The 57,249-nt window shown below is 67.3% G+C and carries 46 protein-coding genes, 2 pseudogenes and 2 riboswitches (1 of these 50 running past the window's edge); of the genes and pseudogenes, 24 read left to right on the top strand and 24 right to left on the bottom strand.

The genetic code is table 11. The features are described 5' to 3' along the window. The 13 genes and pseudogenes from ON26_RS30695 to mobF all read left to right on the top strand — a co-directional run. Positions 1 to 75 carry the end of a hypothetical protein gene (locus tag ON26_RS30695; protein ID WP_040801764.1) on the top strand. Its footprint begins 339 nt before the window's first position, so 75 of the gene's 414 nt are visible here — the last part of the coding sequence; the start codon falls outside the window, past its left edge; it ends in the stop codon at positions 73 to 75. 23 nt (positions 76 to 98) lie between these two features. After that, complete coding sequence (locus ON26_RS30700) at positions 99 to 341, top strand: hypothetical protein (protein ID WP_157172092.1); 243 nt, start codon at positions 99 to 101, stop codon at positions 339 to 341. After that, positions 331 to 837 carry a hypothetical protein gene (locus ON26_RS30705; RefSeq protein ID WP_040801769.1) on the top strand — a complete coding sequence of 169 codons (507 nt, stop codon included), beginning with the start codon at positions 331 to 333 and terminating at the stop codon, positions 835 to 837. The genes ON26_RS30700 and ON26_RS30705 overlap by 11 nt, the downstream gene beginning before the upstream one ends. 122 nt (positions 838 to 959) lie before the next feature. Then, on the top strand, positions 960 to 1,388 hold the full coding sequence (locus ON26_RS33770) for a hypothetical protein (protein WP_157172093.1): 429 nt from the start codon (positions 960 to 962) through the stop codon (positions 1,386 to 1,388). A gap of 46 nt (positions 1,389 to 1,434) precedes the next feature. After that, positions 1,435 to 1,638: a hypothetical protein gene (locus tag ON26_RS33775; protein ID WP_051027975.1), complete on the top strand. Its 204-nt coding sequence runs from the start codon at positions 1,435 to 1,437 to the stop codon at positions 1,636 to 1,638. Between the two features lie 166 nt (positions 1,639 to 1,804). Then, positions 1,805 to 2,827, top strand: a complete 1,023-nt coding sequence (locus tag ON26_RS32810) for a DUF4192 family protein (protein ID WP_040801771.1) — start codon at positions 1,805 to 1,807, stop codon at positions 2,825 to 2,827. A gap of 37 nt (positions 2,828 to 2,864) precedes the next feature. Further along, positions 2,865 to 3,797 carry a DNA-processing protein DprA gene (gene dprA / locus ON26_RS30720; RefSeq protein ID WP_083884500.1) on the top strand — a complete coding sequence of 311 codons (933 nt, stop codon included), beginning with the start codon at positions 2,865 to 2,867 and terminating at the stop codon, positions 3,795 to 3,797. A 72-nt stretch (positions 3,798 to 3,869) separates the two neighbouring features. Next, on the top strand, positions 3,870 to 4,112 hold the full coding sequence (locus tag ON26_RS30725) for a hypothetical protein (RefSeq protein WP_040801773.1): 243 nt from the start codon (positions 3,870 to 3,872) through the stop codon (positions 4,110 to 4,112). Positions 4,113 to 4,220: 108 nt separating this feature from the next. Then, positions 4,221 to 5,894, top strand: a complete 1,674-nt coding sequence (locus ON26_RS30730; protein WP_157172095.1) for a ParB/RepB/Spo0J family partition protein — start codon at positions 4,221 to 4,223, stop codon at positions 5,892 to 5,894. A 101-nt stretch (positions 5,895 to 5,995) separates the two neighbouring features. Next, a pseudogene (locus tag ON26_RS30735) lies at positions 5,996 to 6,489 on the top strand (single-stranded DNA-binding protein). A gap of 438 nt (positions 6,490 to 6,927) precedes the next feature. Then, on the top strand, positions 6,928 to 8,502 hold the full coding sequence (locus ON26_RS30740) for a hypothetical protein (protein WP_040801777.1): 1,575 nt from the start codon (positions 6,928 to 6,930) through the stop codon (positions 8,500 to 8,502). A 176-nt stretch (positions 8,503 to 8,678) separates the two neighbouring features. Beyond that, complete coding sequence (locus tag ON26_RS30745) at positions 8,679 to 8,993, top strand: hypothetical protein (protein ID WP_040801779.1); 315 nt, start codon at positions 8,679 to 8,681, stop codon at positions 8,991 to 8,993. 416 nt (positions 8,994 to 9,409) lie between these two features. Then, positions 9,410 to 15,454 (top strand): MobF family relaxase, encoded by a 6,045-nt coding sequence (mobF, locus tag ON26_RS30750; RefSeq protein ID WP_051027980.1) that lies wholly within the window; start codon positions 9,410 to 9,412, stop codon positions 15,452 to 15,454. A gap of 369 nt (positions 15,455 to 15,823) precedes the next feature. Here mobF and ON26_RS30755 read toward each other — a convergent pair whose 3' ends face one another. Continuing rightward, positions 15,824 to 16,498 (bottom strand): GntR family transcriptional regulator, encoded by a 675-nt coding sequence (locus ON26_RS30755; protein WP_040801781.1) that lies wholly within the window; start codon positions 16,496 to 16,498, stop codon positions 15,824 to 15,826. Positions 16,499 to 16,565: 67 nt separating this feature from the next. Here ON26_RS30755 and ON26_RS30760 point away from each other — a divergent pair, with 67 nt between their 5' ends. Genes ON26_RS30760 through ON26_RS30770 form a run of 3 tightly spaced genes read left to right on the top strand, consistent with a single transcriptional unit; the run spans position 16,566 to position 20,099 of the window. Further along, on the top strand, positions 16,566 to 17,930 hold the full coding sequence (locus ON26_RS30760; RefSeq protein ID WP_040801783.1) for an LLM class flavin-dependent oxidoreductase: 1,365 nt from the start codon (positions 16,566 to 16,568) through the stop codon (positions 17,928 to 17,930). A 20-nt stretch (positions 17,931 to 17,950) separates the two neighbouring features. Next, positions 17,951 to 19,135 (top strand): CaiB/BaiF CoA transferase family protein, encoded by a 1,185-nt coding sequence (locus tag ON26_RS30765; RefSeq protein WP_040801871.1) that lies wholly within the window; start codon positions 17,951 to 17,953, stop codon positions 19,133 to 19,135. A 28-nt stretch (positions 19,136 to 19,163) separates the two neighbouring features. Then, positions 19,164 to 20,099, top strand: coding sequence for an HpcH/HpaI aldolase/citrate lyase family protein (locus ON26_RS30770; protein WP_040801785.1), 936 nt, complete (start codon positions 19,164 to 19,166; stop codon positions 20,097 to 20,099). A gap of 130 nt (positions 20,100 to 20,229) precedes the next feature. Here ON26_RS30770 and ON26_RS30775 read toward each other — a convergent pair whose 3' ends face one another. From ON26_RS30775 to prpD, 5 genes are all read right to left on the bottom strand, one after another. Further along, complete coding sequence (locus tag ON26_RS30775; RefSeq protein ID WP_373280978.1) at positions 20,230 to 21,162, bottom strand: methylenetetrahydrofolate reductase; 933 nt, start codon at positions 21,160 to 21,162, stop codon at positions 20,230 to 20,232. Between the two features lie 62 nt (positions 21,163 to 21,224). Further along, complete coding sequence (locus ON26_RS30780; protein ID WP_040801876.1) at positions 21,225 to 24,614, bottom strand: pyruvate carboxylase; 3,390 nt, start codon at positions 24,612 to 24,614, stop codon at positions 21,225 to 21,227. A 104-nt stretch (positions 24,615 to 24,718) separates the two neighbouring features. Continuing rightward, a complete protein-coding gene (locus ON26_RS30785) occupies positions 24,719 to 25,843 on the bottom strand; it encodes a bifunctional 2-methylcitrate synthase/citrate synthase (RefSeq protein ID WP_040801787.1) in 1,125 nt (374 codons plus the stop codon). Next, positions 25,843 to 26,757: a methylisocitrate lyase gene (gene prpB, locus ON26_RS30790; RefSeq protein ID WP_040801789.1), complete on the bottom strand. Its 915-nt coding sequence runs from the start codon at positions 26,755 to 26,757 to the stop codon at positions 25,843 to 25,845. Before prpB ends, ON26_RS30785 begins: the two co-directional genes overlap by 1 nt. After that, the gene (gene prpD, locus ON26_RS30795; RefSeq protein WP_040801791.1) at positions 26,757 to 28,259 is read right to left on the bottom strand and encodes a 2-methylcitrate dehydratase PrpD; all 1,503 of its coding nucleotides are present in this window, start codon (positions 28,257 to 28,259) and stop codon (positions 26,757 to 26,759) included. The genes prpB and prpD overlap by 1 nt, the downstream gene beginning before the upstream one ends. Positions 28,260 to 28,523: 264 nt before the next feature. Between prpD and folP the strand changes: the two genes are divergently transcribed. Further along, positions 28,524 to 29,339 (top strand): dihydropteroate synthase, encoded by an 816-nt coding sequence (gene folP / locus ON26_RS30800; RefSeq protein ID WP_218000662.1) that lies wholly within the window; start codon positions 28,524 to 28,526, stop codon positions 29,337 to 29,339. Here the strand turns inward: folP and ON26_RS30805 are convergent. From ON26_RS30805 to ON26_RS30815, 3 genes and pseudogenes are all read right to left on the bottom strand, one after another. Beyond that, the gene (locus ON26_RS30805; protein ID WP_040801881.1) at positions 29,304 to 30,752 is read right to left on the bottom strand and encodes a short-chain fatty acyl-CoA regulator family protein; all 1,449 of its coding nucleotides are present in this window, start codon (positions 30,750 to 30,752) and stop codon (positions 29,304 to 29,306) included. The genes folP and ON26_RS30805 overlap by 36 nt on opposite strands. Before the next feature lie 142 nt (positions 30,753 to 30,894). Then, the gene (metE, locus tag ON26_RS30810) at positions 30,895 to 33,162 is read right to left on the bottom strand and encodes a 5-methyltetrahydropteroyltriglutamate--homocysteine S-methyltransferase (protein WP_040801794.1); all 2,268 of its coding nucleotides are present in this window, start codon (positions 33,160 to 33,162) and stop codon (positions 30,895 to 30,897) included. 133 nt (positions 33,163 to 33,295) lie between these two features. Beyond that, positions 33,296 to 33,519, bottom strand: a riboswitch (cobalamin riboswitch). A 166-nt stretch (positions 33,520 to 33,685) separates the two neighbouring features. Then, positions 33,686 to 34,588 (bottom strand): annotated as a pseudogene (locus ON26_RS30815) (magnesium chelatase ATPase subunit I); the annotation flags it as partial. Positions 34,589 to 34,870: 282 nt separating this feature from the next. After that, a riboswitch (cobalamin riboswitch) is annotated at positions 34,871 to 35,088 on the top strand. Between the two features lie 131 nt (positions 35,089 to 35,219). Between ON26_RS30815 and ON26_RS30820 the strand changes: the two are divergent. The 4 genes from ON26_RS30820 to ON26_RS30835 all read left to right on the top strand — a co-directional run bounded on the left by ON26_RS30820 (position 35,220) and on the right by ON26_RS30835 (position 40,266). Continuing rightward, positions 35,220 to 36,248 carry a FecCD family ABC transporter permease gene (locus ON26_RS30820; protein ID WP_040801797.1) on the top strand — a complete coding sequence of 343 codons (1,029 nt, stop codon included), beginning with the start codon at positions 35,220 to 35,222 and terminating at the stop codon, positions 36,246 to 36,248. Continuing rightward, positions 36,248 to 37,018: an ABC transporter ATP-binding protein gene (locus ON26_RS30825; RefSeq protein WP_040801800.1), complete on the top strand. Its 771-nt coding sequence runs from the start codon at positions 36,248 to 36,250 to the stop codon at positions 37,016 to 37,018. Before ON26_RS30820 ends, ON26_RS30825 begins: the two co-directional genes overlap by 1 nt. Continuing rightward, the gene (locus ON26_RS30830; protein WP_051027985.1) at positions 37,019 to 38,035 is read left to right on the top strand and encodes an ABC transporter substrate-binding protein; all 1,017 of its coding nucleotides are present in this window, start codon (positions 37,019 to 37,021) and stop codon (positions 38,033 to 38,035) included. It abuts the gene before it with no gap. Positions 38,036 to 39,315: 1,280 nt separating this feature from the next. Further along, entirely contained in the window at positions 39,316 to 40,266 is a 951-nt protein-coding gene (locus ON26_RS30835) for a hypothetical protein (RefSeq protein WP_157172096.1), read from the top strand. 44 nt (positions 40,267 to 40,310) lie between these two features. Here the strand turns inward: ON26_RS30835 and ON26_RS30840 are convergent, their stop codons facing one another. Next, positions 40,311 to 41,981: a DUF885 domain-containing protein gene (locus ON26_RS30840; protein WP_040801806.1), complete on the bottom strand. Its 1,671-nt coding sequence runs from the start codon at positions 41,979 to 41,981 to the stop codon at positions 40,311 to 40,313. A gap of 157 nt (positions 41,982 to 42,138) precedes the next feature. On the opposite strand from ON26_RS30840, the gene ON26_RS30845 reads away from it, so the two are divergent. Beyond that, a complete protein-coding gene (locus ON26_RS30845; RefSeq protein ID WP_040801809.1) occupies positions 42,139 to 42,522 on the top strand; it encodes a GFA family protein in 384 nt (127 codons plus the stop codon). A gap of 122 nt (positions 42,523 to 42,644) precedes the next feature. Here ON26_RS30845 and ON26_RS30850 read toward each other — a convergent pair whose 3' ends face one another. Together ON26_RS30850 and ON26_RS33780 are read right to left on the bottom strand one after the other, a co-directional pair. Next, positions 42,645 to 43,211: an HAD family hydrolase gene (locus ON26_RS30850; RefSeq protein ID WP_040801811.1), complete on the bottom strand. Its 567-nt coding sequence runs from the start codon at positions 43,209 to 43,211 to the stop codon at positions 42,645 to 42,647. 113 nt (positions 43,212 to 43,324) lie between these two features. Continuing rightward, positions 43,325 to 44,242, bottom strand: coding sequence for a GDSL-type esterase/lipase family protein (locus tag ON26_RS33780; protein WP_051027987.1), 918 nt, complete (start codon positions 44,240 to 44,242; stop codon positions 43,325 to 43,327). Positions 44,243 to 44,289: 47 nt separating this feature from the next. Between ON26_RS33780 and ON26_RS31960 the strand changes: the two genes are divergently transcribed. Beyond that, positions 44,290 to 44,718: a hypothetical protein gene (locus ON26_RS31960; protein ID WP_157172097.1), complete on the top strand. Its 429-nt coding sequence runs from the start codon at positions 44,290 to 44,292 to the stop codon at positions 44,716 to 44,718. 8 nt (positions 44,719 to 44,726) lie between these two features. Here the strand turns inward: ON26_RS31960 and ON26_RS31965 are convergent, their stop codons facing one another. Then, positions 44,727 to 45,473: an HAD family hydrolase gene (locus ON26_RS31965; RefSeq protein ID WP_083884501.1), complete on the bottom strand. Its 747-nt coding sequence runs from the start codon at positions 45,471 to 45,473 to the stop codon at positions 44,727 to 44,729. Positions 45,474 to 45,670: 197 nt separating this feature from the next. Here ON26_RS31965 and ON26_RS30865 point away from each other — a divergent pair, with 197 nt between their 5' ends. Then, the gene (locus ON26_RS30865; RefSeq protein ID WP_051027993.1) at positions 45,671 to 46,573 is read left to right on the top strand and encodes a glycosyltransferase family 2 protein; all 903 of its coding nucleotides are present in this window, start codon (positions 45,671 to 45,673) and stop codon (positions 46,571 to 46,573) included. On the opposite strand, the gene ON26_RS31970 is transcribed toward ON26_RS30865, so the two are convergent. The 11 genes from ON26_RS31970 to ON26_RS30920 all read right to left on the bottom strand — a co-directional run. After that, entirely contained in the window at positions 46,564 to 47,184 is a 621-nt protein-coding gene (locus ON26_RS31970) for a histidine phosphatase family protein (RefSeq protein WP_083884502.1), read from the bottom strand. The two genes, ON26_RS30865 and ON26_RS31970, sit on opposite strands and share 10 nt — an antisense overlap. Further along, complete coding sequence (locus ON26_RS30875) at positions 47,177 to 47,986, bottom strand: SDR family oxidoreductase (protein WP_040801814.1); 810 nt, start codon at positions 47,984 to 47,986, stop codon at positions 47,177 to 47,179. Before ON26_RS30875 ends, ON26_RS31970 begins: the two co-directional genes overlap by 8 nt. Before the next feature lie 4 nt (positions 47,987 to 47,990). Continuing rightward, entirely contained in the window at positions 47,991 to 49,004 is a 1,014-nt protein-coding gene (locus ON26_RS30880) for an NAD-dependent epimerase/dehydratase family protein (protein ID WP_040801817.1), read from the bottom strand. 58 nt (positions 49,005 to 49,062) lie between these two features. Further along, on the bottom strand, positions 49,063 to 50,556 hold the full coding sequence (locus tag ON26_RS30885; protein WP_040801819.1) for a nucleotidyltransferase family protein: 1,494 nt from the start codon (positions 50,554 to 50,556) through the stop codon (positions 49,063 to 49,065). Positions 50,557 to 50,608: 52 nt separating this feature from the next. Beyond that, positions 50,609 to 51,547: an aldo/keto reductase gene (locus tag ON26_RS30890; protein ID WP_157172098.1), complete on the bottom strand. Its 939-nt coding sequence runs from the start codon at positions 51,545 to 51,547 to the stop codon at positions 50,609 to 50,611. A gap of 92 nt (positions 51,548 to 51,639) precedes the next feature. Continuing rightward, entirely contained in the window at positions 51,640 to 52,680 is a 1,041-nt protein-coding gene (locus tag ON26_RS31975; protein WP_051028001.1) for a cupin domain-containing protein, read from the bottom strand. Further along, a complete protein-coding gene (locus ON26_RS30900) occupies positions 52,680 to 54,623 on the bottom strand; it encodes a PEP/pyruvate-binding domain-containing protein (RefSeq protein ID WP_040801823.1) in 1,944 nt (647 codons plus the stop codon). Before ON26_RS30900 ends, ON26_RS31975 begins: the two co-directional genes overlap by 1 nt. Further along, positions 54,604 to 55,128, bottom strand: coding sequence for a dCTP deaminase (locus tag ON26_RS30905; protein ID WP_040801825.1), 525 nt, complete (start codon positions 55,126 to 55,128; stop codon positions 54,604 to 54,606). Before ON26_RS30905 ends, ON26_RS30900 begins: the two co-directional genes overlap by 20 nt. After that, positions 55,125 to 55,661, bottom strand: coding sequence for a dCTP deaminase (locus ON26_RS30910; protein ID WP_040801895.1), 537 nt, complete (start codon positions 55,659 to 55,661; stop codon positions 55,125 to 55,127). Before ON26_RS30910 ends, ON26_RS30905 begins: the two co-directional genes overlap by 4 nt. A gap of 25 nt (positions 55,662 to 55,686) precedes the next feature. After that, positions 55,687 to 56,757, bottom strand: coding sequence for a hypothetical protein (locus ON26_RS30915; protein WP_157172099.1), 1,071 nt, complete (start codon positions 56,755 to 56,757; stop codon positions 55,687 to 55,689). Positions 56,758 to 56,906: 149 nt separating this feature from the next. Then, a partial coding sequence (locus tag ON26_RS30920) for an NAD-dependent epimerase/dehydratase family protein (RefSeq protein ID WP_373280977.1) occupies positions 56,907 to 57,249 on the bottom strand: 343 nt, incomplete at its 5' end.

Consider the following 57,249-nt stretch of genomic DNA (forward strand, 5'->3'; position numbering starts at 1 on the left):
ACCCACCAGGGTGTGTTGCTGCCGCTGGCGTTCATCGAGTCCCTCCATCACCTCGACCGGGAGCTCCCGCAGTGAGCGCGGGTCCAGACGATGGCGCCGTGCCCCTGCCCCGAGAGGAAGCCCTGGCCGTGCTGGTGGAGGGGCTGACAGGCTATTTCGCGTCGGTGCGGCAGTTGCTGGGCGCCGGACAGGCGATGGCCCGGCTGCTCGGCGACGACCATCTGGTCGTGTTCGCGCAGATGCTGGCCGAGCACGAGCGCCACGACCGCGTCGTGCATCTCACCCACCACGCTTTGCTCCACCGACCCCATCCCAGGAGCGGGGACGACTGTGAACACTGACGCCGACCGCTACCTCGCCCGGATGACACTCGCTCCGGCCTACGCCCGCTACGCGCCCGAGACCGCCGCGCCGAGCGGGCCGATCGTGATCGTCGGCTACCACGCCGCGTTCGCCTTCCACCCTGCTCCCGGCACCGCTCTGGCCGCATTTCCTGGCATCGACCTCGAAAGCATGACCGCGAGCAGCTTGCCGCTGATGGGGCTGGTGCGTATCGAACACGCCACCGAAATCGTCACCGTGCACCGCGACGGCAGCACCTCCACCGAATGGAACGACACCACATTCGACCAACTACCGCACGGGACCACCTGGTATCTGACGCCCGCAGAACCCGACCCGATGACCGGACGGCCCCGCACAGCGGCCGGACGCTGGGCCGCCGGGAGACACCGAGCACAGCTGCCACGCTCGGTCGCCCTCCAGGTTCCCGGAGCACCAATCGCCGTGACCATCCACGACCACGACCCACACACCGGCCGCCACTGGTCGCCCTGACCATCACCGTGTCCAGCCCGCAGTCCCCAGCGGATGAGCACCGTCCGTCCGGGCAACTGCGCGGCGGTCGTGGCTCACAGCCGTCCCTCTATCCATCGACGCCCTATCGATTCGAGGTGATCATGACCGACTCGAACACCCCAGCACACCGCACCGACCGGATGCCGATTCCGATCCGGCTGGTCGGTGCGCCTACTGCCCAGGGCATGGTCGTGCCGTTCGTGACCTTGGCCCACCGTGACCGGTCCCGCCCGGTCTGGGGCAAGCTCGACCCGACCCGGTTGCGGGAAGTGTTGCAGCACAGGCTGTGCCAGATCTGCGGGGAGCCGCTCACCGACCCGGTCGTGCTGTACCTGCGCCCGGCGGACTATCTGCGGGGCGTCGCGGTGGAGCCGGGCCTGCACCCCGAATGCGGCCTCCTCTCGAAACGGATATGTCCGATGTTGTCCGGGGCGGTGGACCGCTACAACCCGCACCCCACCGTTCACCGCTGCGCCGATCCCGCCTGCACGTGTGCCCGCTGGATCGAACCCGAACCTCAGTCCCGGTGAAGCCGTCCGCGACGGCCAGCCCGCCGATGCCTGGTACGAGGCGTGGATGGCGTTGGGCGATTACACGATCGTCTCCGACCCCGGCACCGGAAACACCGCACCGGCCACCGGTGTCGATCTGCGGCCCTCGTCGCGGATCCGCCGCTTGCGCCGCATCCGCGATGCCGCCCCCGGCGCGCACACCCTCGACCTGCTCGCCGCGCTCATCGCCACCCGAGCCCTGTTCCCGAGCGTGGGCGAACCGGAATGAACACCGCCGAGCAATGCTGCCAGCATCAGAGATTCTCAGCCGAAGCCGTCGAACCGGCACGGCACCCACCTCGTGCACTCCCCCGCCATCCGCAACACCAATGCGTGCGCGCTCGAGCGGATTCCGCGTCATCTTGTCGCGACCCTGTCCCCCTGAGGAGGCTCCCATGTCGCTGTTGCATGCCCCGGGCCGGTTCATCGCCGAGACACTGACCTGGCTGCCGACGCCGCCACAACGATCGCTGTTGTTGCTGCGACTCCACGAGATCGATTGTCGGCCGGAACCGTATGTCGTTGTCGAGGCGATCCGCCGCCACAACCTGTATCTGGTGCTGGACTATCCCGCCACGGTCGCGATCTCAACCAGCGCATTGCAGATCAGCGACCGGTATCGGCCCGACGCGATAGCCGTGGTCATCATCGACGACGACCGAGACGGCAACCAGACCGGTCCGGTCGCGATGCATCGTGAGCTGACCCAACTGCTGCGCGACAGGCTCGCCGATAACGGAACCGACCTCATCGCAGCATGGTCGGTCTTCGGCACCACCCCGGGCAGCTCCTGGATCAGCCTGTTCGACAACGACCACGGCACACTGCCATCCCACCCACCGACCGCCACTGCCACCTCCAACGATGTTCCAGCGCCGGTCGGTGGGATCCGCCCTCACACCGCGACCGCCGAACGGGTCGCAGCCGAACTCGCCCGCCACCTGCCGCCACCAATCTCCACGGCTGGACCGGACGCGGATCGCGATCGTTCACGACAACGGGCGCGACTGGTGCTGGGGTGGGCGCGTCAGGTTCACAACGGCGCGACGGTGACCATTGCAGGGCTGGCAGCGATGGCAGAAGCGTTGCAGGACAGCGATGTCCGCGATGTCTTATTCGCATTCGCCCTCGGCCCGCACGGCGAGGTGGCGAGCCCGTTATGGATGGTGCTGGCGCGGTGTCTGCCCGCCACACATCGCGGGCGTCCCGCGTTGCTGCTCGCCGTCACCACCTACCTGTCGGGCCGACGCCAGCGCGCACTGACCGAGCTGCGGTACGGACTCTCTGACACCCCCGACGATCCGACGCTGCTGGCGATGGCACGCGCCTTCGCCGACCGCGTTCCCGCCGAGGTCCTGCACGCGGTGGCTCGCAGTGGCCGCACGACCGCCGCCGATCTCGGCATCGACCTCGATTGACCACTCACACCCTGCCTGCCTTCTGTCTGGAGGATCCATGTCCACTGACACTGCCGCGCCCACCCCTACCGCCTCGAGTCCGGATCGTCGACTCGCGTGGGCGGTCCTCGCCCGCGCCGCGTTGACCGCCCCGACCGCTGTCGAGCACCTGCTGGCCGACACCGACGTCGAGGACGCCGCCCACCGATTGGTCGATGCCGGCGAGACGTTCTCGGTCCCGGCCGACCTGCGTGAGCAAGCGATCCGTGATCTCGACCGGGCCGATGCTGTCGGCGCCCGGCTGTTGACACGGGAGGAGTTCGAGTGGCCGACCGCACGACTGGCCGGACTGGGCGCCCCGGGAGTCGGTGGCAGGATGCCAGTGGCGCTGTGGCTGCGAGGCCCCGCCCGGCTCAACACATTCTCCGGCCACAGTGTCGCGGTGATCGGGGCACGCGCGTCCACCCAGTACGGCGACACGGTAACCCACGACTTCGCCGGGCACTTCGCCGAACGCGGATGGACAGTGCTCAGTGGTGGCGCGTTCGGCATCGACGCCGCCGCCCACCACGCCGCCCTCGCCCAAGAGGGTGCCACGGTGGCGGTGATGGCGACCGGGATCGACCGCTACTACCCAGCCGGTAGCCAGAAGTTGTTGGCCCGCATCGCTGAGCGCGGTCTCCTCGTCTCGGAGTACCCACCCGGCGAAGCGGCGCGACGGGACCGGTTCCTGGAACGTAATCGGCTCGTCGCCGCTCTCGCCGCCGGTGTGGTCGTCATCGAGGCCGGACACCGCAGCGGCGCCCTCAACACAGTCGGATGGGCCCACCAGCTTGCCCGACCAGTGTTCGCCACTCCCGGCTCCATCTATTCCGCCGCATCGGCCGGAGCCCACGACCTGCTGCGGCAACGCCGCACTGGGCTGGTCACCCATCCCGAGCAGGTCATCGACGCCATCACCCGCCCGGACCCCACCGGCCTCACGCACTGACCTTCACGTTCCCTGCCACCCTGTCCGCGCGACACACACCGCATATCCCCTGTATCAGAGGAGATTTCGCCCATGCCCACATCCACTCCCACAGTTCAGAGCCTGACCCGTGCCGAGTTCGACCAGCTCGAACACCGCGGCGCCGCCGGCGCCACCCCCGCCCTTACCGAAGCGACGGTGCTCGACCGGTGGCGCACCGAACATCGTGGCTGGCGGGGCCGTCACTGGGCGTTCCTCGACGACGCCCACGGTGTGTTGCGCCTGCATCCGGTCAACGTCACCCGCGCCACCCGCTCCCAGACCGCCGCGGCCTGACCACCAGCCCTTCCACACACTCACCCACACCCGCCCATTCCTTGGCACGGCCGCATCGCACTTCCTGGCGATGCGGCCGTGCCACTGTTCCAGCTCGAGGAGGCCCGAATGACCGCCACCACACTGAGCGTCGTCACCGACAACACCGATCCCCCGGCCGATTCCATTGCCGACTCCGAGACCGGCGCAGCCGAGTTCCCGGCCTACGGCACCGATGAGTCGGTGACCGCCACGGCGCGGCCGGCGAATGCCCGCGCACAGTATCTGGATCCGAACGACCTCGTGATCGGTGAGAACGTGCGCGTCAGTTTCGATCTCGACGACCATCCGGCAGAAGCCGATTCGATCCGCCGGTTCGGAGTGCGTAACCCGATCCTCGCCGAACGCCAACCCGACGGAAGCATCTACGTCGTCGACGGTCAGGTCCGCACCCTCATCGCCCGCGCCGTCGGCACCACCCAGGTCCCGGTGTGGGTCACCGATGCCCCCACCGGTGTCGCCGACAACGAACGCCGCATCGCGCGGACGTTGGATCAGATCAACCTCAACGACCGCCGCATCCCACTGTCGGAGGCCGACCGCGCCGCCGGTGTGGCGTTGATGCTGGACCTGGGTGCTTCGGCCACCCGTATCGCCCAAGGGTTGCAGCGCACACGCTCCGAGATCCGCCAGGCCGCCACGATCGGCCGCTCCGCCACCGCGAAGCAGTTGCTCGACGACGGCCAGTACACCCTCGAACAGTTAGCGGTCATCGCCGACTACGAAGCCGCCGACGACACCGACGCCGTCCAGGAATTGACTCGCGCGACCCGCTACCAATTCGGCTACGTCGCCCACCGCATCGCCGACGACCGCACCGAAACCCGTGACCGCCTCCACGCCGCCCTGCCCTACGCCGCCACCGGCTTCGGAATCCTCACCCGCGAACCCGACAACGCAAGCGAGCAGGCAGTGTTCGTCCCGGCCGCCGACCTCACCACCACCGCCGGCAGCCCGGTCGGTGAAGAACAGATCTACGCCGACCCCAGCCGCTGGGTGGTGTTCCTCGAAGTCGAGGAGAACGCCGAGCTCGTCGACATCGACAGCGGCGACCTCGTCGACCCCGGCACCGTCGACTGGGACACCGAACCTTTCCCAGACGCTGCGGCGGGTGAAGGGTTGCGCCACGTCGACACCGTGCGATGGCGGGACCGGTGGACACCCACCTACTACCTGGTCGCCGACCGGCTGCCCGACAGCGGCCTCGCACTCGCCACGCCGCCTGACACCAGCGATGAGCAGGTCCGTGCACTGGTCGCTGCCGAAACCGCTGCGCGGGAAGCGGCCCGGCAGGACTACCGGCGGGTGCGGGAGTTGAACAAGCGCGGCGCCGCCGCCAAACAGCGGCGCGAGGAATTCCTCACCGAATACCTCACCCGACGCCAGCCGCCCACCCAGGCCGCCGGGTTCGTCGCCACCTACCTGGCCGGCCAGCTCGACACCCCGACGGTGCAGCTGGTGACCACGATCCTCGGCATCGGCAACTCCCGGAACGAGCTGCAGACCGCGATCACCGACACCCCGGTCAACCGTGTCTGGGTGATCGTGCTGGCCATGGTGCTCGCGACCCACGAAGCACCGATCGACAAGAGCTTCTGGCGGGCCGGGTCGAGCACGACGACCAGTTACCTGCATCTGCTCGCCGAACTCGCCGCCGACGTCGGCTCGGACTTCGCGCTCGTCGACGTCGAACAGGCCGCCGCTGGTGAGATCGACTACCACGACATCGATCTCGCCGCCTGAGCTCACCTTCCGCACGGCTCGACCCGCGGCCGCCACCGGATTCCGGTGGCGGCGCGGCTATCCACACCTGTTATCCACAACCTGTGAAAGGAGGGCGAATCATGGCCGGGGACATCGTTGTTACCGTCACGGGGAATGTGACGGACTCGCCTGAGCTGAGATTCACCCCCGCAGGCGTCGCGGTGGCCAACTTTACCGTCGCCTCGACCCCGCGGTTCTTCGATCAGCAGTCCAACGAGTGGAAAGACGCCGACGCTCTGTTCCTGCGCTGCACTCTGTGGCGAGAACCTGCCGAATACGCCGCCGAATCGCTGACCCGAGGTGCGAGGGTGATCGTCACCGGACGGCTCAAACAGCGAACCTATGAGACCCGCGAAGGCCAGGCCCGGACGGTCGTCGAACTCGACGTCGACGAACTCGGCGCATCCCTGCGGTATGCCACCGCGACCATCTCGAGAGTCAGCCGCACTGCGGCGTGACGAGCAGCAGCTCGAATGCCAGCAGTGGTGACGATACCCGCTGGGGTGCACAGCAGTCCGGCGAGTCTGCCTTCACCGGATCCGGATTTGTGAACGCGAATAGACCATCGTTCTGACGTTACGGCCGAAGCCTTTCCCCTCGAGGTCCGGCGACAGGACGTAATCGGTGCACCGGTCGGCTCGATCGCCGAGCCCAACCCAGCTGATCGGTGGTGTCGATGGTGAGGGCTGTTCGTGTGGCCATCTGCCCCGCCTGCCCGAGTGCTACCAGGGCGTGCTCCCGCCACACTGCGGGCCCGCGCCCGGCCGTCACCGAATTCGCACCAACGCGCCGCCGGTCACGCATCCGGCGGCAAGCGATGTGAGCGCAGCGAATTCGGCGCCGACCGCATCGGCGCGTTCCCTCCGTCGTGTCGGGCTCCCGCCCCGGTCGAGACGCACTCAGGCGGGTCAGACGACCCGCCGCACAGCCCCGTGCCGGAGTTGCGTGCCTCGTGTGCGTGCGCCCGGTGCGGGGCCGAGCTGTTTTCCACCGACAGAACAGGACCCTGCTGATGACCGCTACGTTGAACAGTCCCGACACCACCGGCGAAGCCGCTGAGGTGGTTTCACCGTTCGCCGCCGCGCTCGGCGAAATCGACTACCTGCTCGAGGTCGACCCCGACACCGCGCGTGAGCGTTTCACCGCGGTGCTGGCTCTCGCCTCCCCTGCCGAGCGTGAGTTCCTCGACCGCGCCGCCGACGTCATGGCCCGCGCCCCGTGGAAGGTCGCCGCCCGTCGACTGGGGTGGATGGCCAAGAGCCGCCCCGAACTGCGACCGATGATCATCGACCACACCGCCACCGGTGACCCCGGCCTGTACCGCCCCGAACTGCCCGCCCAGTCCGACACCTCGATCGAGGCCGCCGAATGGGTCCGCCGCTCCATCCGCGACCACCGCCACCGCGACCGGCTCACCGCCACCGCGTCAGCCGCGACCGACGCCGCCCGCTACTCCGCCGAGGCGGTCGCCGAACGCCGCTCCCGCATCCCCGCACCGGCCATCGGGGTGGTGGATCTGCGTCACCGTGAGCGCGACCTGCGCGTGACCGAACGCCGTGAACGCGGCTACGCCAGCTATGCCGCGCAGCGGCTGTATGCGATCGACACCGAGCGCGACGACGACCGCACCCCGCCGGTGCCCGACCCGCGGAAGGCAGCAGATCAGGTATGGGCGCATGTACAGGCCGAGCTGTGGGACCGCAGCTACTTCCTGCACGTCGCCGACTGCTACACCGAAGCCGACCGCCACCTGCTCGCGCCCACGATCCCCGAACGGCACACCGGCCACAGCGACCGCCACACCGACCTCGAAGACGCGGCACGCGAATTTCTGCGCGACCACGACACCGACCCCGAACCGTCCTCACGTGGTCCTCGGGCGCGCGCCCGCCGGAACCGGCCCCAGCTCCCACCGCGGATCACCCCGGCCGACCAGTCACGCTTCGCCGCGCGCCGCACCAGCATCGCAGTTCCCTCGGACTACGACATCGTGTTGCCCTACAGCGAACTCGACGTCCCCGAGTCCACCTGGCAAGGGTCCGGGCTCGACTACGACCTCGCGGCAATGACCTCCTACCTCGGGTGGCCGTGCGTCGTCTGCTGGATCGACCGCCCCGCACGCGACCGCCGTCCCCTCCACGACCGCGACGGTGTCCCGGTCAGTGACGACGGGCTCTGCGACGTCTGCCGCGCCGACGGCCACCACCCCGGTATCCCGCCCTTGTCCACAGGTTTCGGGCTGCGCTCCTACGTCGAGTCCCGCTGCGCCCACATCACCGCGACCCACCCTCAGCAGGCTCGCGCCTTGCTCGATCGCGTCCGTGACGCCGCCGCGAATACCGGACCGACCTGGCGGTTGATCACCCGATGGATGGCGGCCAACCTCGAGCAGCCCGCCGCCTCCACGCGCCGCCCGGCTCCCGCGCCGCGACGCCCGCGCCGCAGTACTGCGCTCGGGGCCGGGCAGCGCATCGGGCGCTGCGATGCCTGCGCCCGTAACGGCATCGTCCACGCCGACAACTACTGCACCGGCTGCCGCATCGACCTCGGGCTCGTCCCCACCAGCGGCCGCACGACAGCAGCCTGACCTCCGCTCGACTTCTCTGCCCCCCTTGTTCGCCGGTCCGCCGCGGTGCCGACTCCCCGCGGCGGACCGGTCCACCAACTCCTCTCGACGGACAGGAACACACCGCCATGCCCCACCGACCGAACCGGGCGCGCCGCTTCCTCCCAGCGCTGCACCGATCACGACGCGCACGACCGATGACGATCCAGGTGCGGGTCTACCTGAACACCGACCCGACCGCGCTCCTCAGCGGCCACCCACCGCGAGCCCCGCTGGCGCTGGCGTACACCTACCGAATCCGCACCGACACCGACACCGACGATGCGTTGCTCGAGCGCGTCTTCGCGACATTCAACGACCATCCCAGCCACCACGACGACCACGAACACGCCAGCGCCTGGTACGCCCTCGGGCACCGGTCGCTCTCAGTCGGAGATGTCGTCGGCCTCGATGACCGCCACTACGCCTGCCAGTCCACGGGCTGGACACCAGTCCCCGCGCCACCGACCTGACGCGATCGTCCCGTGGGCAGTTCGGCTCGGCTCGGTCGCGATGACCGAGTCCGGGCCGAGCGTGCACAGTCCGGTCGGCGCTAGTGCGAGCCCAGCGGTGAGAACACTCGCGATCCCTACGGGAACCCTCGACTCGTTCGAACCGGCACCCGCTCCTCTGCCACCACTCGTTCATCCATCGCTGCCCCACGCCCTCTTCCGCTGCTCCGCCTCTGCGCTCCGCTCCTCCCCGTGCGCATCGCCTCATTCCCCCTCGCTCTGCCCACCTTTTCTCAAGCACACCTCTTGCATCCAGGAGTTAAATGCAGACTTTTCGGATACCAATCCGATAACGTCCAGGCACTTTACATGAAGTGCTGACAATTGCATAACCCGAACCCCTCGACTTTCTTCTCTTCGAAGCGCCCGATGGAGCTATGACCGCGACGATCCACAAAGTTGTCGCAGGCAATGGCTACCAGTATTACCTGCGCAATATCGCCGCGCACGACACCGAGTCCCGCGGACGATCCTCCCTGTCGGATTACTATTCCGCCCACGGCGAATCTCCCGGTGTCTGGCGAGGCGCCGGACTAGCGTCTCTCGGTATCGATGTGGGCACTGAAGTGACCGAGTCGCAGGTGAAATCGTTGTTCGGACTGGGTCGGCATCCGGATGCCGAAGTGATCGAAGACCGCGTCTACCAACATGAGATGGCGGCCGGTCGCACACCGAAACAGGCCGAGGACGCGGCCGATAAGGCGTCACGTATAGGCAACCCATATCGCGTGTACGCGGTCGATTCCGATTTCCGGAAGCAGTGCCTGGCGGCGTTCACCGAACACAATATTGCGCATGGAAAATCGAGAGAAGACGCGCTTTCCGACGAAGATCGCGCGCGGATCCGCACCCATGTCGCCTTCGAAATGTTCACCGAGGAGTATTCACGACCACCCCAGGACGCGCGGGAACTATCGGGGTGGATCGCCAAGAACTCACGCCCACCCACCACAGCGGTCGCCGGATTCGACATCACATTCAGCCCCGTCAAGTCGGTCTCAGTGCTGTGGGCGCTGGCGCCACTGTCGATGTCGGCGAAGATCGAGACCGCCCACCAGGCCGCCATCGCGGATGCGTTGGCGTGGTTGGAGCAGCACGGGATCTACACCCGGTTGGGTCGCAACGGCGTCCGGCAGGTCGATGTCGAAGGCATCGTGGCAGCCTGTTTCACCCACCGCGACAGCCGTGCCGGGGACCCTGACCTGCACACCCACGTCCTGATCGCCAACCGGGCCCGCACACTCGACGGCCGCTGGCGCACCCTCGACGGCGCCGCGATATATCGGGTGGTGGTCACGGTGTCGGAGATCTACAACACCCGCCTCGAACACCACCTCGAAGAGGACATCGGTGTGAAGTTCGCCGAACGCCCCGGCACCGACCCCACCAAACGCCCGATCCGCGAAATCATCGGCGTCCCAGCGCGGTTGATCGAGGCGTGGTCACGGCGGGAGACCGCGATCCGTTCCCGGGTCGGTGAGCTCGCCGCGAACTTCCAACGCATCCACGGCCGCGAACCCACCCCGACCGAACTGCGGAACCTGGCTCAGCAAGCCACCTTGGAAACCCGCCCCGCCAAACACCAATCCCGGTCGCTTACTGAACAGCGACACGGCTGGCGCGGTGAGGCCGTCGCCCTGCTCGGCTCCCGGGAGGCGGTCGCAGGCATGGTGTCGGTGGTATTGAATCCACCGTGTCCGCCGCGCGTCCGGGTCACCACGGAGTGGATCGCACGCACCGCCGACCAGGTGCTCGAAGTCGTGGCCGAGCACCGCTCGACCTGGCGGCCGGCGAATGTGCGCGCCGAGATCGAACGCCAGATCCGTGGCCGGGTACGCGGCAGCGACTGGGAACAGGCCGCCGAGGCGGTGCTTACCGCGGCTCTCGACCCCGCCCGTTCGATCACATTCGATGATCCCGATATCGCCGCCGAGCCCGAACTCGCCAGCGTCCCGGATGCGCTGCGCCGCCGCGATCGCACCAGCGTCTACACCCCGGGCGATGCCCGCGTTTTCACTTCCTCCCGGATTCTGATCGCCGAGGACGCGTTGATCGAGTTGTCGGTGCAGCCGGGCGCGCGCCGGCTCGAGCCCGAAGTCGTCGCGGCGGCGATCCGTGAACACGACATCGCGCACCCTGATCGAGCGTTGAATACCGGTCAACGCAGCGTGATAGAGGAATTCGCCACCTCCGGTCTGCGCGTGCACACCGCGAACGCGCCGGCTGGAGCCGGCAAGACCACCGCGATGTCGGTGCTCACCCGAGCCTGGGAGAACAGTGGCGGTGCGGTGCTGGGGCTCGCGCCCACCGCCGCAGCAGCCGCGGTCCTGGGTGAATCGATCCGGGCCCGCTGCGAAACCGTCGACAAACTCCTTACCGTCATCGACCTGCACCGGCCTGGCCCGACCGACCCGGCATCCGAAAAAGCTCACCCGCCGCCGTTGCCGCAGTGGGTCCTCGACATCGACGCCGACACCCTCGTCATCGTCGACGAACACGTCAAAATCAGCACCCTCAAACGGTTGAAACTTCTGCGGTTCCTCACCGCCCGCGGCGCGACGATCCGCTGCCTGGGCGATGACCACCAACTCCCCGCCATCGACGCCGGAGGTGTCGAAGCCGACATGACCGCCGCCGCACCCGAGCGCACCCTCACCCTCACTCATGTCGTGCGGTTCGCCTCCACCGCCGAAGCATCAGCGAGTTTGCTGCTACGCGACGGCGACCCGACCGCACTCGGCTGGTACCTCGACAACAACCGGGTGCACGGCGGGCACACCGGCGCAACCCATGACAACGCCTACACCGCGTGGGCAGCCGACCACGCCGCAGGTCGGGAGGCGATCATGCTGGCCGCCAACCACGACACCGTCACCACCCTCAACACCCGCGCCCGCGCCGACCGCCTCACCCGTGAGGGCAGCATCGGCGGGCTGGAAGTGGTGCTCGCCGACGGCACGTCGGCGTCGGTGGGTGACACCATCCGCACACGCCGCAACAGATCGAAACTGCGCCTCGGCACCCGTGACTGGGTGCGCAACGGCTACACCTGGACCGTCACCGCGGTACACGCCGACGGCAGCATCACCGCCCGCCACCACAGAAAATCCGCAGAAAGTGTGCGACTGCCCGCCGACTACGCGGCCCGGTACGTGCGCTTGGGATACGCCGCGACGATCGATTCCGCTCAGGGAATCACCGCCGACACCTGTCACGTCGTACTCACCGGCGGCGAGACCCGACAGCAGTTGTATGTCGCGATGACCCGCGGTGTGTACGCCAACCACACCTACGTTCCCTCGGCATTGAGCGGCGAGGAAGGTTCCTTCTACACCGAACCCGCGGTATTTCCGCGCACCGCGGTCGAGAACCTCATCGGCATTCTCGCCCGTGACGGCGCACAGAAATCCGCGACCACCCAGCTGCGTGACGCCCTGGACCCGCATCGGCGGATCGGGCGCGCACTCGCCATCTACCACGACAGCATCGCCCTGGCTGCGGAAAAAGCGCTCGGCCTGAGCGCACTCGAATACCTCGACACCGCCGCCGAGACACTGCACCCGGGCCTGTCCGACAGCCCCGCCTACCCGACTTTGCGCGGGCACCTCGCGACACTCGCCGCCACCGGCGCCGACCCCGTAGCGGTACTTCGTGCGGCCATTGCTGAACGCGAACTCGACACCGCCGCTGATCCCGCCGCTGTCCTGGACTGGCGCATCGATCCGACCGGTGCGCACTCGACCGGAACCGGGCCACTGCCGTGGACACCGGCCATTCCGTCCGGGCTCGACACCACGTCCACCCAAACCGACGCCCGCGCCCGCATCCTCACCGAACTCGCCACCCAGATCCGCCGCGACACCACCGGCTGGAGCCCACTCACCGCACCCGCATGGGCACGGCCCCTGCTCCGCACCGACTCCGACTTGCTCGCCGACCTCGCCGTCTGGCGGGCGAGCCTGCACATCCCCGACACCGACCTCCGGCCGACCGGACCCCGCCGCTACCCCGTCCGTGAACGTGTCCAGCAACGGATGCTCAACGCGCAGATCGACGCCGCGCTCGGCGACCCCATGCGTCCGGTTCACCGGTGGGCCGACACCGTGCGCAATATCGAACCCCGGATTCTCGACGACCCGCACTGGCCCGCGATCGCCGAACGCATCGACCTCGCCGACCGCGCAGGCATCGACATCACCACCCGCCTGAACACCGCCGCCGACCTCAAGCCGTTACCGGACGAGATGCCCGCCGCCGCATTGTGGTCGCGCCTGGAACTCGATCCCTCGGCACTCGACGCCCCCGACCACAACCTGCGCCCGGACTGGATCACCGACCTCCACGACATCCTCGGTCCCGACACCGCCGACCGAGTCACCACAGACCCGGCTTGGCCGCGAGTCGTCGCCGCCATCGACCAAGCCACCGGCACCGGATGGACACCGCGACAACTCCTGGCCACCGCCCACGAACTTCTCACCGCCGCCACACCTGATGACGCCACCGGACTACGCCCCGACCAGATCGCCGCCGCCCTCGCCTGGCGCATCGACGCACTCCTGCACCACACACCCACCACCCCAGCCACACAGAGCAGGTCCATGAACGAACACATCGCCACCCCCATGACCGAACCCGCCGCCCACGAACATCCACCCGACACCGAATCACCTCCCCGTGACCGCGATGTCCCCCCACGTTCACTATCCACACCGTCGGCCGCACAAACCAGCGGAGCCATCACGAAGATCGATGTGATCGCGGAGCTGTTCCGTCAGGGACGCATCCGTACAGCGGTACATCGGTTCCGCGAGTTCCAGGACCGTCTCACCGAGGAGCAACGCTGGGTCCTGGAAGCCATCGCCGACACCCTCTACCACCACCCGTTCCCTATTGCGGCCGCACATCTACGTCGTGCTGGTCAGCGCTTCCCCGACCATCGGGCGCTCATCGACGCCTGTACCCCGGCCAGCGATCCTGGTGTCTACCAAGACCTTCCCGACTACAGGCGGATATCGCCGAGCTATGACCGGGAACGTAGCGACCGCGCAGCACGTGACGACGACACCCGATACGAACCGGACCTGATCCATGACCCGCTCCCCGACCCGCAAGTGCGTGTACGCCACCAGGAGCAGGACTATCACGACACCCGCGCCGGGATCGACGACCAGCCCTGGACACGCCCTGACGCCCACGAGGTCCGCCGACTGACCGATGACCCCGACCTACCCCACTCCCATCTACCTCCACTGCCCCGGCCTACCACTGCACCGCCACGCGAATCCGACCCGCTCGCCGTACGCGGATACCGCCGCGACGAAGCCGCAGATCCCACCCCAGCCGCCTATGCCCTCGACTACGACAAGGCCGCAACCCACCGCTTACGCGGCCTGGAATGCGTCGCATGCAGCATCGAACGCCGCCCCGCCGACGCCACCCCCATCCCGCCCCGGCGATCCGACGACGGCCTCTGCCACGACTGCCGCGACACCAACCAACCCAGCATCCCCGACCACGACCCCGCCCAACACCCCACCACACGCGCGAACCACCTCGCCGCTACCAAACCCCTCACCACCGTCCACGCCATCCTGCGCCGCGACTGGAAAGCCACACCCCACCCGGACCGCCGCGCTCAGATCGAAGCCTGGGTCCACGAGCATCCCCTCACCGATACCCCGCCGATCTACACCCCACCGGTCGACAATCAGCTGTTCACGCTCACCGACACCGAAATCACCGACCGGATTACCGAACTCCGGCAACAACTCGCCCTCATCGACACCCACACCACCGCCTTCGCCCCCGCCCCGCCCGAACCCGGCGACCTGCTCGACGCCGATCAACTCGCCGACCGTCACCACGCCGCCCAAGACGCGATCCGAGCCGCGCGCCACGCCGACGAACTCCTTCACGCCGCCACCCGCGCGCTTCAGGCCACCCGCACAGAACTGGCCACTCACCGACAGCGCCTCGATGAAACACCTACCCGGCAGCGCCGCACCCGGCACGTCCTGAACACCCGCATCAACGAACTCCTCGGTCTACAAGCAGCCCACGAACGCGAACTCACTCGCGCACGCTGCGATGCCCGCGAAGCCCGACGCAACGCCACCAACCATGCCGGAACACCGGATCACTGGGATGACACTCTCGCCGACAGCCCCGAAGGAAGTCGACCCTGCCAGCCTCGGAACCATACCGATAGCAACCGCGCGGCAGTCGAGCAGTTCGTCACCGATACCCGGAACGAGATCGAACAACTCCATGCTGAACGGCGGCGACGACACAACCTGGCTCCTGCGCAGCACCAACACGAACACGCCCTACGGCACGCAGACCGGACCGAAATGGACCTGACGACACCCGACCCTGCCACCTCACCCGGCCACGACCCGGACATGGACCGAGGTCTCTGAAGCGACTTCTCCTACAAGCAGCCGACCAAATCCCGACCACGTAACACCGATGTGTGTAGCGATCGCGCGATCGCCGACTACCCACACCAAGTCGAGTCTTCCCGCGGTCAGCGTCCGTGCGCTTCCCGTCCTCATTCGCGTTCCTGGGCCGAGCTTCTCGTCCGATTCGATGATGGAGCGGGCGATAGTGGCACGGTCCGGGTGCCGAGGCCGTCATGGAAGCGACGTGCCGCCTCATCGAGCAGGCCACCGATCTGCCTGTGCCGTCCAGCAGCGCTCGCATTCGGGACCGTGACCTGAGACATGAGGGTCAGCAAGCGAGCATGCACCCCGCACGTATGTCCGGCGCAGCCGGGAGCGGCGGGCGTACTACCGCCGCAGTGAGGCCGACTCTTCGAAGCTGTGCTGGAGCCACTCGGTGAGTGAGCGTCCTGCGTCGAGTACGTGATTTTCGGCAATGTCACGGGCGCGGGCCGCGTCACGTGCTGCCAGCGCCTCGATGAGGCGATCGTGGTCGTCGAGGGAATGTTGTTCGCGTTCGGGAAACAGCCGCAGGAAGTTCGACGGCACTACGCGCGCGGACTGTCCGATCTGAGTCAGCAGGCGCGCAGAGTGCGAGGCGCGGTGGATTTCCTGATGAAAGCGCCAGTTGGCCTCGGCAATCGCATCCTCACCCGATCGTGAGGCGACTGTGGCGGCAAGTTCGCGCAGGTGCCGCAACTCTTCGTCGCTCGCACGCTCGGCGGCCCACGCTGCGGCCTGGCCGGTGAGTACCCCGAGGATGGTGAAGCTGTCCATGATGTCGCCGGGGCTGATGCCGATGACAGTGATGCCACTGCGGGGGGCGACACGCACCAAGCCTTCGTAGGACAGCTCCAGCAGTGCTTCACGCACCGGCGTGCGACTGGTGGCGAACTCCTCGGTGATGGCGTCGAGATCGATTCGCGCGCCGGCGGGTAACGCTCCGGTCAGAATTCGATCGCGTAGTTCACGGGCCGCTCGCTCGCGGACCGTGCCGGCGATGTCGACCGCGCGTGGTGCCATCGCCGAAGTGTAGCAGTGTCACTATGCCAGGTTTGAAATCTGATATGTCAGATGTTAGATTCCAAATATGGCAGTGAGGCACGGCGACCAGATGACGTTGGTCGCGTTCATGCAGGCGGGCAACACATCGGTCTACGCGGGATCTTGGCGCCATCCGGACACCGAACACGGGTATCTCGACGCGTCCTACTACGCGAAGATCGGACGGCAACTCGAGGAGGGTTGCTTCGATCTGATGTTCTTCGACGACCGGCTGGCAATGCCGGGTATCTATGCGAATTCGGTCTACGAGGCGGTGCGTTACGGCGCCCGGCCGGTCAAGCTGGACTTGGGCGTCGTCCTCGGGGTTCTGGCGCAGACCACCGCACGCATCGGCCTGGGCGCGACCTATTCCACCACCTACTATGCGCCGTTCCACGTCGCGCGGACCTTCGCCACGCTGGACCATCTCTCCGGCGGCCGCGCCGCCTGGAACGTGGTGACCTCGGTCAACGACAGCGAGGCGCAGAACTTCGGCGTGCAGGCGCACCTCGGTCACGACAAGCGTTACGAGCGGGCCGACGAATTCCTCGAGGTCGTCGGCGGACTGTGGGACAGCTGGGACGAGAACGCGATCGTGCACGACCGGAACGCCGGGGTCTACGCCGATCCGGCGAAGGTGCACGAACTCGGCCACGTCGGCCGGTTCTTTTCGGCGCGTGGGCCGCTGACGGTTCCCCGCACCCCGCAGGGTCGACCGGTGATCATCCAGGCAGGTTCCTCCGGCCGCGGGCGTGAATTCGCCGCACGGTGGGCAGAATTGATCTTCACCGGTGATCCCGGCCTCGAGGTGGCCCGCGCCCACTACGCGGACCAGAAGGCCATGATCGCGGACGCGGGACGTGACCCCGCGGCGGTGCGGATCTGCCCGATGGCGTACGCGGTGGTCGGGGAATCCGAACAGCACGCCGCAGAGCGCGAGGCGATGCTGCTCGAGGATCTCGTGCATCCGATGGCGTCGCTGACCCTGCTCTCGGAGTTGATGAACTACGACTTCTCCCGACACGACCTGGACGATCCGGTGACCGACGAGCTGATCGCCTCGGTGTCGGGTATCCGAGGTCTCGTGCAGAATCTGCGCACCCATATCGGCGGCACCGTCACAGTGGGTGATCTGGCCGGACATCGCGCGACGTTGTTGCAGGGCCCGCGTTTCGTGGGCACCGGCGCGCAGGTTGCCGAACAGATGGTCGAATGGTTCCATGCCGACGCGTGCGACGGTTTCGTCCTCGCCGCAACCCATATGCCGGGATCGTTCGAGGATGTCGTGCGCATGGTGGTTCCGCATCTGCAACGCGGGGGTCTGTTCCGCTCCGCCTACGAGGGCACGACCTTGCGTGATCATCTCGGTCTGGCACACCCCACCGCCACGACCACCCGGCCGGTCGCGTGAAGAGCGGCTCACACGACGCCATGCTGGCGGGAGTACGGGTGCTCGACCTCGCTACCCTGGCCGCCGCGCCACTTGCCGCAACCTATCTCGGGGAGTTCGGCGCCGATGTGATCAAGGTGGAACAGCCCGGCGTCGGCGATCCGATCCGCACCTGGGGCGCGCAACGCGACGGTGTGGGGCTGATGTGGAAATCGGTGTCGCGCAACAAACGGTCGATCACCCTGGACTTGCGCGGTCCCGAAGGGCAGAAGTTGGTGCGGCGGTTGGTCGAGAAGGTGGACGTGGTCGTCACCAACACCCGGCCGCAGACCCTGCGGAAATGGCGACTGGATTATCCGAGTCTGCGGGAGGTCAATGCACGGATCGTGATGCTGCACATCACCGGTTTCGGCTTGACCGGCCCGAAGAGCGGACGCCCCGGCTTCGGCACACTCGGTGAGGCGATGAGCGGCTTCGCCCACATCACCGGCGAAGCCGACGGCCCGCCCACCCTGCCGCCGTTCATGCTCGCCGACGGCGTCGCATCCCTCAACGCCGCCTACGCGGTGCTGATGGCGCTCTACCACCGCGACGTACACGGCGGTCCGGGACAACTGATCGACATCAACCTCGTCGACCCCCTAGCCCGTCTGCTCGAGCAGACGCTGCTCGGCTACGACCAACTCGGCACAGTCGCTCAGCGGGCGGGCAATCGCTGGGACATCTCCGCACCCCGCAACACCTACCGCACTGCCGACGGCAAATGGCTCGCTATGTCCGGCAGCTCGCCGGCACTGGCGTTGCGGGTGTTCCGCGCTATCGGACGGCAGGATCTCGTCTCGGACGCCGAGTTCTCCGATCCGCAACGACGTCTGGCGCGGGCTCGCGAGGTGGACGACGTCGTCGCCGACTGGGTGGCCGGAAAGACGCTCGCCGAGGCGATGGCAGTGTTCGAAGCCGAAGAGGTCGCCGCCGCACCGGTTTACGACATCACCGATCTGGTACGCGACGAACAGCTACGACACCGTGAAGTGTTCGTGCCGGTCACCGACGACGAACTGGGGACCATGACGGTGCAGGCCCCGGTGCCCCGCTTCTCCGGAACCCACGGCCGCGTCGACCATCTCGGCCCCCGGCTCGGCGAGCACAACGCCGAGGTCTACAGCGAACTACTCGGACTCGACGACACCGAGCTGACCGACCTGCACGACCGCGGCGTGCTGTGAATCACCACCGAACAAAGGAATTCGACGAATGACTCTGCTGATCCGCCGCTCCGAACTCGCGCTGCCAGCCTGCAACGACCACATGTTCGACAAGGCGCTCGCCAGCGGCGCGGACCTGGTGTTCCTCGATCTGGAGGACGCCACCCCCGAATCACTCAAAGAGAAGTCGCGGGAGAAAGCGATCACCGCGCTCACCGAACTGGACTGGGGTCGAACCGTTCCCGCCATCCGGATCAACGGCCTCGACACCCCCTGGTGCCACGACGACATCATCGAGATCGTCACCCGTGCCGGCGCGAACCTGCACACCATCGTGGTTCCCAAGGCCCGCACCGCCCGCGATGTGTGGTGGGTCGACGTGCTGCTCACCCAACTCGAGGACAAGCTCGGACTCACCCGCAAGATCCGGCTCGAGGTGCTGATCGAGGAGGTGGAGGGGCTCGCCAACGCCGAGGAGATCGCTGCCGCCAGTCCTCGGGTGGACGCGCTCATCTTCGGTGTCGGCGACTTCTCGCTGTCCCAGGGTGCGCGCGTGGACACCAACTTCGAACCCCTCGGCGACTACCCCGGCGACTTCTGGCACTACGCGCGCAACAAGGTCCTGGTCGCCGCGCGCATCGCGGGCGTGCTGGCCATCGACGCTCCGTTCCCGGACTACGGCAACGTCGAAGGCTACGAACGCGACGCCCGACGCGCATCGCTGCTCGGCTATACCGGCAAATGGGCCATCCATCCCACCCAGGTCCCGATCGCCAACACCGTCTACTCCCCCACCACCGAAGAGATCGCTTTGGCCGAACGTAATATCGCCGCCTATCGTGAGGCGGAGGCGAAGGGGCGGGGTGCGGTCGGTGTCGACGGCGTCTTGGTCGACGCCGCCCATATCAAGATGGCGCGGGCGACCCTGGCGCGGGCCGCCGCGATCGACCCTGAACGCACGCATTCGGCATCGGCGCTGGTCTGAGCAACGCCCGATCATCCCGTTCTGGGGGCGCCTCATTCGCGGCTCGGTCGACATGGCGACCGAGCCGCTGCCGAGCCATGGCAGCCGAACCCCGGGCTACTCGGTGGGCATGGCGGTCGAAGCCGCCCGTTCACGTGGAAGCGACATCGGTGACGAGGTGGTTGTCGCGGCTTTCGGTGGTAACGAGCCCGAGGTCGACCAGGATTTCGCTGGTGGCCTTGGCGAAGTTGAGGGTGACGAAGTGCAGGCAGGGCACGCCCTCGCCGATGAGGCGCTGGGCGATTTCGGTGGCGATCTCTATGCCTGCCGCACGCACCGCCGCGCGGTCCTCCTCCGCTTCGTCGCCTGCCGCGCAGTGTAGGCGTTCGAGCACCGCGCCGGGCAGCGGTCGTCCACAGAGTTCTTGTGCGCGGGCGACGGTGCGCAGCGAAGTAATCGGCATCAGTTCGGGAATGATCGGCTTGGCACCTTCGATCTGGTCGAGCGCGGCGACGCGATCGCGTAGTCGCAGATAGTATTCGACATCGAAGAACATCTGGGTAATCGAATAATCGGCGCCCGCACGCAGTTTGGCCACGAGATGGGCGGTGTCGTGATCGAGGTCGGGTGAACGGTGGTGCCCCTGGGGGAAAGAGGCCACACCGATGTGGAAGTCACCGAGGTCGCGCACCATCCTGACCAATTCCTCGGCATACTCGACACCCTCGGGATGTTTGACCCATTCCCCCAGCGGGTCGCCGGGCGGGTCCCCGCGCAACACGAGCACATTGCGGATGCCGGAATCAGCGTAGGAGCCGATCAACGACCGCAGCTCGGCAACGCTGTGCCCGACCGCGGTCAGGTGCGCGACGGGCAGCAGGGTGGTCTCCTCGGCGAGTTGCCTGGTAACCCGCACGGTGCGGTCCTTGGTCGAGCCTCCGGCGCCGTAGGTCATCGACACGAATGCCGGACGTAGGCACTCCAACTCGCGCACCGCACGCCACAGCCTGGCCTCGCCGGCCGCGTCCCGTGGTGGGTTGAACTCGACCGAGAACGGTACCGGTCCGCCCGAACGGGACAGCAAGCTCTGCGCGACCGATGAGGTCGCGGATGGCTGGTTCCGCAACCGGGCAGGGGGGTGAATCATCAGTCTCCCGTCAGTTCGATGAGCAGGTCGCCACCTTCGACCTGCTGCACCTTCGTCGTCGCGATCCGCGCGACCACACCCGCGCGGGGCGCGGTGATGGCAGCTTCCATCTTCATAGCCTCGATGGTGGCGATGGTGTCACCGACCGCGACGGTGTCGCCCTCGGCCACCGACAGCGTCACCACACCGGCGAACGGCGCGGCCACATGCGCGGGGTTGGTCTTGTCGGCCTTCTCCGCGGCGGGCACCTCACTGGCGACCGAGCGGTCACGCACCGCGATCGGGCGCAGCTGACCGTTGAGGATGCACATCACCGTGCGCATCCCCTTCTCGTCGGGTTCGGAGATCGCCTCCAGCCCGATGAGCAGCGTCACGCCCTTCTCCAACTGCACCTTGTGTTCCTCACCCCGGCGCAGACCGTAGAAAAACTGGTTCGCCGACAACCCCATGGTGTCGCCGTACTTCTCCTGGTGCGCCAGGAACTCCGCGGTCGGGCCCGGGAACAGCAGCCGGTTCAGGGTCGCGCGCCGCTGCTGGGAGTCAGCGGACAGTCCGGCTTCGTCCCGCGCGGAGAGTGTGACCTCCGATTCGGCCGTCGCCCGGCCGTCCAGGGCACGGCTGCGGAACGGCTCGGGCCAGCCGCCGGGCGGGGTGCCCAGCTCACCACGCAGGAACCCGATCACCGAGTCCGGGATGTCGTAGCGAGCCGGGTCGGCGGCGAAGTCGTCGGCGTCCACGTCGGTGCCGACCAGCGCCAACGCCAGGTCGCCGACCACCTTCGACGAGGGCGTCACCTTCACCAGCCTGCCGAGCACCCGGTCGGCGGCCGCGTACTGGGCTTCGACCTCCTCGAACCGGTCGCCGAGGCCGAGCGCGATGGCCTGCTGACGCAGGTTCGAGAGCTGGCCGCCCGGGATCTCGTGGGTGTACACCCGGCCCGTCGGTGCGGGCAGACCGGACTCGAAGGGCGCGTACACCTTACGCAGCGCCTCCCAGTACGGCTCCAGATCGCACACCTTCTGCAGGTCCAGGCCGGTGTCGTAGTCGGTGTGCGCCGCGGCGGCGACGATCGCCGACAGGGCGGGCTGACTGGTCGTGCCCGCCATCGCCGCGCTCGCGCCGTCGACCGCGTCGGCGCCCGCCTGCCATGCCGCCAGGTAGGTGGCCAGCTGACCGCCCGGGGTGTCGTGGGTGTGTACGTGCACCGGCAGGTCGAAGTTGCTGCGCAGCGCGGTCACCAGCTTCGCCGCGGCGGGCGCCCGCAGCAGTCCGGCCATGTCCTTGATGGCCAGCACGTGCGCGCCGGCGTCGACGATCTGCTCGGCCAGCTTCAGGTAGTAGTCCAGCGTGTAGAGATCCTCGCCCGGGTTCAGCAGGTCACCGGTGTAGGACAGCGCGACCTCGGCGACCGCGGTCCCGGTCTCGCGCACGGCCTCGATCGCCGGACGCATCTGATCGACATTGTTGAGCGCGTCGAAGATCCGGAAGATATCGATACCGGTGCTGGTGGCCTCGGAGACGAACGCCCGGGTCACCTGCTCCGGATACGGCGTGTAACCCACGGTGTTGCGGCCACGCAGCAACATCTGCAGACAGATATTCGGAATCGCCTCGCGCAGGGCGGCCAGCCGCTCCCACGGATCCTCGTAGAGGAATCGCAGGCCGACGTCGTAGGTGGCGCCACCCCAGGCCTCGATCGAGAGCAGTTCCGGGGTCAATCGCGCCACGTGCCCGGCCACGCCGAGCAGGCCGTTGGTACGCACGCGCGTGGCCAGCAGGGACTGGTGGGCGTCGCGGAAGGTCGTGTCGGTGACGCCGACGGCCTTCTGCTCACGCAGGGCTTGCGCGAAACCCTCCGGGCCCAGCGCCAGCAGCCGCTGCCGCGAACCGTCCGGCGGTGCGACACTCAGATCGATCGCGGGCAGCTTGTCGTGCGGGTACACCCGGGTCGGACGCTCGCCGTGCGGCTTGTTGACCGTCACATCGGCGAGGTACTCGAGGATCTTCGAGGCGCGGTCCGCGGGCCGGTTCTCGACGAGCAGTTCGGGCCGTTCGTCGATGAACGAGGTGGTCACCTGCCCCGCCCGGAAGTCCGCGTCATCCAGCACCGCCTGCAGGAAGGGGATATTGGTGGTGAGTCCTCGGATGCGGAACTCGGCGATCGCGCGGCGCGCGCGGGCCACCGCGCTGGGGAAGTCTTTTCCCCGGCAGGTGAGCTTGACCAGCATGGAGTCGAAATGAGCGCCGATCTCGGCGCCGACGTGGGTGCCGCCGTCCAGGCGCACACCGGCTCCGCCAGGGGTGCGGTAGCCGGTGATACGTCCGGTGTCGGGGCGGAAGCCGTTGGCCGGGTTCTCGGTGGTGATGCGGCACTGCAGGGCCGCGCCACGGATCGCGACGGTGTCCTGGCTCAGCCCCAGCTCGGCGAGACTCTCACCTGCGGCGATCCGCAATTGCGCCTGCACCAGGTCGACATCGGTGATCTCCTCGGTCACCGTGTGCTCCACCTGAATACGCGGATTCATCTCGATGAAGACGTGGTTGCCGCGCTCGTCGAGCAGGAACTCCACGGTGCCCGCGTTGCAGTAGCCGATCTGGCGCGCGAAGGCGACCGCGTCCGCGCAGATCCGCTCGCGCAGCGCGGGGTCGAGGTTCGGCGCGGGCGCCAGCTCGATGACCTTCTGGTGGCGTCGCTGCACCGAGCAGTCGCGCTCGAACAGGTGCATGACATTGCCCTGGCCGTCGGCCAGGATCTGCACCTCGATGTGGCGCGGGTTCATCACCGCCTGCTCGAGGAAGACGGTCGCATCGCCGAACGCCGATTCCGCCTCGCGCGAGGCGGCCTCGATGGCCTCCCGCAACTGGGCGGGCTCGGCCACCCGGCGCATACCGCGACCACCGCCACCGGCGACCGCCTTGACGAAGATCGGGAACTCCAGCTCGCGCGAGGCCTCGAGCAGTTGCTCCACGTCGGCGGAGGGTTCGCTGGACTTCAGCACCGGCAGCCCGGCGGCCCTGGCAGCCTCGATCGCGCGGGCCTTGTTGCCCGCCAGTTCCAGGATGTCGGAGGACGGGCCGATGAAGGTGATGCCCTCGCGCGCGCAGGCCGCCGCCAATTCCGGGTTCTCCGACAGGAAGCCGTAGCCTGGATAGACAGCATCGGCACCCGCCGACTTGGCGGCGTCGATGATCGCCTCGATCGACAGATAGGCCCGCACGGGATGTCCGGGCTCGCCGATCTGATAGGACTCCGCCGCCTTGAGCCGATGCACCGAGTTGCGGTCCTCGTACGGGAAGACCGCGACGGTGCCGATGCCGAGCTCGTAGGCGGCGCGGAACGCGCGGATGGCGATCTCGCCACGATTGGCTACCAGGACTTTGGAGAACATGGATCGGTCGACCTCATCGGATGTCGGCGCGCGGGTCACGCGGGATAACGGGAATCGACGGCCCGCACTGTTCGTACGGGCCGTCGATGGTGGACGGAAGCAGATCAGGCGACGATGGACCGCTGCGGGACGCCGACGTACTCGCTCAGCGGCCGGATCAGCGCGTTGGACTCGCCCTGTTCGACGATGTGCGCGGTCCAGCCGGTGATCCGGCTCATCACGAAGATCGGAGTGAACACTTCGATGTCGAAACCGAGCAGGTAATAGGCAGGGCCGGTCGGGAAGTCCAGATTGGGCTTGATCCCGGTCGCTTCGTTCATGGTGCGCTCGAGAATCTCGTACATCTGCACCCACTTGCCGCCGTCGGTGGCGGCGGCGATGTCCAGGAACGCTTTCTTCATGGTGGGCACCCGGGAGTCACCGTTCTTGTAGACCCGGTGGCCGAAGCCCATGACCTTTTCCTTCTTCGCCAGCTTCTCGCGCATCCACGCTTCGGCCAGGGACGGGTCGCCGATGGCGAGCATGTCGTGCATGACCGCTTCGTTGGCGCCGCCATGCAGAGGACCTTTGAGTGCCCCGATGGCTGCGGTGACCGCGCTGTAGATGTCCGACAGCGTCGAGGTGACCACGCGGGCGGCGAAGGTGGAGGCGTTGAAACTGTGCTCGGCGTACAGGATCAGCGAGACTTCGAACGCCTTCACCAGCTCCGGTGCGGGGATCTCCCCGAAGCACATGTTCAGAAAGTTCTGCGCATACCCGAGATGGGAATGCGGGGCGATCGGGTCGAGACCGCGCCGACGCCGTTGATCGGCGGCAACGATGGTCGGCAGGACAGCCAGCATGCGCAATGCCTTGGCGCGGTTGGCCTTCGCGGAATTGTCATCCTCGAGCGGGTCTTCGGCGCCCAGGTAGCTGATCGCGGTGCGCACCACATCCATCGGGTGGCAATTGTCGGGCAGCTTGGCCACCAACGACAGCAACGACCGGTCGGCGCGGCGAGACGCGCGTTCCTGCTGGGCGAAGCGCTCCAACTCGGCGTCGGTGGGCAGTTCGCCGTACCAGAGCAGGTAGGCGACCTGCTCGAAGGAGCAGTGCGCCGCCAGATCCTGGACCGGATAGCCGCGGTAGGTCAGCGAATTCGTTTCCGGCACCACCTTGGAGACAGCGGTGGTGTCGACGACGACCCCTGCCAACCCCTTGTAGATGGTCGGTATCGCGGTATCCGTCATCACTGATCCCTTCTCAGTGTGAAATTGAAGACCTCGGAATCGAATTCGTTGTAGCGCTCGTACTGCAGCAACTCGTAGAGGCGGCTGCGGTGCTGCATATGGTCGAGCAGACCGGATTGGGTGCCCTCGGCGAAGATCTCGCGCAAGCCGGCCTCCGCGGCGAACATGGCCAGGCGCAGAGTGGTGACCGGGTAGATGACGGCGTTGTAGCCGATCTTCTCCAGGGTCGAGGCCGACAGCAGGTCCGACTTGCCGAACTCGGTCATATTCGCCAGCAACGGGGTGTCGATGGCGGCACGGAACTTCTCGAAGTCCGCCGGGGTGTGCAGCGCTTCGGTGAAGATCAGGTCCGCGCCTGCCTCGGCGTAGGCTTTCGCGCGATCGACCGCCGCGTCGATCCCCTCGATGCCCGCGGCGTCGGTGCGCGCGCAGATCACGAAGTTCGGGTCGCGGCGCGCGGAGACGGCGGCGGCCAGCCTGCGCACCATCTCGTCGGTGGGCACCACGGCCTTGCCGTCGAGATGACCGCAGCGCTTCGGGTTGACCTGGTCCTCGAGATGGCAACCCGCGATCCCGGCTTCCTCGAGGACGGTGACCGTCCGCGCTGCGCTCATCGGCTCACCGAAGCCGGTGTCGGCATCGATGAGCACCGGCAGGTCGGTGACCCGTGCAATCTGGTGGCCGCGCCCGGCGACTTCGGTCAGGGTGGTCAGCCCGATATCGGGCAGACCGAGGTCGGCCGAGAGAACGGCACCGGAAACATAGACACCCTCGAATCCGATCTCCTGGATGAGCTTGGCGACCAGCGGGTTGAACGCCCCCGGGATGCGCTGGATGCTGCCCGAGGACAGGCCCGCGCGGAAGGCGAGACGCTTGTCGCCGGCCGAAGTGGTCGAGGCGAGCAGGCCGGACATCAGAACAGTCCCTTCGGCGACCGGGGCGCGCGGGCGAGCACGTCCGCGGAGACGGTGAACGTGAGCTCCGACAACTCACTCGCGGACAGCTCACCCGCGCGCTGGACCACCTCGAGGAAGCGGTCCTGCTCGGCCGAATCGATGACACCCTCGGCAAGGGTGCGGAACTTGGTGATGTACTGCTCACGGGCGAACGGACGAGCGCCCAGCGGGTGAGCGTCGGCGACGGCCAGCTCGTCGGTGATGACTTCGCCGCTCTTCAAGGTGATCTCCGCGCGGGCGCCGAATGCCTTCTCGTTCGGATCGGTGGAGTGGTAGCGGCGCGTCCATTCCGGGTCCTCGGCGGTGGAAATCTTGCGCCACAGCTCCACGGTGTCCGGACGCTGGGCGCGCTCGGGCGCGTAGGAGCGCTCGTGATGCCAGGTGCCGTCCTGCAGCGCGACGGCGAAGATGTACATCACCGAGTGGTCAAGGGTTTCGCGCGAGGCGGTGGGGTCGAACTTCTGCGGATCACCCGAGCCGGTGCCGATGACCACGTGGGTGTGGTGGCTGGTGTGCAGCACGATCGAGGCGATCTGCTCCAGATCGCCGATCCGGTCCCGCATGCGCCGAGCCAGGTCGATCGGGGCCTGCGACTGGTATTCGGCGGAGTGTTCCTTGGTGTAGGTGTCGAGGATGCCGAGCTTGGGCTCGCCCGGTCCCGGCAGCGGGACCGAGTACTCCTTGTCCGGGCCGCCGAGCAGCCAGGCGATCACACCGTCCTCACCTTCCCAGATCGGTGACGGCGCGCCTTCGCCGCGCAGTGCCCGGTCGACGGCCTCGACGGCCATCTTGCCCGCGAAAGCGGGCGCGTAGGCCTTCCAGCTGGAGATCTCCCCCTTGCGGGACTGCCGGGTGGCGGTAGTCGTGTGCAGCGCCTGGCCGATGGCCTGATAGATGGTCTCGGCATCCAGGCCGAGCAGGGTGCCGATGCCCGCGGCCGCCGAGGGGCCGAGGTGGGCGACGTGGTCGATCTTGTGCTCGTGCAGGCAGATCGAGCGCACCAGATCCACCTGGATCTCGTAACCGGTGGCCAAGCCGCGGATCAGGTCGTGGCCGTTGCGGCCGGTGTGCTGGGCCACCGCCAGGATGGCGGGGATGTTGTCGCCGGGATGGGAGTACTCGGCGGCCAGGAAGGTGTCGTGGAAATCCAGCTCCCGCACCGCCACGCCGTTGGCCCACGCCGCCCATTCCGGAGAGAACCGGCCCTCGGCACCGAACACGGTGGCGCCCGGCTGGTATGGATGTGCCAGCGCCTGCGCTCGCGCGTTGGATACCGAGCGGCGAGTAAGTGCAGCGGCCGCGACAGCCGCATTGTCGATGATCCGGTTGATGATCATCTCCTCGACCTCTGCCGTGACCTCGACCGGATCCGCGGCGACTTCGGCGATGCGCCAGGCCAGGTGTTCCTCGCGCGGGAATTGCTCGGCCGAGCGATGAGTGCGGACGAGATGATTTTTCACGGGTTCAGGCCTCCGAGGCGTCGTCGTATTCGGTTGTTTTGAACGCTACCGACGTCGGCACAAGCAGGAAAGACGTTGCATCAGGCGAATCTTGTGGAAGCGGTACAGCGAATCTGCGAAACTTGTGTAAGCCTTCCCGATGTCGGCGGAAATTGTCCGACACAGGGCAACGAGTTACCCTGTACACACCTCTCCGAGCGAGCCGGTTCCGTCGTAGGAGGTCCGATATCGCGACCGGATCAATCGAAAGGATTCTTCGGCGTCATGCATGCCCGGATCATGGGGATTCTCAATGTCACACCGGACTCGTTCTTCGACGGCGGCCGCTTCACAGACCCCGCGACCGCAATCGAACGGGGTCGACAGATGCTGCGCGAAGGAGCCGAAATCATCGACGTCGGCGGCGAATCCACCCGCCCCGGCGCTGATCCGGTCCCGATCGATCTCGAGTGTGAGCGGGTGTGCGCTGTCGTCGAAGCGTTGGCCGGCGACTGCATCGTCTCGATCGACACACGCCACGAGGCCGTCGCCCGCAGCGCTGTCGCTGTGGGCGCCCGATGGGTGAACGACATCTCGGCCACACTGGCGCCGATGGCCGCCGAACTGAACGTGGGTTGGATAGCCATGCATATGCAAGGTATTCCTTCGACCATGCAGAATGCCCCGCATTACACCGATGTCGTCGCCGAGGTACAAATGTTTCTGCACACGCGAGCGGGACAGGCCGAAACTCTCGGGGTGCCGGAAATCATGATCGATCCGGGTATCGGATTCGGAAAGACTGCCGAACACAATCTGACACTTATCGATGCACTCGAAGAACTGACGAGAATGCCCTATCCGGTAATCGTCGGCGCGAGTCGCAAATCATTCATCGGACAGGTACTCGGTCTTCCCGACCCTGCGGACAGGCTCATCGGCTCACTCACTGTGGCCGCCATTGCGGCGGCGCGTGGAGCAGCGGTGATCCGGACACACGACGTCGCTCCCACGGTGCAGGCCATCCGGATGGCTGCGGCGGTGTGCTCACGTTCAGCGGAGAACTCACCACGGCTCGCCACTATCTTCGCGCGCGGGTAACGCGGGCGCATAGGGGGTCATGGCCGGACGGTTCTCGTCGGCGGCCAGTGGTCGACCGATCTGCGGAAACGCCCGCTGTGCGCAATTGCCGCGTTCACACACCCGGCAGCCTGCGCCGATCGGCACCGCCTCGGCAGGGTCGTGGATCGGAAGCCCTCGAGAGTAGATGAGCTTGCCGGCGAAGGTCAGGTCGCAACCGAGCCCGATGGCGAAATCGCGTGAAGGCGCGCGATAGCCCGGACTGTGCTCCCCTGTCGTGCGTGCCAGCCACAGATAGGTGCGACCGTCCGGCATCTGCGCGATCTGGGTCCGGATTCGCCCCGGGGTGGCGAACGCGTCGTGCACCACCCACAATGGGCAGCTTCCGCCGACCCGGGAGAAATGGAACGCGGTGGCGGACTGCCGTTTCGAGATGTTGCCCGCCCGATCCGTGCGGACGAAGAAGAACGGCACACCACGCCGACCCCGTCGTTGCAGCGTCGACAGACGATGGCACACCGTTTCGAACCCGACCTCGAACTGAGCGGAGAGCAAGTCGATGTCGTAGCGCAACGCCTCGGCCGCGGTGAGGAACCTCCCGTAGGGCAGGATCAGCGCACCGGCGAAATAGTTCGCCAACCCGATGCGCAGCAGCCGACGCGACTCCGCGGGCAGGGACGTGGTCTCGGCGAGCAACTCCTCGATCACCTCGCCCTGGGTGAGAAAGGCCAACTGGGTGGCCAGCTGAAAGGCCCGCTGCCCGGCAGTGAGACGACGGGCCAGGGTGAGGGTACGGGCCGCCGGATCGTAGATCCTTTTCGGACCGGGGTGACCGGGGTTCTCGGAGCGGATTCGCACCGCCACATCGTGCTGATCTCGCAGCAGGCGAGCCAGTTGCAGATCGAGACCGCCGAGGGTGAATTCGTTGCGGTCGAACAGTTCTTCGGCTGCGGTGTCGAGAGCGGCGATGTGATTGCGTCGGTCGTAGAAATAGTCGCGGACGTCTTCGTAGGGCATCGCCGCGCGAGGCGCCGCCCCCGGTCCATCGATCCCTGCGGTCAAATGGTCGAGCTGGTCGTCGGCGGCGCGCAGTTGCCGATGCTGCTTGATCAGCAGCCGCGCGGCGGCAGGAACACGGGACAGCAGGTCATCGAGCTCACTGCTGGACACCGAGCCTGCTTCGGGATTCTCGGCGAACACCTCCTGCAGATCCGCGAGCAGGCGGGCGTCGGTCTCCGGGGCGAAGAAGCCGACCTCCAGGTCGAAGGTCGAGGTCAACCGCATCAGCACCGGTATGGTCAACGGCCGTTGCTCGTTCTCGAGCTGATTGACATAGCTCACCGACAGTCCGAGCAGCTTCGCCAGCCCGGACTGCGACAGCGTGTGCTGCTCCCGCAGAGCGCGCAGCCGGCCGCCTGCATACATCTTTTCCATCGCGAGCACCTTTCCGACGACGTCCTGGTGACAACCGACCCACGCAACGCGGCCGGGGCGCCGCCGCCTCGGGCGGCCGACGAGGTGTCAGCACCACTGTCGGCCGCCCGGTGACCACCACCTCACACGATCGTGGACGTTCTCAGCGCACCGCGGCCGCGGCGGCGACGAGATTGCGCAGCGAGGCCACCACTTCCTCGGTGCGGCGGGTCTTCAACCCACAGTCGGGATTGACCCACAACCGCTGCGGCGGAACAGCCTTCAGCGCCCGTTGCAGCGACTCGGTGATCTCACCGACACTCGGCACCCGCGGCGAGTGGATGTCGTAGACGCCGGGGCCCACCCCCAGATCGAAGCCGGCGGCATTGAGATCGTCGAGGACCTCCATGTGCGAACGGGCCGCCTCGATCGAGGTGACATCGGCGTCGAGTCCGGCGATGGCGCCGATGATCTCGCCGAACTCCGAGTAGCACAGATGGGTGTGGACCTGCGTGGCGTCGGAGACGCCGCTGGTGGCCAGCCGGAACGCGTGCACCGCCCAGTCGAGGTAGGCGGGCTTGTCGGCCGCGCGCAACGGCAGCAGTTCCCGCAGCGCGGGCTCGTCGACCTGGATGATCCGAATCCCGGCGGCCTGCAGGTCCACCGTCTCATCCCTGATCGCCAACGCGATCTGCCCAGCGGTCTCGGCCAGCGGCTGGTCGTCGCGCACATACGACCAGGCCAGAATGGTGACCGGACCAGTAAGCATGCCTTTGACCGGCTTGTCGGTCAGCGACTGTGCGTAGGTGCTCCATGCGATGGTCATCGGCCGCGAACGCGCAACATCGCCGTAGAGAATCGGGGGACGCACGCAGCGGGTGCCGTAGGACTGGACCCAGCCGGCGGCGGTGGCGAAGAAGCCGTCGAGCTGCTCGGCGAAGTACTGGACCATGTCGTTGCGTTCGGGCTCACCGTGCACGAGCACGTCCAGGCCGATCTCCTCCTGCAAGGTGACGACCGCGGCGATCTCCTCGCGCATCCGCCGCTCGTACTCGGCGGCATCGATCTTCCCGGAACGCAATTCGGCACGGGCGACCCGGATCTGCCCGGTCTGCGGGAACGAACCGATCGTGGTGGTCGGCAACGGCGGCAGGTTCAGCCGCTGCTGCTGGGACTGCCTGCGCTTCTCAGCAGGCGCACGGCGCGCATCATCGGGCCCGAAGGAGTCCAGCCGGGCCCGGATCGTCCCATTGTGCAGACGGGGGTCCTCGCGCCGGTCGGCGATCGCGGCCCGCGCCTCGCCGAGTTCGGCGGCGACGGCGTCGGCCCCCTGATGCAGCGCGGTGGCCAGCATGCGGATCTCGGCGACCTTCTCCGCACCGAAGGCCAGCCACGACTGCAGCCGCGGCTCCACATCGGGCTCCCGATCGAGCGAATACGGCACATGCAACAGCGAGCACGACGACGACACCGCGACCGCCGCGGCGCTGCCCAGCAGGGTCGCCAGCAGACCGAGCGCCCGATCGGGATCGGTGCGCCAGACGTTGTAACCGTCGACCACACCGGCGACCAGCAGCTTGCCCGCCAACGCCGGGATCGCCGCGATTTCCTCGACACCGGTGCCGGAGACGAAGTCGACCCCGATGGCCTCCACCGGGGTACCCGCCAGGGCGGCGAGTGCGGGGCCGGGCCTGCCGAAGTAGGTCGCCACCAGCAGCGCGGGCCGGTCGGCGACCCCGGCCAGCTCCCGATACACCGACCTCACGAGTTGGAGCTCGGCATCGTCGAGATCGGTCACCAGGATCGGCTCATCGATCTGCACCCACTCGGCCCCGGCCTCGGCCAGCACGGCCAGCAACCTGCGGTAGAGCGGAACGAGATCGGCGATCCGGTCCAGGGCGGCACTGCCGTCGGTGGTCTTGGCCAGCTTCAAGAAGGTCACCGGGCCCACAACCACCGGCCGGGCCGGCACACCCAGCTCCTGAGCCTCGGCCAGCTCACCGAGCAGCTTGGCCGGATCCAGCGTGAACGCGGTGTCGGCGGCGATCTCGGGAACGAGATAGTGGTAGTTCGTGTCGAACCACTTGGTCATCTCCAGCGGCGCGATCGTCTCCGTGCCACGCGCGGCCGCGAAATAGCGATCGAGCTCGTCCTCGATACCCGACACCCGCTCGGGCAGGGCACCGAGCAACACCGCGGTGTCGAGCACATGGTCGTAGTAGGAGAAGGTGCCCACCGGCACCGAATCCAGACCGGCAGCATGGACGGCCTGCAACTGCGCGGTTCGTAGCTCTTTCGCGGTCCGGTGCAGCGCCTGTCCGTCGGCCCGGCCCGCCCAGTAGGCCTCGACAGCCCGCTTGAGTTCCCGGTTCGGTCCGATCCGCGGCAATCCCAGCACCGTAGCGCTGAACGGACTCAGAGGTTTCGACATGTCGTGTACTCCGTCGATGGCAGGATCAGCCGCCACCTGTCCGGGCGCGCACGACGACAACGCACCCGGCCGGACCCGATGCGTGAGATGTCGGCGTAGCGCCCAATCCGCGAGGCGACGGCCGCCGGACACGGCGTGTCCAGCACAACCGGCAGGTCTTCGGACTCACGGGCACCGACCTCGATCGGTCGACCCGGGAACACACTCCCGGGCTGGTACTACCACGCCGTCGCTTCCCAAGCCGGGTGGCCCAGTGCTGTGTGACGGCGGTCGTTCCCGCTCACCGCTGCGGGACAGTCCCGGATTCTCACCGGGTTCCCTCTCGCCCTCCGCTCGTCACCGAGCGGTGAGCTTCGACGTCCCGCGCACACCACAGCAGCACGGGACGAACCAGCTGCGCCACCAGGATAGGCCAGCAGTGCGCCCTCGCTCACCGGGGTCCTCACCGATGCCGAGCCGATACTCCGGTCGAGCATGGCGCGATCTACGAGGTCATCGAATCCGTGCGGCCGACGACGAGGGCGGCGTCGCGCATGGCCTGGTCCAGCTGATGCTCGCTGATACCCGGCTCGTCGAACGGGTCACGGCGACGCCGATGCGGCAACGCCAACTCCGCTGCCACCCGCACATCCTGAGCCGCGACCGCGTGCACACCCCGCCAGGCGGCATGCGCGGTCGCGGTCCGTGCCACCACCAGATCCGCGCGCATGCCATCCACGTCGAAAGACGCACACAGCGCCGCGATCCGGCGCAGTTCGGTGTCGTCGAGCCCCACTTCGGCGACTCGATCACGCGCCTCCAGAATCCGAGCGGCGACCTCCCGATCGGCAGCGGCGTAACGGGCCGCGAACGCCGCCGGCTCCGCCTCGTAATCCAGCCTGCGGCGGACCACCGCCATGCGGGTGTCCACGTCGCGGGAGGCGGCCACTTCGACGGTGAGCCCGAACCGGTCCAGCAACTGGGGACGCAGCTCGCCTTCTTCCGGGTTCATCGTGCCCACCAGCACGAACCGCGCCGGGTGCGAATGCGATATCCCGTCGCGCTCCACGTGCACGCGGCCCATCGCGGCCGCGTCGAGCAGTACATCCACCAGGTGATCGTGCAACAGGTTCACCTCGTCCACGTAGAGCACGCCGTGGTGGGCGGCCGCAAGCAGACCCGGCCGGAACGCCTGCTCGCCGTCGCGCAGCACACGCTCCAGGTCCAGCGAACCGACCACCCGATCCTCGGTGGCGCCGACCGGCAGCTCGACCAGTCGCGCCGGACGAGCGCCACTCTCGTCGAGGACAGGCGGCAGCAGACTCGCCAGCGCGCGCACGACCGTCGACTTCGCGGTCCCCTTCTCGCCGCGCACCAGCACACCGCCGATGCCCGGGTGCACCGCGCACAGGATCAGCGCCAACTGCAACCGTTGCTGGCCGACCACGGCCGAAAATGGAAACCCTGCCGCTACCTGCTCGGGCGTGAAGTCACCGGCATGTTCTCGATCGGTACGGAATACAGACACTGTTCAAGCCTATGGCCGACTCGGGCGGGCACAGGGGCGCCCCCATCAGGACAACTGGGATAGTTCAACGGTGGACGGTGACCCATGACCGGCTCTACGACCAGCGCATCGGCCATCGCCCTGCGCGCCCGACACCGTCTCAGCTGAACTCCGTGGCCGAAGCGAACGCGTGACCGTGGTGCCGCACCGGCGACGCGAGTGTTACCGTGGCGGCGCGTCGGTTACCGCTCGGCTTCGGCCGGGTGGTTCGCAAGAGGGAATCCGGTGGGAATCCGGAACTGCCCCGCAGCGGTGAGTGGAAACGACCGCGGTCACACAGCACTGGGTGTCCACCCGGGAAGCGACCGCCAGTAGGTGGGATCGGTTCGTCCGGTCCCGCGTCCGCGAGTCCGAAGACCTGCCGACGCGGCCGCGCCGTTCGGCGTGGTCGCTTGTCGGCCCCGAGGGAGCGGTCGGCGAGGTCACGGGCTCGCTCTGCGCGCACGTCCTCGTGTGCCGTCTCGGGTCGACCGGCCGGGTTCGATCCGTGAAGGTACTGGTAGTGCGTCGAATGTCCGTGGCCGCGATGGCCGCCGCCACCCTGGTGGCGTTGCTCGCGGTGTCGATTCTCGCGTTGATGTTCGGTACCGCGCCCATCCCCTGGCACGATGCCCTCGGGTTCTTGTGGGCCGAGATCTCCGGTGGCCCCGTGGCGGCCGCCGATGTGGCCGATTACCGGATCGTGGTGGATTCCCGGCTGCCGCGGGTGCTCACCGCGGCGCTGGTGGGCGCCGGGTTGAGCGGGGTCGGACTGATCGTGCAGGCAATGGTGCGCAACGCGCTGGCCGATCCGTATGTGCTCGGCATCTCCTCGGGAGCCTCGGTGGGTGCGGCCGCGGTCGTGTTGTTCGGCGCCTTCGGCGCGCTCGGGGTGTACGCGCTGTCGACGGCGGCGTTCGCGGGCGCGTTGGCGGCGACCGTGCTCGTGTACCTGATGGCCCGCACAGCCGCGGGGCTGGTGCCGTTGCGTCTGGTGCTGACAGGCGCGGCTCTCGGATACGGATTCTCCGCGGCGACAACAGTGCTGGTGTTCCTGGCGCCGCGCGGGGACGCGGCCAGATCGGTGATGTTCTGGCTGCTCGGCAGCCTGGCGGGCGTCACCTGGGGCGTGGTTCCCCTGGTGACCGCGGTCTGCGCGGCAGGCTCGGCGGTGATCGTGGTCTGCGCGCGACGGCTGAACGCGCTGTCGATGGGCGACGAGGTCAGCGCCGCCCTGGGCATGGACGCTGCCAGGCTGCGACTGCTGCTGTTCGTGATCGCGGCCGCGATGACCGGCTGTTTCGTGGCGGTATGCGGGGCCATCGGCTTCGTGGGCCTGGTGGTGCCGCACGTGGCCAGATTGCTGGTCGGCGCCGATCACCGCAGACTCATCGTCCTCACGCCACTGCTGGGCGCGGTGTTCCTGGTGACCGCCGACCTGCTCGCCCGCACGCTCGTCCCGCCGCAGGAACTACCGCTCGGGGCGATCACCGCGGCGGTCGGTGTGCCGGTGTTCCTGCTGTTGATGCGCAGGCGCGGCGCGATGGTGGGTGGCCGGTGATGCGGGTCGACTACCAAGACGTGTCCGTCGAGATCGACGGCGCGCGCATCGTCGAATCGGTGACCCTGAACATCGAGGCGGGCGGCTTCGTCGGCATCGTCGGCCCCAACGGCAGCGGCAAGTCCACCCTGCTGCGCTGCCTGTACCGGGCGCTGTCCCCGGCCTCGGGCCGAGTCCTCGTCGACGGCGGCGACATCGCCGCGATCAGCATGAAGACCAACGCCCGGCAGGTGGCCGCGTTGACGCAGGACACCGACATGCAGTTCGACTTCACCGCCCGCGAGGTCGTCGAGACGGGACGGCTGCCGCATGCCGCTGCGTTGCGGTCGACGCGGCGGGAGAACGAACGGATCTGCGCCGATGCAATGGCCACCGCGGATGCCGGGCATCTGGCCGAGCGCAGCTTCCTGTCCCTGTCCGGCGGCGAACGACAGCGCGTCCTGATCGCCCGTGCCCTGGCGCAACAGCCCCGGGTGCTGGTGCTCGACGAACCGACCAACCACCTCGACGTCCACCACCAGTACAGCGTGCTGTCGGCCGCCCGCGCCCTCGGCATCACCGTGGTCGCGGCCCTGCACGACCTCAACCTCGCCGCCCAGTACTGCGACCGGCTCTTCGTGCTCAACCGCGGCAGCCTGGCGTGCTCGGGCACGCCCGCGGAGGTGCTCACCCCCGAAATCGTGCGCCGTTGGTTCGCCATCGGCGGCCACATCGTCACCCATCCGAGGCTGGGCGTGCCCCAGATCATCTTCGACGAACAGGAGAAATAGATGCGGTTCTCGCGCACGGGATCGGCATTGACGGCCGCCGTGGCACTGCTGGCCACGGTGACCGCGTGCGGCGCCGAGGTCGCCGAGCCCGCCGCGGCGGGCGACGGGGCCGCGGTGACGGTCGTCAACTGCGGTGCGCCGCTGACCGTGGAAGGCGTGCCCCAACGGGTGGTCACCAACGACACCGGCATCACCGAGATCATGTTCGCCCTCGGCCTGGCCGACCGCCTCGCGGGCTACACCAGCTACCCCGGCAAGGAACGCGACATCCAATCCTCGCCCTGGCGCGCCGAATTCGAGTCCACCCCGGAACTCGCCCTGGCATTCACCCGCGAAATCGTCCAGGCCGCCGCCCCCGACTTCGTCTTCGCCGGCTGGAACTACGGCTTCAAGGAATCCACCGGACTGACACCGGACTGGGTGCGCTCCATCGGCGCGGTCCCCTACCAGCTGACCGAGGCCTGCAGACAGCCCGGCAGCACCCGGCGCGGCGTCATGGAACCCCTCGACGCGCTGTACACGGACCTGACCAACCTCGGCGACATCTTCGGCGTGCGCGACCGCGCCGACCAACTCGTCGCCGACTACCGCGCCCAGGTCGCCGAAGCCGCCGCGAGCGCGCCCGAAGGCCGGGAGCCCGCGCGAGTGTTCCTTTTCGACAGCGCGACACCGGAGCCGTTCACCTCCGGCCGTACCGCGGCGCCCTCACAGATCATTCGCGAAGCCGGTGGCACGAACATCTTCGACGACATCGACAACTCCTGGACCACCACCTCATGGGAGGCCGCGTCGCAACGCGACCCGCAGGTCATCGTGATCGTCGACTACGGCGCCGGGCCGGAGAACTCGGTGGCAGCGAAGATCGAACAACTACGGCAGCACCCGCTGATGGCCGGCACCACCGCCGTCCGCGAGGACAACGTCATCGCCCTGCCCTACGCCGCACTGGTGGAAGGTCCGCGCAATCCGCAGGCGGTCGTCACCGTCGCGGAGTTCCTGCGCTCGAAGGGCTTCTGACCGATCCCGGGCGGGGCCCCTGCGTGGCAGCGCCACCGCCGAATCGCTCGATGACTTCGCCGGCGAGGACCTGTTCTGTCTGCTGGGGATCGTCGGCACAGCCAACTGTTACGCGGCGGCACCGCCCGGATGGCGACGCTCTCTGATGCGCTCCCTGGACTCCGCCGGAACCGGCAAGACAGCACATGCCCGCCTGTACCGATGCTCCCTGGGAGCGGATATCCATAGATCGCCGATATAGCAGCCCCGCCCTCGCTGACGACTCGGTCGGACGGGTCCGGGAGGCAATCGAGCTATTCGAGCCGGCGGAGCCCCGACCGGCCTGAGCGCGAACACCGCCGCCGCCGCGCTTCAGGAGTTTTGGGCACGGACGTTCTCCGATCGGGCGGATCATGATCACCGACGACACCCGCCGATGCCGCCTTGCGGCCGAGAGTTCTTCTGCAGCTTGACAAAATAGAGAGGTACCCCCGCCTTGTTGGAGGGCGAGGCCCTGCCGACACCAGGCGCAAGATCCTCCACGCCCATGGGTAGACCGCGCATTCGTCATCGGGCCGACACCGGATGATGGCACCGGCCCGGCGGCGGATATGCGCCAATGTGCTCTGTCGGGACCACCATCACTCGGTTTGCGACCTCATCGAGCACACAGACTCCTCAGCGACAGCGGATCCACTCGGTGATGACGGCAAGCATGCGATCACGTTCAACGGTATTGCGCGGATCGATATTGGGGCGAAACAACTCGAGAGGATGCCGATCTCGTTCTCTCTGCCGTCGCTGGCGAGAATCAGTGTGGGACCGTGGAACAACGACGCGGATCTACCTGCTCGGGCCGCGGTCGGACTACCTTGGAAGTGACCGGCGCAGCCGCCCCGAACCCAATCCGCCACGCGGAGACTGACCTGCACCGACATGACCTGGTGTCGGGGAGCCATCGCCATCTTCCTGGTCGTGGCTGAGCGAAGTCGTCGTCGCGGTTGCGGCCGAGCCGACGCCGCCCGCCTGCCACCGAGCCCGCGGAGCGGCGGTCATCCGAGGAAAGGACGCGCTCAGTCCGGTTCGTGGCGAACTCGGGACCGTCTCGGGCTGGGCGGTTATGCTGAGGCCTGGAGTCAGGACGCGCACGCTCCTCGCCGGAGTCGCACCGCTCACGCCGGTTCACGACAATGATGGCCAAGGTCCTCCCCGGGACCCGCGAAGCTTCATATCCCTGTCCGTATGCATGTTTTCGTCATCGGCGGGGTGGCGTGGGCACCTGCGCCGGAGGGAACGAGACCATGCCCAAGAGCAGCAGCGCACGTCGGCGCCGACGCACCCGTCGCATCGCCGAAGAGACCGGGCTCAGCTTCACCGCCGCCCAGCGCCACGGCGACGGACTCACCGAGCAGGCACGCCTGCATGCCTGGCTGCGACCGCCCAAGATCGACATCGACGGAGCGCTGCGATACGTACGGCGCCGCGACGCCGCGCACCTCGATCCGGTCGGTCTGCACGACCCCACCGAAGCCGACGTCGTAGCCGCGGCCGAGGTGTTGACGCCGCGCGTACGCAGGCTGAGGTCAGCGCGATTGCGGCCGGTGACCGTGCCCGGCCCCGACGGCAAACCCCAGCAGGTCGTGCAGTGCGAGGAACCCGACCGGTTCCGTACGAATGTCCAGCAGGCGATCGAGCACCTGGCGCGCGTGCGGGAAGACGCCGAGATCGCCTACATAGAATGGCACACCGTGGCCCGCGCCTTCTACGAAATCACCGTGCCGCTGCGGGGGCTACTCCGGATCACAGACGGCCAGTTGCGGAATCAGCTCGGCCGTGCGGTGGAAGCGGCCGAGGTCCTGTCGACAACGGCGGAGGCAGTCCACAGCCGCAGCTGTCTGCTCGGCGCCGGGGAGAACAGATCCCGACGCGGGGAGGGATACTCTCCCTGCGGTGGCGGCCCGGTTCGGGTCCGGGTGCGGATCCACGACGACGAGACCATCGTCACCGATCCGGGATGTCCTCGTCACGCCGCCGAAGAGATCGCCTTCCACGACTACGACGTCGAGGAGGGATATTCCGACGTCGAGATCCTCGGCGGGACCGATGCCGATCTGGACACCATCTACGACCTCGCCGGCGACGTCCGCCGCGAACGCCAACAGCGGCAGCGCGAACGAGACCATTCCTCGGGGGTATTCGTCCTGGTGTCACCGCCGTGGATGCAGCGTCGGGCTCCCGGTGATCGGCAGTGAAATGCGAATGACGCGACGCCGTATACACGGAGCCGAGGACGGAATCAGAGGGTGTCGGCGACCGCGGCGATCGTGGGTAGGGTCAGCGCGCCCACGCTCAGCACGGCATCGTGGAATGCGGGTAGGTCGAAGCGGTGTCCGAGGCGCTCGCTGGTTCGGGCGCGTTGGCGCTGTATCTTGAGTTGCCCGAGTTTGTATCCGAGGGCCTGGCCGGGGATGTCGATATAGCGGTCGACTTCGATGGCGATCTCCTCGATGCTGTTCGGTGTGTGGGTGGTCATGAAGTCGATCGCCTGCCGACGGGACCACCCTTTGGCGTGTAGTCCTGTGTCGACGACCAGGCGGCAGCTCCGCAGGGAGTCACCGGCCAGCATCCCCAGCAGATCGAGATCATCGCCGTAGAGACCCATCTCGTGGGCGAGGCGTTCCGCATAGAGCGCCCAGCCCTCGACGAAGGCGGTGTTGGCCCACGACTGCCGCAGGAACCGTGGCAGGGCGGTGGATTCTGCGGCCAGGGCGAGTTGCAGATGATGGCCGGGCACAGCTTCGTGGAAGACCACCGCCGCGGTCTCGTAGCGACCTTGGCCTTGTGCGTTGTGCAGGTTGACGTAATAGGTGCCGGGTGCCGCCCCGTCGGCGGCGGGCGGATAGTAATAGGCGGCGGGCGAATCCGCGGCCAGGTAGTCCGGGACCGCGACGATCTCGCAGGGCTGGGTGGGTAGCCGTCCGAACCATTGCCCCGCGGCTGCGGTGGCGGCGTCGAAATATCTGTGGGTGCGGGCCAGTATCTCCGCACCGTCGCGATATCGCAGATCGGGGTCCTGGCGCAGGCGGGTGAAGATGACCTCGGTGTCGGTGGTTCCGAACTGTCGACGCCCTACCTGTGCGTATTCCTCACGGAGCTGGTCGAGTTCGGCCAACCCGACCTGATGGATATCGTCGGCGTCGAGCCCTGGCGTGGTGGTGTGGCAGCGGACCAGGCGCTGATAGATCTCGACACCGTCGTCGCCGAGCCAGCACAGACCTGCCCGCTCCCCCGATCTGCTGTGCGGGAGAAGTTCAGTGGCCAGCATGTCGCGGTAGCGGTGAAACGCCGGCCGGACCACCTCCCGCGTGATCTCGGCCAACTCGTTGCGCCAGGCCGGTTCCCCCTTCCATCCATCGGGACCGGTCACGGTGGTGAACGGGTCGGTGGACAGCTCCGAGGCCAGGTAGGAGTCGATCTGGTTGATGGAGCGCTCGATGGTGACACGTGCCGGGGTCCGCCCGGCGCTGAGACCGTCACGGAAGCGTCGTGCCGCCTCGTCGAGCAAGTCACCGATCTGCCGATGCCGTCGCACCAGCGCATCGGCAGCGCTCGCGTCCGGGGCTGCGATCTGGGACAGGCTGGTCAGCAGGCGAGCATGTACCCCGCCCATCTGTCCGGCGCCCAGTTCGACCGGCCGCCACTCCAGTTCGGTGACCGCCCGATCGATATCGGCAAGCAGAAGGTCACGGGTGAGTTGATCAGCCGGACCGAGACGGGAGCTATCGAGCGCCTCGACCTGCTGCTGTATCCGCCGCCACGCCCGCATCATACGCTGTTCCGACTCGACGGACACATCCTCGATACAGTCGTCGAATCGGTGATCCCCAACCATGGTCGCAGTGGTGGGCGCGAACTCCAGCACGGTATCCCAGTAGTGCTCAGCCAACCGCCACAGCTGTTGATCCATACCATTATCCTCGCGGACGCCGACGCATCACACGGAGAATTGCGCTCTGATCTGATGCAGATGATCGCCGGGATGCCGGGGCTGTGCTGGATCTGTCGCCCCGCGAACCAAAACTACTTGTCGACAATCAATTTCGAGTAGAGAGAGGTGAACATCGATGTATGAAGGTGGCTGCCTGTGCGGGCAGATCCGGTTTCGCGCCGAAGGCGAGGCGAACTGGCCGCACCTGTGCTCATGCCCGCACTGCCAGAAGCTGGCCGGTGGACCGGTCACGGCCTGGGTCGATTTCCCGCTCGCCACGTTCGCCTGGACCAGCGACGGCGGTGAACCGTCGTGGTTCCACACTTACCCTACGACCAAGCGCGGGTTCTGCCCGACTTGTGGATCGCTCGTCGCCGCGATCGACGAGGACGGCAACGCCATGGGCATCACGATGATGGCCCTCGACGACCACACCGGTCTCATCCCGGTGCACCAGTCCTGCAAGGACAACGCCGTGAAGTGGCTGCCGGTCATCGAAACCATCGACACCGACGTCTGACTGTGCCTCGTGGGGTTGGTTACCCAGACCTCAGCCGCTGGACAGCTCCTGTCCGGCTTCGACGAGCAGGGTACTGCCGCCCCGCGCGGCGAAGGCGTGGCAGTTGTCGAGGTGGTCGTCGATCAGCAGCGCGTCGGTGAAAGTGAGTCCGGCTGCGGTGAGCCATGTCCGAAGAACTCGGTCGGGTCGTCTCGTTTGAACACGCCGAGGGTACTCGAGCAGAGCAGAGCGTCGAACCCGGTAGCCGCGGCCCGCAGCGTCGCCGCAACGTCGTCGACTGTAGGTCCGGGCATGGTGGCGTGGGTGTGGAAGGCGGTGGCGAAGTCGGTGATGTTGTCGGTGGCGAGAACGATGGCTGCCTGGTCGCGAGCTCGTGCCAGTGCATGCAGGAGGGGCTGGTCGACCGGCATGGCGGTGATGTCGTCGGCGAGTTGCGCGCACAGGTTATCGATGTCGAGATGGGGGTGGTGTTCGGTGACGCGGGTGAGGATCTCGTGGGTGCTCAGCCGTCTGCGCATCCAGTCGCGGCCGTCGGCGTTGCCGGTGGCGAACAGTCGACTCAGTTCGTCGCGAAGGATCGAATACGCTGGGTGGTCGGCGTTTTCGGTGATGGTGCGCCAGTAGAGGCTGTGGGAGAGCACACCGTGCCAGTCGCAGAAGACGACCCGCGGCCGCCGCGAGGTGCGCATCAGTGCGTCGAGTTGCGCGGCGGCCCGGCGGCCGGGGTCACCGGGTGTAGACGCGGTGGGCGGTGGCGCGGTCGAGGCGGTCGTGAGTGAGCAGGTCCTCGAGCAGGCGGTGCTCAGTGATGTAGTCGGCGATGGTTCGGCGCAGCAGTTCGTCGCCGTGCTCGGACAGGTGGACCCCGTCGCTCCACACACTCACTGCCCCGGGCGCGGGGGCGGCCGGGTTGTTCGGGTCCCAGCCGAAACAGGTGGCGGTGTGGACGATCGGGTCCCACAGGTCGATGTAGTGCGCGCCGGCGGCCGCGGCGGGCGGCGGCGTTGTAGGTGAGCAGGTCGGTGTTGGTGGTGGGCACGTCGATGCCGGGTTCCCAGCCCATCGGCGGTTCACCGATCACCAGGACCTGCCGTGCTCGGTCGGTGAGCAGTTCCAGCATGGTGACCAGGTTCGTTTCGTACTCGGCGAGGTCGACGGCTTCGCTGTGGCGGCCTTGGTGGTGGCGCCAGATGTCGTTGATGCCGACGCCGAGCACGGTCAGGTCCCACCGGTCGCCGCGGTCGATGGCGGTGTGCAGGTTGGCCAGGACGTCGCGGGAGGTCGCGCCGCCTTCGCCGTGGTTGTCGGAGGTGATGGTGACCCAGGGGTAGTGGGTTTGCCAGTGGGTGGTCAGGGCTGTGACGTAGCCGCGGTGGCGGCGTTCGGTGACCTCGATGTGTTCGCCGATTTCGGGCAGGTCGGCTTGGGTGTGCAGGCGCGGATTGTGTGCCTCGAGGTGTTCCATGAGGCTGGTGCCGAACCAGCCGATCCGCAGCTTGGGTCGGGGTTGGGTGAGGTCGAGCGGGCCGGGGTGTCGGGCGGTGACCTGTGCCGGGATGCCGAGGGCGGTGGTGTTGGGCGGGAGGCTGGCGGTGACGACGGCGTTGGCGCCGACGCGGGTGTTCTGGCCGATGGTGACCCCGGCGCAGATGGTGACCTTGTTGGAGATGATCGCTCCGGCGCCGATGGTGATGGGCGCGACCTCGAGCCGCTGGCCCACGGGGTGATCGGCGTGCCGGGTGTGACGGTGGTGTGGGTGCGGGCGCGGTGGTTGTGGTCGTGGATGTCGACCATGTTCGAGATGCCGACGCCAGGCCCGATTCGGATGATGTTCATCGCGGAGATGACGACGTTCTCACCGATCGCGGCGTCGTCGCCGATGATGATGTGCCCGCCGGTGTTGGCCTGCAGGGTGGTGCCGCGGCGGATGCTGACCCGGTCACCGACGGTGATCGTGGCGCCGGGGTCGACGAGGAAGTCGACGTCGGCGGCGATATCGCAGCCGGTACCGATCCGCACTCCGTCGGGCAGGTCGGTGCGATCGGTGGTGGTTGTGGTGTCGGTGGAGGTCACAGTGTCATTGTCCTCGGGGCGAGTAGGGGTTCAGGGCAGGTCGGTGGCGGGCGGGGTGATGACGTAGTCGCCGATGACGCCGAAATCCGTGCCTGCGGCCGCAATCCGGAAGAGGCCAGATGATGACGGATCTACCAGGGAAGTTCGTTCATCAGCGTCGGCAGGCTGCGCATGTCCAACGAGCGTCGAGCATGTGGGGGTAGAAGCAGGTGTGCGGCTGTCTGGTGTCGGTCGATGTGCAGAGCCGACATGCCTCCCGCCAGAGCCCCGAGAACATCGACTGTCCAGTTGTCGCCCGCGACAGCTGACCGGTCAGGTTCAGCGTCAGCAAGGCCGAGAGCTGCACGAAACACTCTGGGGTGGGGTTTACGGGCTCCGACCCGGGCCGACACCACGACACCGTCGACGAGGTCGTATAGCCCAGCCTGATCGAGAGCCAATTCGACGTCCCATGTCCAATTCGTGCACACCACGACCGTGATGCCGTCGTTGCGTAGCGCGGCCAGAACTTCCGGCACCTCCGGATAGGGCTGCATCGTCCATGTCGACCATTCCGTGTACGCCTCTTCGACGAGGGAGCTGATGTCCCCGGCGACGTGGTGTGCTCGGATCATGTCGGCAATGCGCGCTTTCTCCCAGGATGTGTAGGACTCGCGCGAGCGCGAGGCGCCGAGGTGCTCGCCGCCGTCAGCGGCCTGACTCAGGTACTTGGCGGCGATCCGGTCGTCGAGTGCGATCCCGTGGCCGGCGAGAACTTCGCGCCAGGACCGTCCACGGTGCTTGTAGTTCACCAATGTGCCGAACATGTCGACAATCGCGGCCCGGGGACGAAAGCCGCCCGTCGAACGCGGGCGCCGGAAGGCATTCGTCGTTGCCATAGAGTCCTCACTATCGTCACGAAAAGCACTGCACGGCAATAGATTCAGTATTCATTCAGGTGAAGCCATATTTAGTGGCCACGCCTGCGGCCGGGCTTGCCGTCGGCTATAGTCTGCTGCCGACCAGCAAGCACGAGGAACCTCCGCCGCGATAGCGGTGGCGGATAGCGATCAGACGCGGAATGGGGAGCCAAAGGATGCCGGAATCCGGCCCGAAGACACCGACCGATGACCTTGTCTCGGTGGTGCTCGTCACCTATCAAAGTGCCGATGACCTGCCCGAATGCTTGTCCTCGCTGAAGCAGGCGGCCGGCGCTTACCCGCTCGAGACTGTAGTCGTCGACAACTCGTCCAAGGACAGCAGCATCGAGATCGCCCGAAGCTTCGGTGCGACGGTCATCGCGAACTCGGATAATCCGGGCTTGTCTGCGGCGATCAACCAGGGCGCGGCGCGTGCGTCGGGCCGCTGGCTGTTTCAGCTGAACCCGGACACCGTGCTGGAGGCGAAGTCTATCGAGAGGCTGGTGGATCGTCTCAAAGCCGACCCCCGCATCGGCACGGTCGGCCCGAACATCGTGCAACCGGACGGAACTGCCTACCCGACAGGGCGACGGTTCCCGTCGCTGGGCGTGGGCGTGCTGCATGCTTTGCTGGGCAAGATTTGGCCGTCCAACCCGGCAACTCGTCTCTACCTCATGGACGATCTGGATCGCAGCCGAGTGCAGGACGTCGATTGGGTTTCGGGGTCGTGCATGATGATCCGCCGCGAGGCGTTCGATGATGTCGGCGGGTTCGATGCGGGCTACTTCATGTATTTCGAGGAGACCGACTTCTGCCTGCGCCTGCACCGCAACAAATGGCGGGTGGTGTTCGATCCGGCCGCAACCATCATGCACAAGGTCGGCGGCTCGACCAAGAGCGCGCCGTACCGCAAGATCATCAATCACCACAAGAGCGCGCTGAGGTTTTTCCGGCACCGTAACCAGGGCGGTCCGTGGATCGTCTTGACCCCGGTCGTGGCGGTGTTCCTCGCCGCCCGGGCGGCGGTCTCCCTCGCCGGTGCGGCGCTCGAACAGCGTAGGCAGGCCGATCACCAGTAGCTCCCGCACCTGGTGTGACCGGTGTCGTCCAGGCCGGGGCCCTCAACGCGTAGCCGGTTCCCATGGACCTCGAGGCGATAGACCGCCGGCATCGGCATCACGCGGCTGAACGGCCAGTCCACCTGGGCTACCCCGAGCCCGACCAGGGCTCGGGAGATGAAGGTGCCGTGGCTGGCGATCACGACCACGCCGCCACGGCGCTCTCTCGCCGCAGCTGTCACTGCCTGCTTCGCCCGGGTAGTGAGCTGGTCCAAGCTCTCCCCATCCGAATGGGTATGGCCAGAGTCTGCCCAGCTCTGGGCATAGAAGTGTTCCGAGTGCGGTGTCAGTGGCAGTCCGGATTCCCATTCACGCAGCTCATGACGGGTGTGGACCGGCATGTCGAGTGCTTGCGCCAGTGGTTGGACTGTCTGGACAGCGCGCAGGTAGGGACTCGACATAATCACCACGGGTCGGGGGCGGCTCAAGATTTCCACCAATGCCTCGGCCTGCCGCCACCCCTGCTCGACCAGCGGTCGCTGATGGTCGTCCGGCCCGCCGATCAAGGGGATGACCGGCTGGGCGTGGCGAACCAGCACGACCGAGACCGGTGCTGCGTTCGGCCTAGACATGCTCGGCCATATCTTTCACCGCGTCCTCGAGAGGACGTCCGATCAGCGAATGGCGCTGGCTGGCGAGCACCAGCCGAGGTGGGCGCAGCGCATCGGGATCGAACTCCCGATTGCCTACCGCCTCCACGCGAGTCCTCAACCCGAGGCCGCGGCGGACGGTGTCCATGATCTCGAGCCGCGATGCTGTCGTGGCGCCGCCGAAATGCACCAGCCCCGACATGGACCACAGCAACGGCAGGTTGGCGGCGATGTCGGGCAGGTACACCGGATTGGTCACCACGTCGGTGGCCGCCGGTGTGCGTGGTTTGCGGAATCGGTCGAGGAATTTCTTCGACCACGGACTCATCCCGAACAGCATGGGTAGCCGGATCACACAATTGCCGCCGTGATTCAGGACGATCTGCTCGGCAGCCAGTTTTGTGCGCCCGTACACGCTGATCGGCCCGGCGGGGTCGGACTCGGTGTAGCTTGCCGCTGTCCCGGAAAAGACGTTGTCGGTGGAGAAGTACACGATCTTCGCCGAGGTGGTGGTGAGCAGATGCTCGGTGGCTTTCACGTGCACGGCTTCGGCGAGGGCCGGGTCCTGCTCGGCGCGGTATAGGTCGACCAGGCCCGCGCAGTGCACGATCGTATCGAACGTTGCCGGCCTGATCCGGTTCACCGCGGACCGGTCGGTGATGTCGAGCCGGTGCAGCCCGGCCACGGGCCGGGTGGTCGTACCGACCACGTCATGGGTGCGGTTCAGGTGCTGATAGAGCACGCCGCCGAGCAGACCTGTTGCGCCGAGCAGCAGAATTCTCATCGGATCACCCGATCCGTCCGTCAAGCCATCCTGCGTTCAACTCCGCGAGGTTGTTCAACTGGTCCCGGACTCCCGACAGTGCCGCGCGCAGGTCCCCGGTGGGGGTGAATCCCTGGTCGTAGAGGCGCTGGCCGGAGACGGTGAAGCTGATCTGGTTGACGAGCTCGGCGTTGGTGTAACGCACCGCCGCCGAGGGGTACAACTCTTTGATCACCTCGAGGATCTCGGCGAAGGTGGCGTTGAACGACACCGTGTTCCACACCTGACCCGCCAGTGGCTGCGGTGCGCGCAGCGCCATGTCCAGGCTGGCGACACAGTCATCGATCGCCAGGTACGGGCGGTTCTCGGTTTCGGCAGTCCGGTACACCGTCAGCGGGACACCGACGTGTGCGTAGAGCGCGAGTAGGTTGACCGCAACCTCGTAGCGGTATCCCGGCGCCCACCCGAACACCGACGCCGGCCGGAACACCACAATCCTGGTGTCATCGCTGCTCAGACCGAGGATTCTTTCGCTGGCGTACTTGGTTTTGCCGTAGGGGGTGACCGGGTCGCAGGGTGAGTCCTCGTCGAGGACGTCGAGGCCGCCGTGGCCGTACACACTGGTCGAGGAGTGCGCGACCAGGGTAGACACGCCCCATCCCACGGCGCGCTCGGCGAGCGCGACGGTGGCTTCATGGTTGACCTGCTCGCACAGGATCCGCTTGTCCTCATCCAGCGAGCTCGCGGCGTCGATCGTGCCCGCCAGGTGCACGATCGCCTCGGGCACCCCGTGCAGCTCGACCGCGGTATCCATCTGGTCGGGGCGACGGATATCAGTGCGCACGAACTGCACGCGGCCGGGGTAGCGGTCGAACAGGTAGGACACGGATTCGAGGCGGCCCTTGGCGAGGTTGTCGACGATGACGATCTTGTCGACCTCGGGCTGCTGCAGCAGGTGCGGCACCAATGCCGATCCGATGTACCCGCAGCCGCCTGTGACCATGATGTGCCGGGGCAGATTGGCCGATGAGGGTGTCATTTTCGTCCTTCTTTCGTTGTGCGGCTTCGGTTTCCACCGCATGTTGACGGTGCAGGGATCAGTTGATCTGGGAGGAATCCGCGCCGAGTTCGGTGCGGGTCTGCTCAGCGCGGACCAGGCACGCGGTTGTCTCAGCTGTGGTGAGGTTGCCGTCGTACTGACTGGCGGTGAACGCCCCGATCGGGGTCAGCATGGTCTGGGTCGGCTGGTGTTCGTCGACGAGCACCGTCGTGGTGCCGATCCAGCGTCGCGCGCTGTCGGTTCGGGAGGTGGCGGGCGCGGTGGCAGGAGGATTCCAGCGCGTGCGGTCCAGACGCGTCATCATCACTGCGGTGCGTTGTGAGCTGGGCCAGCCCAGTCGTCGGTCGTTCCAGCGCTGGTGGGCGCGGGGGTAGATGCGCCGGTTGCGGAACATGCGCGTGAACGCCACGGCCCCGACATCGACTGGTAGCTTCCGGCCGACCTGATCGCGGGTACTGGCGTACACGTAGGCCGTTTGCAGTGCTACCGACGCCGGTGAGCCCGCGCCGTAGCGTTCGACGCGCCGCATTCCGGCGACAGCGTCGACGGCCCACCGCAGTGCCGGTGGCGGGGCCGGCAGGTGGGCTTGTAGTTCGTGTGCGGCGGCCGCGGCGTGCGGGAAGGTGCCGCGGATCGCGCGCAGTGCTGCATGGGTCATCGGCGCCAGGGCGTTGGCCTGGAGTTGGGTGCTCAGGTAGCTCGGATCCAGGGTGTTCTCGGTGAGTAGCTGGCAGATCCGGTTGAGGGTGCCCATCGACAGTGTGCCGTGGCGCACCAGGTGAAGCATCTCGATCACTACCATGTCTTCCAGGCACGGCACGAGGACTTGATGCGCGCCGACGGCGCGGCTGGTCGCACGCTGCCACAGATCGGTGACCAGCACTCCCTCACCGGGTCCGTAGAACCGTCCGATGTGCAGATCCAGGGTTCGGACGCGCCCCAGATCCCAGTGGGCTTGGGTGTAGTCGCCGCCGTCCTCGCAGCGGTAGAGGTTGGCGTAGCCGTGGTAGCGCACGTGCCCCACGACCTGGTTCGGCAGGTGACGGAGTTTGACCTTGTGCAGGGGGTAGCCGAGCTGTTCGGCGACGTCGATGACCTGCCAGGTCTGGTCGAGATCGCAGGTCAGAATGTCGAGGTCGGTCATCGCCTGCGGTACTGGGGTGACTGCGCGGGCCGCGGCGCCCTTGATGGCCAGCGGCTGTATCCCTGCGGCGGTGAACGCGGCGAACAATTCATCCTGGGCGGCGATCGCCTTGTGCCAGGTCGCGCGGTGCAACTGGCAGTACTGGTCGATCGCCTCGGCGATCGGTGCGAGGCCTGGGCAGTGCTGTTCGAGCCGGATGACGTTGGCCGACAGATGGTTCCAGACGTAGCGCAGGACCGGGAACATCGGTTCCACCGCGATGCGACGTAGCAGGGCCTCATGCTGTTGCACCCAGATCAGATCCGACTCGTCGAGAATGTATTTGCTGAAACGCCAGAGGAATTCGCGGCGAAAGCCCTGTTGGGTATCGGCCTCGGATTGCATCATCGCGGCGAATGCTCCTTTCGGTCGTCGACCGGTGGGCGGGAAACCACGCCGGTCACCATCTCGAATCCCACCGTGGTGGTTTCGGCCATTGCGACACCTCCTCGAGGCGCTGGGCCTGTGCTGGGTCCAGAGGCAATGTCGCGGCGGCGAGGAGTTGATCCAGTTGCTCGATGGTGTTGGCGCTGACGACCGGCACCACGGCCTGGGTGCTGCTCAACAGCCAGGCCAGCGCCACCGTCGCCGGTGCACACCCGTGTTGCTCGGCGATCTCACCGACCGCGTCGAGGATGGCGAAGTTCGGTTCGGTCAGCAGTGGCGCGAGTTGGTCTCGGCGGGCTGCCTGCGCCGGTAGTGGCTGTCCGCGCTGGTATTTGCCGGTGAGCAGTCCGGCGGCGAGCGGGCTGTAGGCCAGAAAACCGAGCCGGTGGGCATTCAGTAGCGGCGCGTACCAGCACTCGAACTCCTCGCGCTGGATCAGGCTGTATCGCCCCTGGTAGGTCACTACCGGGGTGTGGCCGGGCGACCGTCCGAGGTGGATCGCCTCGGTGAGCCGCCAGGGCGAGAAGTTCGACAGGCCGAAGTAGCGGATCTTGCCGGCGGTGACCAGTTCCCCCATCACCGATAGCGTTTCCTCGATCGCGGTGTTCGTGTCGGCCCAGTGCGCCTGGTACAGGTCGATCCGATCGGTATCGAGTCGGCGCAGGCTGGCCTCCACCGCGCGCAGGATGTGTCGGCGGTTCAACCCGCCCGAGGTGGGCTCGGCGAACATCCGGCCCCCGACCTTGGTCGCCACCACGATCTCGTCACGGACACCCCGGTCGGTCATCCATTGGCCGAGAACTGTTTCCGCCGTGCCGACTCCGGTGCCCTGGCGGGTGTAGACATCGGCGGTGTCGATGAAGGTGCCACCCGACTGGTGAAACCGGTCCAGCACCGCCCGGCACTGCTCGGTCGGCGCCGTCCACCCGAAGTTCACGGTGCCCAGACACACCGCCGACACCGCGACCCCAGTATTGCCGAGAAATCGGTACTCCACTGCCGCTGTCCCCTCGTCTCGCCCGTGCCTTGGCTACCGCGTTGTCGTCAGACCGAAGTGGCGATCCAGCCGCTGAAACCATGGTGCGCGTCGGCGGGACGCTGGCCGCCGATCGCGGGGGCGAATCGTTCGATGTCATCAGCGGATCGATAGGTGTGGACGAATTCGATGAACCGCGCGCACGGCTGCGTCGGGCTCTCGCCGCGCTCGAAGGCGACCCCGTGCCACCGCCCGGCCGGAACGTTGATCACGTCGCCTTCGCCGCGCACGTACTCGGTGAGATCATCCGGATCGTCGCCGACGAACAACCTGACCGCTCCCGCGGTGATGACGTTGAGCTCGGTGGCCTGTGCGTGCCGGTGAATCGAGGTCCGCCCGCCTGGGTAGACCAGGATCTCGCGCAGCAGCGTCACCGGGTTCAACCCCACCTCGAGGTACTGGCCCCAGACATGGCTGGTGTCGTGCACGCCGGACAGCCCGGTCGACGCCGCGCGGGCGGTGGCCGTGGCGCGCGCGAGCGGCGTCGCGATCGCCTCGAGCAACTGCTGTGCGCAGGACTGTGGGTCGGTGGAGGAGGTGTCGATCTCGTGGTCGAAGCGCATCGCCGCCAGGGCGGGACCGAAGACCGCTCGTTCGTCCAGGCGTGTCCGGTCCTCCCGGCCGGCCAGCCGGGAGGACCGGATCGACTCCTCGCAATGCACCCGGACCAACACGAACCCGGCGGCTCGCAGGCCGGGCGCGTCGATCTCGGCGTCTCGCAGGTCATCGTTGATGACCGCGGTCCCTTCGGGGATCCGGGCCAGCTCTGCGCGGAATCGGTCAACCAGCGCGGTGGCTGACAGACCCCGCAAGTCGGTGGCGATACGGTGCAGCAGTTGCTGGTCCTGGGCGCCGTCGGCGGCCTCGATTCCGGCGAGTGTGTGGTAGCGGCGCTGCAAGTCATACAGCGGCGCAGCCAGTTTCAGCACAGCAGACGGCACGCCCTGTGCGCGGAGAACCTCGGTGAGAGCGCCGGCGAGGGTGGTCTTGCCGGCACCGGTGAAGCCGACCAACGCGATCCGCGGGGCCGGTCTCAGGGCAGTGATCATCACGTTCCTTCCAGTTGCAAAGTTCCGTCGTCGAGCAGGTGCACGATCTGGCTGTCGGCGATGTCCACACCGGGCGCAGCGACCGCGGGAACCCGGTGCTCACGCAGCAGGATCATCAGGTGGCACAGCAGTGAGGCTTCGCTGCTGAACACGAACCCGGCGACCGAGCCGATGAGTACGGCCAAGATGGCGTATGGGTGCTCGACCACCACGACCGGCGGTGCGGGCGCGGCGAGGATCCTCGCGTGCAGGTCGCTGATGTGGCGGTGCGCGTCGGCGGGAATCGGGTCCGACACCGAGATGATCGGTGCGATGCTGGCCGCGGCCAAGGCCTCGGCCTGCCGGTCATCGATCACCACCGCCGGGCCCACGCAACTACCGCGGCTCAGCGCGCCGGCCCGCTGGTCCGGCGACCACGCCTGCACTGCCTCGCCGAGTCGGGAGAAGTCGATCGCGTGCGGACGCCCCCCGGCGATGGTCCACTCGATCACCACATCCGGATACCGTCGGGTGAACGACTCTGTGAGAGCTCGCATTCGCGCAACGGTGTCCGTGGTCCAGCCGGGCGGCATCTTCGCGGAAACGGTCCCATCGGCGGCAGCGCTCAGATGCCGGGTTGGTGCGAGTCCGCGGTTGACGGCCAGCAGGCCCGCGGTGCTGAATTCCACGTGGAGCGTCCCGTCACCGATTCGCGACAATGCTCCGGCGCTGCCGGTGATGAATTCCCGCACCAGCACGGTGTGCACCTGTCCCGGCGGTGTGCTCGGATACAGCTCGACCAAAGTCGTGGTGAGGTCGTCGACGTCGACGATGATCTGGCGGATCTCGTCGCTGGCGTCCACGACCACCTGCCCGGTGAATCGACCGAGCAGCCCTGTCCAAGCCGGAGAGCCGAGACCGTGAGAGTTGAATTGCACTGCCAGTGCGAGGCCCGCGGCGCAGCCGTGCCGCTCGGCCTCGTCTTGCAGCGCTTTGCGTTTACGCCGGTAGTGCCCGAAGACCCGTTCGACCGCGCCGAGTCCGGTGAATCCGGCGGTGTCCTCGTCACTGTAGATACCGCGCGTGCGCACGATCGGTCGATCGATAGTCCTCGCGTCGAGGACTATCGGGGCGGGGGCGGCGGTCACCGGCCGGACCTGGACCACGTGCAGCTCCTCGCCGGCCCACACCCATTCGACGTCGACTTCCCAACCCATGTGCTCACGCAGCGCGGCCACCGCGCTCACGAGCCGGGACTGCCACGGTTGGGCGGGATGGCTGCGCGCCGAGGCGGTGATCGTGGTGCGCAGCGGGATCGCGGCACCGCTGACCAGCGATTCGGCAGGCCCGTCGACGCTTTCGACGATCACCGCGCCGGGGCCGCGACTGAACGCCACCCCGGCCGATTCCGCGGCCACCATCTGCTGCACAACCACCGCCATCGCCGGGGGCCGCCACGGCCTACGCAGCGACAACCGCAACGCCAATGCGCGTTCGCCGAAATAGGAAGCCCAACAGCGAGCCACCGCGCCGGGCAGCGCCTCGCACGAGATATCGAGCAGCGATTCGTATGCCCCCGCCTCGCTGGCCGACCCTCCGTCCTCGGTGCCCGCCGACGAGCGCACCGCGAACCGCCCCGCCTGGCCTACCTCCCGCCCGATCGCCGCGTCGAGTTCGTCGCGCATCGCCGCGGTCAGCCCGACACCGTCGAGCAGGTCGCCGATCTCGGCCACGGCGTCTCCGAGACCCGCGGCGCCGCGCGCGCCCAGCCTGCGCCAAACCTGTTCGAGGTCGCAGACCCGGGAATCGACCGCTGTGGCGAACCAGTCGGTGGGAACCACGACGAACGGCGGCACCCGCACGATCTGCGCGGCGCGAGCGAGATTGCGGCCCTTGCCGCCGGCCGCCGGATCCAGCGCGCACCGCGCTGGGGTGAGAACGCCGCTAGGCCGGCGCGAAGTCACGATAGATCCGTGTCGCCGCTGGTCCCTGGCTGTGCTGGTACTTGCCTGCATAGAGAGCGATCTCCCCGACCGGCTGCCACCAACTGATCTGCCCGATCTTCATACCCGGATAGATCCGAATCGGTTGCGCGGCGAACAGTTGCAGCGTCCACTGCCCCAGGAAACCGATGTCGCCCAGGGTCGCCGACAAGTTGATGAACAGCCCCAATCGCGCCACCGAGGACCGGGCGGTGAACGTCGGCACGAAGAAGTCGCTGCCCATCACTTCCAGGCTCGCCGCCAGATACAGGCGACTGGCCTCGAGCACGAATCCCTGCTCCGGGATCGTGATCGCCTCCACCTCGGGTTCGACCCTCGGATCGAAGACCTCACACCGGTAGACGTGCAAGGTCGGCCCGAGCCGGAAGTTGTAGCTGTTCGGGTTCACCGATCCCGGCTCGAACGGGTCGATGACGATCTGCCCTTGCGCGCGAGCGGCGTGGATCTGTGGGCCGGTGAGGATCATGACGGTTCCTGAGGTAGAGAGAAGTCGGTGGACAGACCGGACGGGCATACACCGGTCGAACCGGCATAGCGGCCGCTGTAGACCATCGGCGGGCCCAGCGTCGACCAGAACGCGATCTTGCCGATGGGCATCCCCGGCACCACGACCAATCGGTGCGCCACTCGAATTTCCAGCGTCCACGGAATCACCGCACCGGTGTGGCCCAGATCGGCGCTGAACTGGATCCACATCCCCATCGACGCGGTCGACCGGTTGGCGTGCAGAGTGGATGCGTACACGGGGCTTCCCATCACTTCCGCGGTCTCACCCAGATACAGCCGTCCGGGTTCGAGCACCATCCCGTCACCAGGGATCGGGGTGGCCTCCACCGACGGCCGCCGCCGAGCATCCAACTCGGTATCGGTGTAGGTCAACAAGGTCGCGCCGAGCGCGAAACCGTAGCTGTTCGGTTCGATGCGTGACGGGGTGAAAGGGTCGATCACCACCCGCCCCTGCTCTACTTCCGCCTGGATCTGGACGCCTGTGAGTATCACCTGCTGCACCCATCAGGGAAAGTGACTATCGGGCGCGGCGCCATCTCGGACGCGCCACCGGTCCGCGCAGCAACTCGGCGTCGTCGTGTTCGAGTAGTCGCGCCGCGCTCAGGATGCCCATCGCGTACAGGCCCGTGGCCAGCTCCTCGCGCACCGCCTGGTCCCGCTTGGTGTCGGAGAACCGGCAGGCGACCTCGGCGAGCATGTGCATCGCGGTGCTCATGTGCAGACGTAACAGCCAATGCGGGTCTCCTTCGATCAGCCGGCCGAACGCGGGCAGGCCGGCCAGAAATGTCGTGAAGCGGTCGGCCGCCGACTCGAACACAGCCGTCTGGCCCGACCGCACGTCGACCTCGACCGCGCCGGGCCGACGTCGAACCTCGAAGCCCGACCGCATCCCGGTGTGCAAACCGGCCAGCGAGAACAACAGTTTGCCCATGTCGTACATCGCGTCCCAATGCTCGGTCACCCCGCGCGGGTCGAGCAGGAAGTACCCGCCCTCACCGCGGCCGGTGCGTCTGAACACGTTGCCCGCGTTGAGATCTCCGTGTATAGGGAAGTGCAGTGCCGGTGCGTCGAGGGCCGCGAGCAAGGCGGGCCGGGAACGCAGGCCGCCCAGCAGCTCTTCCAGACTCCGACAGCGGCGACCGTTTATCCGCACACTGCCGTCGAGCAGGTCCGCATCGAGGTTGGCCCGAACAACGCCCAGACGGCGTTCGACGCGATCGATATGCAGGCGGCTGAAGGTGCCCGGCTCGGCTGCGATGACCGAAGCCGTGTATCCGTGGTCGATGAGATCAGTCAGGATCGGCGCCAACGCATCGAAGAACCGCGCATGATCGCCGGAATTCTCCAGAACTTCCAGCAGCGGGACGCCGGTCTCACGCGGCATCAGCAGCGCGGAACCGTCCTGCCCGCGATACACCAGAAGTGGAGCCACGATCCTGGCGGCCAGCCGAGGACACCCATCGTGGATCAGCTCGACCTGGTCGGCCTTGCGGCCGAGGCTGGCCGCGTCATGGCCGTCGACCAGTTCGGTCCCCGCGCGGACGAACTTCAGCACGTATCCGCGGCCCGCGTACTCGAATTCGTGCACTCTCGCGTTCGATCCGCCGCCCATGAGGCCGGCACGGCCAGCGAGCGGCAAGTGGTCGAGGAGGGCATCCAGCGACTGCGGTTCCTCGGGCAACAGATCCCACACAGGCTCGCTTCGGTGTCGTTGTCCCGCGGTCATCGGTGCCGACGTCACGACAGATCCGCCTCGTCCTGGGTCCACCAATCATGGCGGTTCACCCACTCCAGCACCGCGGCAGCACCCTCATCCAAGGCCGTGGTCGGTTCCCATCCGAGTACACGGCGGGCCTTGGAGATGTCGGGGATCCGCACCACCGGTTCGTCGTGGTTTGCGCCGTACACTTGGGTCGAGGATCGATGCAGGTACGACAGTTGCCTACGGTCAACCCCCACCTGATCAGCGAGGACAGCGATGGCATCGAGCACCGTGATCGGCGTGGCACTACCGATGTTGAACGCCTGCTGATCAGCCTCCGGCGTCCGCGCTGCACGCACCAGCGCATCCACCGCGTCG

Source organism: Nocardia higoensis NBRC 100133 (genome assembly GCF_000308595.1).
Classification (GTDB): Bacteria; Actinomycetota; Actinomycetes; order Mycobacteriales; family Mycobacteriaceae; genus Nocardia; species Nocardia higoensis.

Coding starts and splice junctions, on each gene's coding strand:
- ON26_RS30840 (WP_040801806.1), bottom strand. CDS start 41,981: ATGGATCAACAGCTGTGGCGGTTGGCTGAGCACTACTGGGATACCGTG.
- ON26_RS30755 (WP_040801781.1), bottom strand. CDS start 16,498: ATGGCACCACGCGCGGTCGACATCGCCGGCACGGTCCGCGAGCGAGCG.
- ON26_RS32810 (WP_040801771.1), top strand. CDS start 1,805: ATGTCGCTGTTGCATGCCCCGGGCCGGTTCATCGCCGAGACACTGACC.
- ON26_RS30765 (WP_040801871.1), top strand. CDS start 17,951: ATGCTGGCGGGAGTACGGGTGCTCGACCTCGCTACCCTGGCCGCCGCG.
- ON26_RS30835 (WP_157172096.1), top strand. CDS start 39,316: ATGCCCAAGAGCAGCAGCGCACGTCGGCGCCGACGCACCCGTCGCATC.
- ON26_RS30805 (WP_040801881.1), bottom strand. CDS start 30,752: ATGGAAAAGATGTATGCAGGCGGCCGGCTGCGCGCTCTGCGGGAGCAG.
- prpB (WP_040801789.1), bottom strand. CDS start 26,757: ATGTCCGGCCTGCTCGCCTCGACCACTTCGGCCGGCGACAAGCGTCTC.
- ON26_RS30770 (WP_040801785.1), top strand. CDS start 19,164: ATGACTCTGCTGATCCGCCGCTCCGAACTCGCGCTGCCAGCCTGCAAC.
- ON26_RS30780 (WP_040801876.1), bottom strand. CDS start 24,614: ATGTTCTCCAAAGTCCTGGTAGCCAATCGTGGCGAGATCGCCATCCGC.
- ON26_RS30885 (WP_040801819.1), bottom strand. CDS start 50,556: ATGATGCAATCCGAGGCCGATACCCAACAGGGCTTTCGCCGCGAATTC.
- ON26_RS30785 (WP_040801787.1), bottom strand. CDS start 25,843: ATGACGGATACCGCGATACCGACCATCTACAAGGGGTTGGCAGGGGTC.
- ON26_RS30825 (WP_040801800.1), top strand. CDS start 36,248: ATGCGGGTCGACTACCAAGACGTGTCCGTCGAGATCGACGGCGCGCGC.
- ON26_RS31970 (WP_083884502.1), bottom strand. CDS start 47,184: ATGTCTAGGCCGAACGCAGCACCGGTCTCGGTCGTGCTGGTTCGCCAC.
- mobF (WP_051027980.1), top strand. CDS start 9,410: ATGACCGCGACGATCCACAAAGTTGTCGCAGGCAATGGCTACCAGTAT.
- ON26_RS30865 (WP_051027993.1), top strand. CDS start 45,671: ATGCCGGAATCCGGCCCGAAGACACCGACCGATGACCTTGTCTCGGTG.
- ON26_RS30730 (WP_157172095.1), top strand. CDS start 4,221: ATGACCGCCACCACACTGAGCGTCGTCACCGACAACACCGATCCCCCG.
- ON26_RS30875 (WP_040801814.1), bottom strand. CDS start 47,986: ATGAGAATTCTGCTGCTCGGCGCAACAGGTCTGCTCGGCGGCGTGCTC.
- metE (WP_040801794.1), bottom strand. CDS start 33,162: ATGTCGAAACCTCTGAGTCCGTTCAGCGCTACGGTGCTGGGATTGCCG.
- ON26_RS30725 (WP_040801773.1), top strand. CDS start 3,870: ATGCCCACATCCACTCCCACAGTTCAGAGCCTGACCCGTGCCGAGTTC.
- ON26_RS30745 (WP_040801779.1), top strand. CDS start 8,679: ATGACGATCCAGGTGCGGGTCTACCTGAACACCGACCCGACCGCGCTC.
- ON26_RS31965 (WP_083884501.1), bottom strand. CDS start 45,473: ATGGCAACGACGAATGCCTTCCGGCGCCCGCGTTCGACGGGCGGCTTT.
- ON26_RS30740 (WP_040801777.1), top strand. CDS start 6,928: ATGACCGCTACGTTGAACAGTCCCGACACCACCGGCGAAGCCGCTGAG.
- ON26_RS30845 (WP_040801809.1), top strand. CDS start 42,139: ATGTATGAAGGTGGCTGCCTGTGCGGGCAGATCCGGTTTCGCGCCGAA.
- ON26_RS33775 (WP_051027975.1), top strand. CDS start 1,435: ATGGCGTTGGGCGATTACACGATCGTCTCCGACCCCGGCACCGGAAAC.
- folP (WP_218000662.1), top strand. CDS start 28,524: ATGCATGCCCGGATCATGGGGATTCTCAATGTCACACCGGACTCGTTC.
- dprA (WP_083884500.1), top strand. CDS start 2,865: ATGTCCACTGACACTGCCGCGCCCACCCCTACCGCCTCGAGTCCGGAT.
- ON26_RS30905 (WP_040801825.1), bottom strand. CDS start 55,128: ATGATCCTCACCGGCCCACAGATCCACGCCGCTCGCGCGCAAGGGCAG.
- ON26_RS30830 (WP_051027985.1), top strand. CDS start 37,019: ATGCGGTTCTCGCGCACGGGATCGGCATTGACGGCCGCCGTGGCACTG.
- ON26_RS30760 (WP_040801783.1), top strand. CDS start 16,566: ATGGCAGTGAGGCACGGCGACCAGATGACGTTGGTCGCGTTCATGCAG.
- ON26_RS31975 (WP_051028001.1), bottom strand. CDS start 52,680: ATGATCACTGCCCTGAGACCGGCCCCGCGGATCGCGTTGGTCGGCTTC.
- ON26_RS30880 (WP_040801817.1), bottom strand. CDS start 49,004: ATGACACCCTCATCGGCCAATCTGCCCCGGCACATCATGGTCACAGGC.
- ON26_RS30820 (WP_040801797.1), top strand. CDS start 35,220: ATGTCCGTGGCCGCGATGGCCGCCGCCACCCTGGTGGCGTTGCTCGCG.
- ON26_RS33770 (WP_157172093.1), top strand. CDS start 960: ATGACCGACTCGAACACCCCAGCACACCGCACCGACCGGATGCCGATT.
- ON26_RS30850 (WP_040801811.1), bottom strand. CDS start 43,211: ATGCGCACCTCGCGGCGGCCGCGGGTCGTCTTCTGCGACTGGCACGGT.